At 37.5% G+C, this 57,671-nt stretch carries 49 protein-coding genes, 3 pseudogenes and 1 riboswitch (1 of these 53 running past the window's edge); of the genes and pseudogenes, 32 read left to right on the forward strand and 20 right to left on the reverse strand.

Annotated features, from left to right (window positions below):
- The 3 genes from C8K15_RS13420 to C8K15_RS13430 all read right to left on the reverse strand — a co-directional run.
- A partial coding sequence (locus C8K15_RS13420; protein ID WP_146173657.1) for a helix-turn-helix domain-containing protein occupies positions 1 to 236 on the reverse strand: 236 nt, incomplete at its 3' end.
- A complete protein-coding gene (locus C8K15_RS13425; protein ID WP_108586912.1) occupies positions 221 to 538 on the reverse strand; it encodes a helix-turn-helix domain-containing protein in 318 nt (105 codons plus the stop codon). The genes C8K15_RS13425 and C8K15_RS13420, both read right to left, overlap by 16 nt.
- Positions 539 to 672: 134 nt before the next feature.
- Positions 673 to 1,899 (reverse strand): MFS transporter, encoded by a 1,227-nt coding sequence (locus tag C8K15_RS13430; RefSeq protein WP_233260489.1) that lies wholly within the window; start codon positions 1,897 to 1,899, stop codon positions 673 to 675.
- A gap of 369 nt (positions 1,900 to 2,268) precedes the next feature.
- Here C8K15_RS13430 and C8K15_RS13435 point away from each other — a divergent pair, with 369 nt between their 5' ends.
- From C8K15_RS13435 to C8K15_RS13465, 7 genes are all read left to right on the forward strand, one after another.
- The gene (locus C8K15_RS13435; RefSeq protein WP_108586914.1) at positions 2,269 to 3,279 is read left to right on the forward strand and encodes an asparaginase; all 1,011 of its coding nucleotides are present in this window, start codon (positions 2,269 to 2,271) and stop codon (positions 3,277 to 3,279) included.
- 43 nt (positions 3,280 to 3,322) lie between these two features.
- A complete protein-coding gene (locus C8K15_RS13440) occupies positions 3,323 to 4,906 on the forward strand; it encodes a glutathione ABC transporter substrate-binding protein (RefSeq protein WP_233260490.1) in 1,584 nt (527 codons plus the stop codon).
- 69 nt (positions 4,907 to 4,975) lie between these two features.
- On the forward strand, positions 4,976 to 5,896 hold the full coding sequence (gene gsiC / locus C8K15_RS13445; protein ID WP_108586915.1) for a glutathione ABC transporter permease GsiC: 921 nt from the start codon (positions 4,976 to 4,978) through the stop codon (positions 5,894 to 5,896).
- A 49-nt stretch (positions 5,897 to 5,945) separates the two neighbouring features.
- A complete protein-coding gene (locus C8K15_RS13450; protein WP_108586979.1) occupies positions 5,946 to 6,815 on the forward strand; it encodes an ABC transporter permease subunit in 870 nt (289 codons plus the stop codon).
- A gap of 22 nt (positions 6,816 to 6,837) precedes the next feature.
- Positions 6,838 to 7,836 (forward strand): ABC transporter ATP-binding protein, encoded by a 999-nt coding sequence (locus C8K15_RS13455; protein ID WP_108586916.1) that lies wholly within the window; start codon positions 6,838 to 6,840, stop codon positions 7,834 to 7,836.
- On the forward strand, positions 7,817 to 8,800 hold the full coding sequence (locus C8K15_RS13460; RefSeq protein ID WP_108586917.1) for an ABC transporter ATP-binding protein: 984 nt from the start codon (positions 7,817 to 7,819) through the stop codon (positions 8,798 to 8,800). Before C8K15_RS13455 ends, C8K15_RS13460 begins: the two co-directional genes overlap by 20 nt.
- A gap of 11 nt (positions 8,801 to 8,811) precedes the next feature.
- On the forward strand, positions 8,812 to 9,804 hold the full coding sequence (locus C8K15_RS13465; protein ID WP_146173658.1) for a winged-helix domain-containing protein: 993 nt from the start codon (positions 8,812 to 8,814) through the stop codon (positions 9,802 to 9,804).
- A gap of 515 nt (positions 9,805 to 10,319) precedes the next feature.
- Here C8K15_RS13465 and C8K15_RS13470 read toward each other — a convergent pair.
- The 9 genes from C8K15_RS13470 to C8K15_RS13520 all read right to left on the reverse strand — a co-directional run bounded on the left by C8K15_RS13470 (position 10,320) and on the right by C8K15_RS13520 (position 23,836).
- Positions 10,320 to 10,562, reverse strand: a complete 243-nt coding sequence (locus C8K15_RS13470) for a BsuPI-related putative proteinase inhibitor (RefSeq protein ID WP_158268317.1) — start codon at positions 10,560 to 10,562, stop codon at positions 10,320 to 10,322.
- A gap of 604 nt (positions 10,563 to 11,166) precedes the next feature.
- Positions 11,167 to 14,907 (reverse strand): S8 family peptidase, encoded by a 3,741-nt coding sequence (locus C8K15_RS13475; RefSeq protein ID WP_108586920.1) that lies wholly within the window; start codon positions 14,905 to 14,907, stop codon positions 11,167 to 11,169.
- 598 nt (positions 14,908 to 15,505) lie between these two features.
- Complete coding sequence (locus tag C8K15_RS13480; RefSeq protein WP_108586921.1) at positions 15,506 to 16,750, reverse strand: helix-turn-helix domain-containing protein; 1,245 nt, start codon at positions 16,748 to 16,750, stop codon at positions 15,506 to 15,508.
- A gap of 1,198 nt (positions 16,751 to 17,948) precedes the next feature.
- On the reverse strand, positions 17,949 to 18,368 hold the full coding sequence (locus C8K15_RS13490; protein ID WP_108586922.1) for a hypothetical protein: 420 nt from the start codon (positions 18,366 to 18,368) through the stop codon (positions 17,949 to 17,951).
- Positions 18,358 to 19,866, reverse strand: a complete 1,509-nt coding sequence (locus C8K15_RS13495; RefSeq protein ID WP_108586923.1) for an FTR1 family iron permease — start codon at positions 19,864 to 19,866, stop codon at positions 18,358 to 18,360. The genes C8K15_RS13490 and C8K15_RS13495 overlap by 11 nt, the downstream gene beginning before the upstream one ends.
- An 865-nt stretch (positions 19,867 to 20,731) precedes the next feature.
- Positions 20,732 to 21,238: a transcription elongation factor GreAB gene (locus C8K15_RS13505; RefSeq protein ID WP_108586925.1), complete on the reverse strand. Its 507-nt coding sequence runs from the start codon at positions 21,236 to 21,238 to the stop codon at positions 20,732 to 20,734.
- A gap of 60 nt (positions 21,239 to 21,298) precedes the next feature.
- Complete coding sequence (locus tag C8K15_RS13510; RefSeq protein ID WP_233260491.1) at positions 21,299 to 21,778, reverse strand: hypothetical protein; 480 nt, start codon at positions 21,776 to 21,778, stop codon at positions 21,299 to 21,301.
- Positions 21,779 to 21,971: 193 nt separating this feature from the next.
- Entirely contained in the window at positions 21,972 to 22,790 is an 819-nt protein-coding gene (locus C8K15_RS13515; protein WP_108586926.1) for a CPBP family intramembrane glutamic endopeptidase, read from the reverse strand.
- Positions 22,791 to 23,077: 287 nt separating this feature from the next.
- Positions 23,078 to 23,836, reverse strand: coding sequence for an SDR family oxidoreductase (locus C8K15_RS13520; RefSeq protein ID WP_108586927.1), 759 nt, complete (start codon positions 23,834 to 23,836; stop codon positions 23,078 to 23,080).
- A gap of 142 nt (positions 23,837 to 23,978) precedes the next feature.
- On the opposite strand from C8K15_RS13520, the gene C8K15_RS13525 reads away from it, so the two are divergent.
- The 4 genes from C8K15_RS13525 (at position 23,979) to C8K15_RS13540 (ending at position 28,171) form a co-directional block, all read left to right on the forward strand.
- Positions 23,979 to 24,536, forward strand: coding sequence for a TetR/AcrR family transcriptional regulator (locus C8K15_RS13525; protein WP_108586928.1), 558 nt, complete (start codon positions 23,979 to 23,981; stop codon positions 24,534 to 24,536).
- A gap of 158 nt (positions 24,537 to 24,694) precedes the next feature.
- Positions 24,695 to 25,861, forward strand: a complete 1,167-nt coding sequence (locus tag C8K15_RS13530) for a TraB/GumN family protein (protein WP_108586929.1) — start codon at positions 24,695 to 24,697, stop codon at positions 25,859 to 25,861.
- A gap of 174 nt (positions 25,862 to 26,035) precedes the next feature.
- Positions 26,036 to 26,656, forward strand: a complete 621-nt coding sequence (locus tag C8K15_RS13535; protein WP_108586930.1) for a TetR/AcrR family transcriptional regulator — start codon at positions 26,036 to 26,038, stop codon at positions 26,654 to 26,656.
- 42 nt (positions 26,657 to 26,698) lie between these two features.
- Positions 26,699 to 28,171: an MDR family MFS transporter gene (locus tag C8K15_RS13540; protein ID WP_108586931.1), complete on the forward strand. Its 1,473-nt coding sequence runs from the start codon at positions 26,699 to 26,701 to the stop codon at positions 28,169 to 28,171.
- Positions 28,172 to 28,336: 165 nt separating this feature from the next.
- Here C8K15_RS13540 and C8K15_RS13545 read toward each other — a convergent pair whose 3' ends face one another.
- From C8K15_RS13545 to C8K15_RS13570, 5 genes are all read right to left on the reverse strand, one after another.
- Positions 28,337 to 28,516, reverse strand: coding sequence for a small acid-soluble spore protein H (locus tag C8K15_RS13545; protein ID WP_108586932.1), 180 nt, complete (start codon positions 28,514 to 28,516; stop codon positions 28,337 to 28,339).
- Between the two features lie 444 nt (positions 28,517 to 28,960).
- Positions 28,961 to 29,128, reverse strand: coding sequence for a serine protease (locus C8K15_RS13555; RefSeq protein ID WP_108586934.1), 168 nt, complete (start codon positions 29,126 to 29,128; stop codon positions 28,961 to 28,963).
- A 19-nt stretch (positions 29,129 to 29,147) separates the two neighbouring features.
- Positions 29,148 to 30,932, reverse strand: a complete 1,785-nt coding sequence (thiC, locus tag C8K15_RS13560) for a phosphomethylpyrimidine synthase ThiC (RefSeq protein ID WP_108586935.1) — start codon at positions 30,930 to 30,932, stop codon at positions 29,148 to 29,150.
- Between the two features lie 135 nt (positions 30,933 to 31,067).
- Positions 31,068 to 31,182, reverse strand: a riboswitch (TPP riboswitch).
- A 218-nt stretch (positions 31,183 to 31,400) separates the two neighbouring features.
- Positions 31,401 to 31,919 carry a hypothetical protein gene (locus tag C8K15_RS13565; protein ID WP_108586936.1) on the reverse strand — a complete coding sequence of 173 codons (519 nt, stop codon included), beginning with the start codon at positions 31,917 to 31,919 and terminating at the stop codon, positions 31,401 to 31,403.
- A 138-nt stretch (positions 31,920 to 32,057) separates the two neighbouring features.
- Complete coding sequence (locus C8K15_RS13570; RefSeq protein WP_108586937.1) at positions 32,058 to 32,624, reverse strand: hypothetical protein; 567 nt, start codon at positions 32,622 to 32,624, stop codon at positions 32,058 to 32,060.
- Between the two features lie 165 nt (positions 32,625 to 32,789).
- Between C8K15_RS13570 and C8K15_RS13575 the strand changes: the two genes are divergently transcribed.
- The 3 genes from C8K15_RS13575 (at position 32,790) to C8K15_RS13585 (ending at position 35,385) form a co-directional block, all read left to right on the forward strand.
- The gene (locus C8K15_RS13575; protein ID WP_108586938.1) at positions 32,790 to 34,088 is read left to right on the forward strand and encodes a PQQ-dependent sugar dehydrogenase; all 1,299 of its coding nucleotides are present in this window, start codon (positions 32,790 to 32,792) and stop codon (positions 34,086 to 34,088) included.
- Between the two features lie 221 nt (positions 34,089 to 34,309).
- Positions 34,310 to 34,822 (forward strand): DUF3189 family protein, encoded by a 513-nt coding sequence (locus C8K15_RS13580; protein ID WP_108586939.1) that lies wholly within the window; start codon positions 34,310 to 34,312, stop codon positions 34,820 to 34,822.
- A gap of 389 nt (positions 34,823 to 35,211) precedes the next feature.
- Positions 35,212 to 35,385, forward strand: a complete 174-nt coding sequence (locus C8K15_RS13585; RefSeq protein WP_108586940.1) for an aspartyl-phosphate phosphatase Spo0E family protein — start codon at positions 35,212 to 35,214, stop codon at positions 35,383 to 35,385.
- A 123-nt stretch (positions 35,386 to 35,508) separates the two neighbouring features.
- On the opposite strand, the gene C8K15_RS13590 is transcribed toward C8K15_RS13585, so the two are convergent.
- Positions 35,509 to 35,754, reverse strand: coding sequence for a GlsB/YeaQ/YmgE family stress response membrane protein (locus C8K15_RS13590; RefSeq protein WP_108586941.1), 246 nt, complete (start codon positions 35,752 to 35,754; stop codon positions 35,509 to 35,511).
- A 455-nt stretch (positions 35,755 to 36,209) separates the two neighbouring features.
- Between C8K15_RS13590 and C8K15_RS13595 the strand changes: the two genes are divergently transcribed.
- The 8 genes from C8K15_RS13595 (at position 36,210) to C8K15_RS20360 (ending at position 45,346) form a co-directional block, all read left to right on the forward strand.
- Complete coding sequence (locus C8K15_RS13595) at positions 36,210 to 38,222, forward strand: IucA/IucC family protein (protein ID WP_108586942.1); 2,013 nt, start codon at positions 36,210 to 36,212, stop codon at positions 38,220 to 38,222.
- Entirely contained in the window at positions 38,219 to 40,333 is a 2,115-nt protein-coding gene (locus tag C8K15_RS13600; protein ID WP_108586943.1) for an IucA/IucC family protein, read from the forward strand. The genes C8K15_RS13595 and C8K15_RS13600 overlap by 4 nt, the downstream gene beginning before the upstream one ends.
- Before the next feature lie 6 nt (positions 40,334 to 40,339).
- Entirely contained in the window at positions 40,340 to 41,566 is a 1,227-nt protein-coding gene (locus tag C8K15_RS13605) for an MFS transporter (protein WP_108586944.1), read from the forward strand.
- Between the two features lie 45 nt (positions 41,567 to 41,611).
- Positions 41,612 to 42,787 (forward strand): type III PLP-dependent enzyme, encoded by a 1,176-nt coding sequence (locus C8K15_RS13610; RefSeq protein WP_233260492.1) that lies wholly within the window; start codon positions 41,612 to 41,614, stop codon positions 42,785 to 42,787.
- Positions 42,788 to 43,045: 258 nt separating this feature from the next.
- Positions 43,046 to 43,312 (forward strand): hypothetical protein, encoded by a 267-nt coding sequence (locus C8K15_RS13615; protein ID WP_108586946.1) that lies wholly within the window; start codon positions 43,046 to 43,048, stop codon positions 43,310 to 43,312.
- Positions 43,313 to 44,144: 832 nt separating this feature from the next.
- A complete protein-coding gene (locus C8K15_RS13620) occupies positions 44,145 to 44,573 on the forward strand; it encodes a GatB/YqeY domain-containing protein (RefSeq protein ID WP_108586947.1) in 429 nt (142 codons plus the stop codon).
- Positions 44,574 to 44,860: 287 nt separating this feature from the next.
- Positions 44,861 to 45,034: a YesK family protein gene (locus C8K15_RS20850; RefSeq protein ID WP_233260493.1), complete on the forward strand. Its 174-nt coding sequence runs from the start codon at positions 44,861 to 44,863 to the stop codon at positions 45,032 to 45,034.
- 135 nt (positions 45,035 to 45,169) lie between these two features.
- Entirely contained in the window at positions 45,170 to 45,346 is a 177-nt protein-coding gene (locus tag C8K15_RS20360; protein WP_158268318.1) for a hypothetical protein, read from the forward strand.
- A 153-nt stretch (positions 45,347 to 45,499) separates the two neighbouring features.
- On the opposite strand, the pseudogene C8K15_RS13630 reads toward C8K15_RS20360, so the two are convergent.
- A pseudogene (locus tag C8K15_RS13630) lies at positions 45,500 to 46,853 on the reverse strand (IS3 family transposase).
- Positions 46,854 to 47,022: 169 nt separating this feature from the next.
- Here C8K15_RS13630 and C8K15_RS20365 point away from each other — a divergent pair.
- The 3 genes and pseudogenes from C8K15_RS20365 to C8K15_RS13640 all read left to right on the forward strand — a co-directional run bounded on the left by C8K15_RS20365 (position 47,023) and on the right by C8K15_RS13640 (position 49,042).
- Positions 47,023 to 47,268: a hypothetical protein gene (locus C8K15_RS20365; RefSeq protein WP_108586948.1), complete on the forward strand. Its 246-nt coding sequence runs from the start codon at positions 47,023 to 47,025 to the stop codon at positions 47,266 to 47,268.
- A gap of 102 nt (positions 47,269 to 47,370) precedes the next feature.
- A pseudogene (locus C8K15_RS20855) lies at positions 47,371 to 47,466 on the forward strand (hypothetical protein); the annotation flags it as partial.
- A gap of 154 nt (positions 47,467 to 47,620) precedes the next feature.
- The gene (locus C8K15_RS13640) at positions 47,621 to 49,042 is read left to right on the forward strand and encodes a serine hydrolase domain-containing protein (RefSeq protein WP_108586949.1); all 1,422 of its coding nucleotides are present in this window, start codon (positions 47,621 to 47,623) and stop codon (positions 49,040 to 49,042) included.
- 370 nt (positions 49,043 to 49,412) lie between these two features.
- Here C8K15_RS13640 and C8K15_RS21510 read toward each other — a convergent pair.
- Positions 49,413 to 49,493 (reverse strand): annotated as a pseudogene (locus C8K15_RS21510) (hydrolase); the annotation flags it as partial.
- A 167-nt stretch (positions 49,494 to 49,660) separates the two neighbouring features.
- Here C8K15_RS21510 and C8K15_RS13650 point away from each other — a divergent pair.
- From C8K15_RS13650 to C8K15_RS13680, 7 genes are all read left to right on the forward strand, one after another.
- A complete protein-coding gene (locus C8K15_RS13650) occupies positions 49,661 to 50,650 on the forward strand; it encodes an ABC transporter ATP-binding protein (RefSeq protein WP_108586950.1) in 990 nt (329 codons plus the stop codon).
- Positions 50,647 to 51,699 (forward strand): ABC transporter ATP-binding protein, encoded by a 1,053-nt coding sequence (locus C8K15_RS13655; RefSeq protein ID WP_108586951.1) that lies wholly within the window; start codon positions 50,647 to 50,649, stop codon positions 51,697 to 51,699. Before C8K15_RS13650 ends, C8K15_RS13655 begins: the two co-directional genes overlap by 4 nt.
- Positions 51,696 to 52,523 (forward strand): IclR family transcriptional regulator, encoded by an 828-nt coding sequence (locus tag C8K15_RS13660; protein ID WP_108586952.1) that lies wholly within the window; start codon positions 51,696 to 51,698, stop codon positions 52,521 to 52,523. Before C8K15_RS13655 ends, C8K15_RS13660 begins: the two co-directional genes overlap by 4 nt.
- Positions 52,520 to 54,097 carry an ABC transporter substrate-binding protein gene (locus C8K15_RS13665; protein WP_108586953.1) on the forward strand — a complete coding sequence of 526 codons (1,578 nt, stop codon included), beginning with the start codon at positions 52,520 to 52,522 and terminating at the stop codon, positions 54,095 to 54,097. Before C8K15_RS13660 ends, C8K15_RS13665 begins: the two co-directional genes overlap by 4 nt.
- Positions 54,098 to 54,166: 69 nt before the next feature.
- On the forward strand, positions 54,167 to 55,099 hold the full coding sequence (gene nikB / locus C8K15_RS13670; RefSeq protein WP_108586954.1) for a nickel ABC transporter permease: 933 nt from the start codon (positions 54,167 to 54,169) through the stop codon (positions 55,097 to 55,099).
- On the forward strand, positions 55,099 to 56,001 hold the full coding sequence (locus C8K15_RS13675; protein ID WP_108586955.1) for an ABC transporter permease: 903 nt from the start codon (positions 55,099 to 55,101) through the stop codon (positions 55,999 to 56,001). The genes nikB and C8K15_RS13675 overlap by 1 nt, the downstream gene beginning before the upstream one ends.
- Positions 56,002 to 56,012: 11 nt before the next feature.
- Positions 56,013 to 57,671: the 5' portion of a M14 family metallopeptidase gene (locus tag C8K15_RS13680; protein ID WP_108586956.1), read on the forward strand. It continues 1,176 nt past the right edge of the window; only the first 1,659 of its 2,835 coding nucleotides appear in the window; the start codon lies at positions 56,013 to 56,015; its stop codon lies off the right edge, out of view.

A 57,671-nucleotide genomic window follows, 5' to 3' on the forward strand; every position in this document is an offset into this window, starting at 1 on the left:
ACGATCATCTCTTTTCGCAAAATCCCCGTAATCATACGGTAACCATACGTATATTGATGTTTCTTGCATAGTAAACCAATTTTGTTTTCTAAATCAGTTTTCTTCCTCTCATTCGGATATTGTTCTCGCCATCTATAATAGGTTGATCTAGGAATGTTTAACAAGCGACAGATCTTTGTGACGGTCAATGTTTTCTTCAGTTCATTAAAGGCTTGTAACGCTATTCTTGGTACCACTTCCTCTCCAACTCTTTGTACTTTTTTAAAACCTCAATGTGTTGTTTCAAATAGTGATTTTCCGCCTTAAGCTTTTCCACTCCATCGACGTATTCTGGACCTTTACCGAAGGTATATTGTTTTCCAACGGGTTGTTGAAACCGGTGGATTTCACCGTTTCGATACCATTTCATCCACGTTTTTAATTGTGTTTTATTTTTTATGCCGAGACGGTCCATCACTTCAGCCACTGGGACTCCGGCCATTCTCAATCGTACTGCTTCTTCTTTTACTTCAACTGGATAACTGACTCTTGTACCCATAGAAAAAACACCTCCAAGTTAGATTTAGGTAGTATATACCCGAATTTCAACGTAAAGGTGTTTTTATTTGTCTCAGCCTATGGGGTCAGTCCCATTGTCGAGGCGGTTTTTTCATTGAGCATATCGTATCAAGGTTATAACGAAGCTTTTGGCACTCTGCCATACCGCAAATATACTGCGAAAAATACAGCAGCACTGAGTAAACGCAAGCCGGAGCTAATATACATAGCCATTTCAACGCCCCATAAATTCAACAACCAAATACCGATTTGTGGTGCCAGGAAAGCCATAAACGCTAGTAGGACATTGTAAGTGGTAATGCAGTAAGTTCGAGATGCTTCAGGTGATTGTTCAAGTAATAAATTGAATGAAAGTAACACGACACCTGATAAGAAAAAGCCGGATATCGTTTGCACGAATGTTAAATAATAAAAGTTCGTCGACAAGACGGTTAAAAAAGGAGTGCTTGCCATACCGATGGCAGCCCAAACAAAGACGCGAACATTAGATCTTTGCTCAGCCCATTTTTTCCAAAGAGGGAACGTTAATATTTGCATTAACATATTCCCCACAGAAAACATGCTAATCCAAAATACCGTCGCTCCAGCAACTCGTATATGGTAAATATTAAAAATTCCCCAAGCCATTTGCCAAGCGAAATTGAAAAATAGTGCAGCTATTAGAAAGGATACATAGCCGGAATGTTTGAAAATTGACCATTCCATTAATTTCTTCTTCACAACAGGTCCCTCGGCATGAGCAGGGGTTTCGTCATGCTTCATCAATAAATAAACTTCTAAAAGGCCAAAGCCAAATGCAATTGCAAATAATATTTGATAAGCGGTGACATTGTCGGATGCATCCTTCATCACAATCCCGATGATTAATGTGGAAACCAACCCGACCATTGTTAAAAAGCGATTACGGTCACTAAAAAATGCTCCACGCCTAGATTCACTAATCATTCCACTGATGAGGGTTTGCCAACCAATGTTCGCTACGGTATTGGGTACACTCATCAGAGCGACTATTACCAGAAAAACCCAAGCTTGCATAGATTCTGAAGGTAAATAAACAAGTGCGACTATAGGCAGGAACATGACGCGAGCCAACAAAATAGACGTCGCCACGAGCTTCTTGTGTTCAGCTGCTCGATTCAGCATGATGGCAGCTGGAATTGTCATTAGTAACGCCATTAAAGGAGGAAGGGAGCTAATTAATCCCACCTGATAATTGCTGGCACTTAATATGGTAATCGCAAAAATAGGAAAGAAATTATTTGAAAAGTTTAAGGCAATAGTCGAAGCCATGCCATTGTAAATACTAATTTTTTCATTATATGGGCGCATATTATTCTCCATGTTAATTCATAATTTGGTGGTACGCTTTGAATTATATACTTATGGTAAAAGAAAACAAGTCCTTTGGGACACGAAATTTTATTGTAACTACTCGAAAATTAATCTTTCCGAAAAAAATGCATAAAGCATTTAAAAATAACGAATGTGCCACCTGTCTATATAGGAATTGGTGGGCAAAAGAAGAACGGTCATTATATACTGTCCCCACATCAAGTAGATTTCTTATCCAATTAATATGAGATTAATAGGTTTAAATAGGGTTTAATTTTTCTGGTTATAAAGAATACTATTATATAAAATAGGTTGCAATAAGTTTAAATGTGTTTTAATATTATTGAATATTAAAAAAATAAAATTAGAGGTGTCATGATGTCAACAGAAGTTTTAGTTAAAGTATTTAGAGGTGAATTGGTTGAAAGTTTACATAGAGGTCATATTGCGGTAGTAAATGCTAATGGAGAATTGCTTTATTCGGTAGGAAACCAAGAAGAAGTAATTTACGCAAGGTCTTCAATGAAACCTCTCCAAGCTATACCGATTGTGGAAACAGGGGCAGCAGAATATTTTAATTTTGACAATGCAGATCTATCTTTAACATGTGCATCTCATAATGGTGAAGATCAACACACAGTAAGGGTGCAATCTATTTTGGGAAGAGCGGATTTAGCGATTTCTGATCTACAATGTGGAACGCATAATCCGAGATGGGAAGAAACCTATGAAACACTAATAAAAACGGGAGGGCAAGTTACCCCTGTATATAATAACTGTTCAGGAAAACACAGCGGTATGCTCGCAACAGCAAAACATATGAATGAGTCGACAAATGATTATTATAAACTTGACCATCCCGTTCAAAAACGAATTCTTGAAGCAATTAGTGATTTAACCGAAGTTCCCAAAAATGAAATAAAAATAGGGATTGATGGCTGTGGTGTACCAGTGCATGGTATACCGTTAACAAATTTAGCTTTGGGTTTTGCAAAAATGGCGGATCCCCGATTGTTACCTATTAAACGTCAAGAAGCCATTAACAAGATAACGACCGCGATGGTCACTGCACCAGAAATGGTTGGGGGTACCGATCGCTTTTGTACAGATTTCATGCGAATTTTAGGTGGCCGAATGTTCGGGAAAGCCGGAGCAGAGGGTGTTTATTGCATTGGCGATAAAGAAACGGGAATCGGGATTGCGATTAAAATTGAGGATGGAAACGGAAGAGCAACATCTACAGTTGCTGTCGATGTGTTAAGCCAACTTGGTTTTTTGAGTGAGATACAAAAGGAACAATTAAGCTCATATCATTATCCGAAAATGAAAAATGCAAGAAAAGAAGTAATTGGGGAATTACGACCAGACTTTACGTTAGAACATGCTTAATGCATTCTCTATAAAAACAATGTAAACAAAGGGGGAGTATCTATTGAAGAAGATTTATAGTTTCATTTTTGTTCTTGTATTAATGTTGGCGTTGGTTTTATCAGCTTGTTCGGAAGACTCAGGAAACGAAGGTGCAGAGGAGACTGAAAAGGCTGTTAAAGAAGGAAAAGACCTTGTTATTGCAGTAGCTGATAACTTTACGAGTATGGACCCACATGATACGAATGACACATTATCATACTCTGCTCAAAAGACAATGCTAGAAGGTTTAGTAGGTTTTGATAAAGATATGAAAGTAATTCCTGTGCTCGCTGAAGAATATGCTGCGAATGATGAAGCTACAGAATTCACATTTAAACTTCGTCAAAATGTAACGTTCCATGATGGAACCCCATTTAATGCAGAAGCTGTAAAAGTGAATATTGATCGATTAGCTGATCCTAACAGTGGGTTAAAAAGACATAGTTTGTATTCTATCGTTAAAGAAACAATAGTAGTAGATGAATATAATCTGAAAGTTATTTTATCAGAACCTTTTGGAGCGATGATTAATACTTTTGCTCACCCGGCAGCAATGATGCATAGCCCTAAAGCGTTAGAAGAACTTGGAAAAGAAGTTGCAAGAAATCCTGTAGGTACAGGTCCATTTAAGTTTATAGAGTGGAAACCGGGCGAAGGATTAGAAGTCACGAAGAATGAAAGCTACTGGAAAGAAGGATATCCAAAAGTGGACAAGATTACATTTAAACCGGTTTCGGAAAATGGTTCACGAATTGCTATGTTGCAAGCAGGAGAAGCGGATTTCATTTATCCAGTACCGACTGAACAAGCGGATAGTATAACTGGCCAAGGTGGAATAGAAGTAGAGAGTAAACCTTCTATTGTCGTACGTTATATGGCAATGAATACATTAAAAGAGCCTTATAATGATATAAAAGTTAGACAAGCTTTGAACTATGCAATTGATAAAGAAGCATTTAATAAAGTAGTGTTGAATGGTCATGGAAAAGAGTTGGATTCAATCATTGCACCAAATACACAGTTTTATTCTAAACAGGAAACATATGATTTCAACATTGAAAAGGCAAAAGATTTATTAAAAGAAGCAGGATTCGTAAAAGGGTTTAAAGCGAAAATTTGGGGTGCGAATAGTTCAAGTGCACTAAAAGCCATGGAATTTTTACAACAACAATTGGCTCAAATAAATGTAGAGTTAGAGGTTGTTCCAATGGAAGCTGGAACAATGTCAGATAAAATTTGGGGCGTCACAGATCCAAAAGATGCAGAAATCGAATTGTATTACGGAGGTTGGTCTCCATCTACTGGTGATGCAGACTGGGGTATTCGACCACTTCTTGGTGGTAAAGAAGCATTCCCACCTAAATCGTATAATATTTCCTATTATGAAAATACAGAAGCAAATGCATTAATTGAATCTGCTTTACAAACTGCCGATGTAGATAAACGTGCGGCTGCATACAAAGATGCGCAAGCTTTGTTGTGGAATGAAGCTCCTTGGGTATTTTTATCTGTCGATAATACGATGGCAGGAAAGAAAAATTACTTAAAAGGAATTTCCTTGTTACCTGATGGCTCTTTAAATATTGACGAATTAGAAATCGAATAATTACAAGTTCACTCTGGCGCTATATATCGATTATAGTGCCTACTTTTTCATCGATAGGAGGAAAGCAAAATGTTTCGTTTTGTTGCTAAACGATTGTTAGAAATAATTCCTATATTATTTTTGGTGACAATACTCATTTTTTTATTTGTACATTTAATTCCGGGTGATCCGGCGAGATTAGTAGCCGGCACAGATGCGACAATTGAAGATGTGGAAGTAGTTCGAAAAGAATTAGGGCTAGATAAACCATTACATATACAATATTTCACCTATATGGGGAACTTATTGCAAGGTGATTTTGGAACTTCACTAAAAACAAAACGACCTGTTATTGAAGAAATAGGCAGCCGTTTCATGCCTACTTTCTGGCTTACTTTTTGGAGTATGGTATGGGCAGTAATCGTTGGTTTACTAATTGGTGCAATTTCCGCTACGAAACGTAATAAATGGCAAGATTATTTAGGGATGTTTGGAGCGGTATCAGGATTATCCCTGCCTTCTTTTTGGCTAGGATTAATGCTAATTCAACTTTTTGCTGTGACATTAGGGTGGTTACCAACTGGTGGTTTAGATTCTTGGAAGAGTTACATATTACCAGCTTTTACGTTAGGAACAGGTGTAGCCGCGGTCATTGCACGTTTTACTAGATCCTCTTTGATGGATGTTTTAAAAGAAGATTACATACGAACTGGTCGGTCTAAAGGGTTAACTGAAAGGAAAATTGTATGGGGGCATGGATTACGAAATGCCATGATTCCTGTCGTAACTATGACGGGTCTTCAATTTGGATTTCTGCTGGGTGGTTCTGTTGTCATCGAGACAGTTTTTAGTTGGCCTGGTTTAGGAAAGCTACTCATCGACTCTGTTTCTTATCGGGATTACCCAATAATACAAACGGAAATGCTTTTATTTGCAGTAGAATTCATCCTAATTAATTTAGTAGTGGATTTGTTATACGGAATATTAAATCCTCAAATACGATATGAGTAAGGGGGGGATATGCATGAAAGAACTTCATTTGAATAAAAGAGAAGAATATATGAATCTATCGTTAGAAATAATAAAAGTGAAATCTCCTATTTCTGAATTTTGGAGAAAATTTAAAAAGCAGAAATTAGCACTTTTCTCCTTTTTCTTTATTTTGTTTTTAATAGTGTTATCAATTATTGGACCATATATTGTCCCTTACGGAACGACGGAGCCGGATTACAAAAACATTCTATCTGGTCCAAGCGTAAAACACTGGGCTGGGACTGATGCTTATGGAAGAGATATTTTCAGTCGAATTATTGCAGGTACACAAATATCCTTATTTGTCGGACTGGTCTCTGTGTTACTTGGAGCAGTGGGAGGAACAATACTAGGAATCATCAGCGGTTACTATGGTAAATGGGTAGACCGAGTTATTATGAGAATTTGCGATGTTTTACTAGCGTTTCCAGGTATCTTATTAGCTATTGGAATCATTGCTATTCTAGGACCAGGATTAGGAAATGTAGTTATTGCAGTTGCTATATTTAGCATACCTATATTTGCTCGAATTGTGAGGAGTTCTACACTGTCTGTTAAATCAACTTTATATGTAGAAGCGACGAAGTCTGTAGGCGCCAAACATAAACGAATCATTTGGAAGCATATTTTCCCTGGAACGGTTTCTAGTATTATTGTGTACTTCACGATGAGGATTGGAACGGCCATTTTAACTGCAGCAAGCCTTAGTTTCCTAGGATTAGGAGCTCAGCCACCGTCACCTGAATGGGGAGCAATGTTGAGTGGGGGTAGGGATTATTTAAATACGGCACCTCATGTTACTTTTTTCCCCGGAATGGCAATTTTTGTTACAGTACTCGCATTTAATTTATTAGGTGATGGATTACGTGACGCGTTAGATCCAAAGATTGAAGAATAAATTTTACAGAAAGGAGAAAACAATGGAAGAATACTTACTCAAAGTAAATGATTTAAAAACATATTTTAGTAGTGACTCTGGTGAAGTCAAAGCTGTTGATGGTGTGTCATTTAAGATTAAAAAAGGAGAAACACTAGGGATTGTTGGTGAGTCCGGAAGCGGTAAAAGTGTAACTTCACTTTCTATTATGAAATTACTAAAAGACACTCCCGGGAGAATAGCTGGCGGAGAAATCATGTACGAAGGCAAAAACATAGCAACATTAAGTGAAAACCAAATGAGAAAAATTCGTGGAAATGATATCGCGATGATTTTCCAAGAACCAATGACGTCCTTAAATCCGGTTTATAAAATCGGAAAACAACTGGAAGAATCGATAATTCTCCATTTGAAATTAGATAAAAAACAAGCAAGAAGGCACGCGATTAAAATGCTAAGTTTAGTTGGGATTTCTAGAGCTGAAAAAATTGTTGATGAATATCCACATCAACTTTCAGGTGGTATGCGCCAAAGGGTGATGATTGCGATGGCAATGGCATGTAACCCTAAACTATTGATTGCTGATGAACCGACAACAGCCCTCGATGTGACGATCCAAGCGCAAATTTTAGATTTAATGAGAAACCTACAAGAAACAGCAGAAACTTCAATATTGTTAATCACACATGACTTAGGTGTTGTAGCAGAGATGTGTGACAGAGTTGTGGTCATGTATGCGGGCAGAGCTGTTGAAGAAACAGATGTCTTTACTTTGTTTGCAAATCCCAAACATCCGTATACGAAAGGATTGTTGGGTTCCACGCCAAAACTTGGTGAGCGAGTAGAAAGATTACAATCTATCCCTGGGAATGTCCCAATTCCAACAAGGATGCCACAAGGTTGTAAATTCGCACCACGATGTGAATTCGCGATGAATATTTGCTGGGAAAAAGAGCCCGACTTTATCGCGGTTAGTAAAAACCATTCATCTAGATGTTGGTTACACGAGGAGGTTGTTTTACATGAATCCATCTCTACTTGAAGTGCAAAACATAAAGAAATATTTCCCACTCAAAAAGAAACTATTTAGTAGACAACAAGAATATGTAAAGGCGGTCGATGGTGTCTCATTTCAAGTACAGAAAGGTGAGACACTAAGCTTAGTAGGTGAAAGTGGATGTGGAAAATCTACAACTGGTAGAGTCTTGATGAAGCTCTTAGACGCAACTGAAGGTAAAGTGTTTTTTGAAGGGAATGATATAACTAATCTGAATGATGATGAAATTCGACCTTTGCGAAGAGAATTTCAAATGGTGTTCCAAGATCCTTATGCCTCTTTAAATCCTAGACTGAAAATAAGGGATATTATTGAAGAACCTCTTATTGTTCATAACGTTGAGAAGAAGAAACGAACGGAGAGAGTTAATGAGTTATTAGAAATTGTTGGTCTAAATAGATACCATGCTGATCGTTACCCACATGAGTTTAGTGGAGGACAGCGGCAACGAATCGGTATTGCACGGGCACTCGCTGTGAATCCTAAACTTATTATTGCCGACGAACCGGTATCTGCTTTAGATGTATCTATTCAATCACAAATCCTAAATTTACTTAAAGACTTGCAAGATGAATTTAATTTGACGTATATTTTTATTGCACATGATTTAAGTGTAGTGGAACATATCTCTGACAGAGTGGGTGTTATGTATTTAGGGAGATTAGTAGAATTAGCAAGTAGGGATAGTCTATTTGCAAATCCGTTTCATCCTTATACAAAAGCTTTACTTAGTGCAGTACCTATTGCAGATCCTACCATTAAAAGAGATAGAATCATCTTAAAGGGAGATATCCCAAGCCCGGCAAATCCACCAACGGGGTGCACATTCCATACACGATGTCCTTTTGCTCAACAAGTATGTAAAGAAATCGTACCGGAATTCAGAGAAATAAAACCGGAACACTATGTCGCTTGTCATTTCGCAGAAGAATTAAGTGTAACAAAATGAGGTTTTAAGTGTTGAAAAGAAAAGTTCATGTCATATCTATTCAAGAAGAATATTTAAATATCATCTCAAAACAGCTAATCGAAGTCTTAGGTGACAGTATAGAGGTTTCGTCATTAACGATAAAAAATTTAGACATGAATATTATATCTGCTGACGATATCGTTATTTTATCCAAAGAAATTTTGAAAGGGATAACACGCCCTTTTATTCCGTTATTATGCCCCATCATTATTGCTAAACGGGAAATCAATATTGTTAATACAAAAGAATTAATCCGTCTTCCGAGTCGACAAAAAGTCTTAGTAGTCAATGATACGCTAGAACATGCAAAAGAAACTGCATTTTCTCTTGAAAATATCTATTTTGAACATGACTATTTCGTGGATGATGGAGTTAATTCAATACCTGCATCCATAGACCTTATTGTAACCCCTGGTGAAATGCAGTTAGTGCCAAATCATTTTACAAATGTTATAGACATAGGTCCACGGATATTGGATTATCACACTTTTTTGAAATTAACAAAATTATTAGATGAAAACTATGATCAACAACATTTAATGAACCGTTTTATGAAATCCCAAGTTTCTTTGGCAAAAGAATTTGTGAAAAATCCGGAAGAGAATACTAGTATCAAAAATGGACAAATAGATTTGCATAACACGAATAAAAATCCACTTGAAAGGCCCCTCAATTTATTATCAGAAGAAAGAAACGAATACATCATAAGGAAAATAGAAGAACATGGATTTATAGAAGAAAGTTTAAAAATTCTTGAACTGTATGAAGAAAGAAAAAAGAAATTCCAATCTTTTGGAAGAATGAAACTTAAATTGATGTTAGAATCTAGTGGGTTTCACTTATCCGAACAACAAGTACGTATTCGCGTAGAAGCACTACAAAAATTAGGACTGCTTATTGCTCGTCAAGGTAGAGGTGGTACAACCATCACCACTTTTGGAGAAAAATTCCTGGAAAATAGGGAAGTAGTGCGCGATAAGTAGGAGGTTGGGGTAGATGAAACTTTATTCTGGCATATTTAAATAAGGCTGTTTTCATAGGTTGTTTCAAAACTACTTTTGATTGCAGCTTTTTTGCGTGTTGGCAAACAACAGTAATAGGTGTAGATGAAGTAAGAAGGACTAATAATGTTTATATTGATGCATAGTGAAAAGTGAAGGAGATAAAGAGGTACTAAAGAATTTTCAAAATGATGCTCAAGGCGGAAAGGTTGATGAAGAGTTGTTTACAATGCTCGAGGCATTTATCGTCTCCCTCAACCACTTGAAGAATCACAAGAAAGAGTAAGCTATTTTAAGCTGTATTAAATATAGAGGCAATGCCGCCCCCGAAATCATTCGAAGTGTCGTAGATTTCCCGCAACCTGATAAGAGACGGTAAACATATCCTTTGCTATAAGTGTTTTTACACCTTCCGCTTTTCCAACTAAGTTTACCAACACGATATACTCACCAGGCTCTACACGTTTTCCATCACATTTATAGTCCCAAGTTCCTTCTCATTTCCAGATTTTCCTGGAGGTTAAATTCACATATTCAATAGCTTGTGTGAAAAATCCGCCTTTAGAGTATCGATACACTTCTTTTCCCTCTGGATTAAGCACATGAATATCGTATTTTTGACCGGTTTTAAAGATAAAAGTCTTTTCAGAATCAGTATTATTTAGTAACGTAATGATAAACTTCACGCTTTCTGAATTTTTCCAAGTATCAACAGACAACTTAATTTCTTTATTTTCCAAGTTTCCTGACACCTCTTTCGTCATAAATAATGAAACTTAAATTTGCACCCCAAGCAATAAATCCGATGTTTTGAACCCATTCCTCCATTTGGTTTTCTCTAATGGCACTATCCGTAGCTTAATAATACCAACCGACAGAGTTTATTCCAGTTCCTGCATGTAGAGATGAAACACCTATCTCCATTCTCATTGCATTTGACGAAGAGGTTGTATCGTCACCCCAATAGGAGGACAAATCTCCATCGTTATCAGCCTTATTTGAATATGATTGTAGAAAGCAGAGTGATTTGGGAGCTCCCGAACTTGTTGACAAAGTATAACGACAGTCCTAAAACCTAATTGCTTTATATGTATCAAATTGGGAAGTAAAACCGAATGAATGTGACATGGCTTATCTCTATCAGTTGAAAAATCAAAATGATAGTACATTACTAAAAATAGAGATTGATGATTTTGTACAATTATTAAAAATGTTCAAATTTATTATGAGACTTCCATAGAATTTGCAGATATAGCTAAATAGACTTTTTAAAGCACTAGTAAATATCACTAAAAATAGCATACCCCTCAGCTAGTGAGGGGTATGCTATTAATCTAATTGATGTTATCTCAAACCATAAGCCTTAATAACTTCCTGAGAAATTTTGATTCCTTGGTCATCCCAAGCGGTTGCACGGAGGGAAACATATTTGTTTGTCTTAGGATTGTTAATCTTAGCTGTCCAACGATCATCCGCTGTACGCTCAAGTTTTACTTTCTTCCATGACTCTCCTTCATTAAAGGAAACCTCTAATGTAGCTCCCTCTAATTTACCGTAACCCGCTACATCATCAAGTTTTGCAACAGAAAGTTCGATTGCAGTGGATGGTGCAGCTAATGCATTGCCGTTCATATCTGTTTCAACTTTGTAGTCAAGAGAATAGAACGGAAGCAACGTGTGGTAATCCTCATCTTTTCCAGACCAGAACGTCCATTCCGTATGAGTACTTAAAGATGTTGTCCAGCGATTCGGATCACGCTTTGCATCACTTACTAACCGGTATTGTGTTTTTTCTTCTGGGACTGGATTAAATAAATATAAAGCCTGTCCTTTTCCTTCTCTAAGAAGGGTATCTCCCTGGAACAATTTAATTGTTTGATTTTTCACGGATTCATTATAACCGTCACCGCCTGTAGTACCATTTCCTGAATCTGCCCAAGCAGGAATATTAAATTGTAAATAGTTCCCTTGGCGGTTAGGTGTCCAATAACCAACTCCCAAACGAGGACGAGCTACTGGTGAGAACCAGTCTTCTTGAAGCTTTTGACCTTTTTCATACGTAACAGCAGGCTGGCGAACTTCCCAAGGACTATCTAATACTTCTGCATGGTGATACCAGAGTGTATCTTTCACTGCTGAAACCCACTCTGTTCGAACAGATGGCAATTGTAATTTGTATAAAAATCCAACAGCTCCTCTTGTGTACGGACGCAGATCATAACGGAACTCTCCGCCAGGTGCTTCACGGTCTGATTTGTAACGCGTATCAATCTTGACTAATTCATTGTTAGATGGTGCATATTTTAAATTCTTTGGAATCTGGTCTTGATGCACATCCATTAGATCATAGACATAAGGTGTATTTACTTCACCTTCAACAAACAATTTCAGGTCACCGGAACGTGCTGCTGTAATCACTTTATCGCCTTCACTTTTACTGATTCCAGCAACGGCAAGAGGAATATCTGTATAATCCGGATTTCCTGCAAACACACCGAATTCCTTATCTTCATTGTTTACGATGATCAACAGCTTTGCACCCGCTGCATGTGCCGCAACGGCCTGCTCAGAAGGCGTAACTTCCGTGTTGCGATCGACGACAACCGCTTTGCCTTTTGCTTTCAGACGCTCATAGTCAACTGGTGTTCCTTTTCCTGCATAAACGGTTGATAAGTTATATTTTCCATCAAGAAGTGTACTTCCAGCCAATGGAATATCATCCAACACTTTTCCTTTAAAATTGATCTCAAGGTAAGGTTTTATTAAACGCCAGCGAGTCAAAAATTCGAAGTCTCCTGTCTTAACTTCCTTTGTTGGGACAGCATACATTTTATCGATCCACACAGGCATTAAATAAATATGATTCATTGTTTTGCCATCAAGGGAACGGTAGTATTCCATGCGCTGATAGCTTGGTTCTGTATTTTTTGGCACTTCAACTGAAATTTCTTTTGCTTTTCGAGCATCAAGTTCCACGGTTTGAGGACCGTCTAGTTTAATTTCAGGATTACCCACTAATGCTATTCCACGATGATCTGTTTCAGTATCCACATCCATCATAGACATAGCTGAATAGGTTCCAGTGGGTAAACGAACTTCTGTTGTTCCGTTTACAGCAATAAATTCAGGATCCATGTTTTTGTTAACGAGTCCAACATACGTAAGGGTAGGGTTCCCGTTACGGTCTGTAGCGTTAAACGTTAACGGATACTTTTCCTCTTCCTTTACCATACCCATTGAAGTATGAGCCACTTGTTTGCCATCGGCATCTGTTGCAGTTAGATGTCCTTCATAACGAGTGCCTAACTCTCCAAGTTGTGGATTCAAAGTGACCTTTACGTCTTTTGTTCCATTAGCCGGAATGGTAATCTGGCTCTCAGAAACCGTTAACAAACCATTTGTTGCAGCATCACCTTTTGTATTCTTAAAGTCAGCATGCAAATCTAAGTTTACAGCGGAGTCACTGTCATTTGTATACGTGACCGTTTTCTGTACAGGCTGAGCATTATCATTTGGCCATTTGAAAAATCCAAATGAAAGGGAACCTGTTGCTCTCACTGAGCTGAATGCAGCTGCTGGTACATCCAATCGGCCCGATCCGATATGATAAGGCGAGTAATCTAACTTTTTAGACGTACTCATCAACGCTTCTTTTAGTTGAGTTCCATTCCACTCAGGGTTCTTCTGCAGAAGGATTGCAGCAGCACCCGCCACATGTGGAGTTGCCATGGATGTACCACTCATGCTTCTGTAAGATCCGCTTCCTGATGAAAGACCAGATCGAGCTGCAACGATGTCAACACCCGGTGCAGATAGGTCAGGTTTCAATCCCATGTCTCCATAACGAGGACCTTTGGAAGTGAAATAAGCAATGTTGTCTGACTTATCCACAGCACCAATCGTTAAAGCTGCATCTGCAGTTCCTGGTGAACCGATGGCTCCTTCATAACCTGCGTTTCCGGCAGCAATGACAAATAGTGCACCTGTTTCTTCACTTAGTCTATTTACGGCTTGAGCCATCGGGTCTGTTCCGTCACTTGGCTCGCTGCTCCCCAAACTCATGCTTACAATCTTGGCGTTGTCTGCAGCCCATTCCATACCGTCAATAATCCAAGAATCCAAACCGCTTCCTTGATTGTTTAACACTTTACCTACAAGCAAACGTGCTTCAGGAGCAACCCCTTTGTTCTTCCCTCCAGATGCTGCACCTGTTCCCAGTACCGTTGAAGCAACGTGTGTGCCGTGTCCATGAGCATCATCAGCCGTTTCTCCAGGTACAAAGCTTTTTGCCTCGTCTATTTGATTTGCAAGATCGGGATGATTAGGATCGATTCCTGTATCAAGTACCGCTACCTTAACCCCCTTACCTGTAAAACCAGAATCCCATGCAGTTGGGGCACCGATCTGAGGTACGCTTTTGTCTAATGTGGCTTCCACTTTGCCATCCAGCCAGATTTTTTCAATGCCCTGCTCAAATAAAGCCGTGTTTGATTTCGCTTTTGACGTTGATTCACCCTCAGGTGTGATATCTTCCCAGAACGTATCCGCTTCATTTTTGGTAGCAGAGAGGGCAACAGCGTTAATACTCTCTAACACGCGAACTATTTTAGCTCCTTTTGGTTCAGCTTTTACTTGAACGGCTTTGCCTTTTTTTTCTGTATATTCTACGATAACGGGTAGAGACGAAAGCGTTTTGTCATCATAGCCATTTTCGATCAATTCCGTTACATTAAACAAATCCTTATCTAACTTATCAGCTGCGAGGTAAGGCATAGCTGACCCTGGAATAACATACGTATTTTCACCAATATTTAGAATCTGAGCACCTGCACCATTCCGATCAACAGGTTCCACGTTAATTACGCTTTTACCGCCTTCAATCTTTTTAATGGTCACGACATCACCTGTAATAAGCGTGATCTTTTTTTCATCTGCGCCATTGATATTGTTTACAAAAGATGGGGTTTCAAGTGTCTTTTCAAGCGATGTTTTATCAAATGCTTTAACGTTATAAAAGGTTGAGGCAAGCATAACCGTAGATAAAGAGGTTGCTATTACCGTCTTCATGTTCATTTTTTTCAACATATTTCCTCCTAAAAAGCTAATTATAAAATAAATGCATCTAGTAAGATCTGTCTTGATGTAGGGAACTCACTGTTAAAACAAATACGGGAGTTAATAGTTTGCTAGTATGTGGAAAGAAAAAACCTCCTTTGGCCAATTAAAGATTCTGAACAGGAGTATGTTGTTCTAGCTGAAGGATCAGATGATATTTAGTAGGCACTGAATTTAATAGAATTGTATACCTCTTGATTTAAGGAGTCGATGGGGGTTATTTAAGGGGGTTTTAGAACTAATTATTTTATAAAACAGCTTTTATTTTTTAAAAAAGGTTGACGTTTATACCCCAGCTACTATAAAAGGATGTCGATGGTTTTTTTTGCAGGACCTTTTGACTATATTATTTTCTTAAACCATTAAAATCATTTCGGTCAAAGTGGCCTACCAACAAAATGATGAAACATACGCTAAGTAGATTTCTAGATAAAAAGCCGATTACTCCATAGCGTAGGAGTAATCGGCTTTAGTTTTAGTGGACTGTGAATCCGCGGAACGTGGTGTTTAACTATTCTATGTATGGATTGGGTACCGAACTTTCTATCTGTAGTTCATTTTAATATCTTCATTCAAAATGATAATAACTTTTTTCACTTGTCATTTTATCAGATGCTAGTTGAAAGGCTTTTTCTTTCTGGTTCGATTTAACATAATACAAAAACAGTTTTTTTTCATAATGTTGTTTTACAAACTGATCTCCGTTGGCGATGAGAATGGGAATGGCTGTTTTCTCAATATACTCATATAGCTCCTTTTCATTTTGATAGATAGTATGAAGTTGGATTTCAAAATCCATTTGTCTAGGATCTTGATTTTGTTTTGTTAATTTTAATCCTTTTTTTGAAAGATCGATAAGCTCTTCTTCGGGAAGGAGCCTCCCTTTATAGCAGGCTGAAATATACCCATTAAGTGATGTTAGATAATGAGGTGTCTTTTCAGTTATTAGTTCTAATGCTTTTTCATACGATTGTTTAGCCTCTGAGTATCGTTTTCTTCTATAATATTCAAATGCTAAATTGTGATAGATTTTAGACGCTCTATCAATACAGTTGACTGATTCACAGACTTTCAGCAACTTTTCGTATTGTTGTTTGGTTTCATCCATATCATAAGGTTCCTTGGAATTAAGCTGGACTAAAAGTAGGGTTTCTGTATCAATAATTCTTAAGATATTTAATGTGCTTTTGAAAAATTGTAAAGCCTTTTGTCCATAAAAATAGGAAAAGATTGTTGATTGAATTGAATGGTAGGCTATTGCCAAATGATAATAGTATTCTAAGTTTGAATAATTGTTATCAATTTTTTTTAATGTTTCAATGCAAGACTTGAAATTACCTGTCAGAAACATGTAGATTCCGTCTACGTGGTTTAAGAAATTTTGTTCATCAGAATCAAGGTCACTGTACTGATTCCTCATCGTTTCTATAATTTTTTTTGCTTTAGGTTTTTCATTTACAAATAAATAATACCTTGCCAATATTAGATAGTATTGATTTTTAAAGTCAGCTAGAAATCTTAAAGATTCGGTTTCTATTTCTTCTTTAAGTTGATAGATTTCTTTTGAGTCTATCATAATCAATGCGTTATTCCATTTGAACAGTTTTTTTTGTAGGAAAAAATAGCGAGAGCGTTCAATATTCATTGTTATCCCAAGTTTTTTTGCAAGTAAATCCGTAATTTCATGGGAAAACTCCGTAATCCCGCGTTCTATTTTGCTAAGATGTGTGACGGAACAAATTCCTTGAGCAAGTAGTCCTTGAGTTAGCCCTGACTCTTCGCGATAGAATTTTATTAATTTTCCTTCAATCATAATACACCCCAGATAAACGATTTTCTATTTATTATAGGGAAGTATATCTCTTTAGTCTATGAAGAAGGGAGGAAAGAGGTCTGATGAGAATGAAAATTACTCTTCTAACTTTTTAATTTAAATATAACCCAATGCGATGTTCGGAAAAGTAACTTAAACGAACTATTATAAATTGCTAACATTAAGCAGTTTTAACGATCGAAAACCTATATATTTATTTTATAAACGTTCAAGTTTTCATGCATAATTTCACGAACTTCTTTAATAATCTTTTCGTAATATTTCTTAACAAAACCTACTCAAGAATTGGGACTGACCCCATAGGCTGAGACAAATTAAAACACCTTTACGTTGAAATTCGGGTATATACTACCTAAATCCAACTTGGAGGTGTTTTTTCTATGGATACAAGAGTCAGTTATTCGGTTGAAGTAAAAGAAGAAGCTTTGGTAAAGGGCCAGAACACGTCGATGAATTGGAGAAGCTTAAGGCGGAGAATCACTATTTGAAACAACACATTGAGGTTTTAAAAAGTACAAAGAGTTGGAGAGGAAGTGGTACCAAGAATAGCGTTACAAGCCTTTAAAGAACTGAAGAAAACAATGACCGTCACAAAAATCTGCCGCATATTAAACATTCCAAGATCAACTTATTATAGCCCAAGCTTGCATGGATTCTGAAGGTAAATAAACAAGCGCGACGATAGGCAGGAACATGACGCGAGCCAACAAAATAGACGTCGCCACGAGCTTCTTGTGTTCAGCTGCGCGATTCAGCATGATGGCAGCTGGAATCGTCATAAGTAAGGCCATTAATGAAGGAAGGGAGCTAATAATCCCACCTGATAATTGCTGGCACTTAATATGGTAATCGCAAAAATAGGAAAGAAATTATTTGAAAAGTTCATGGCAATAGTCGAAGCCATGCCATTGTAAATACTAATTTTTTCATTATATGGGCGCATATTATTCTCCACGTTAATTCATAACTTGGTGATATGCTTTGAAATATATACTTATGGCAAAAGAAAACAAGTCCTTTGTGACACGAAATTTCGGAAACGATTTTTAACATTTGTTAGATTCCACAGTTTAGGTGAATTTCAACCAGGAATGGTTCCTTTGAAACCTCAGTATGCAGAGGTTTTTACATGAAAAAACTTCCAATTTACATAAAGTAAATTGGAAGTCATGTTGTTTTATTTTATTTTTTCAACATCAGAAAGGACACTATCTAAATCGTCTGCAGCTTTATTTAAAGTGTCTACATCAAGAGGATCAACTTTTACTCCTGCTTCAATCAAGTGAAGGGGTGTTTCAACTTGTTCATAAAGGTCCGCGTCTTTATCTTTTACTTCATCTTCAAAACTCTCCCAAATTTCTTCTAAGTTTTCGCCATTTGCTTCAGCTTTCTTAGTGTCATTTGCTTCTAATTGCACTTTTAAATCGGCAACTTCAGCTTTCATTTCTTTTGCCCCATCTGCAATCGATGTTTGTGAAGTCGTTTCTTCTTTTTGGGTGTTATCACCCGTTGTTGTTTTCTCGTCCTTTGTTCCACAAGCCGATAAAGCCATTGATGCTGCGATTATTATAGGGAATACGTATTTTTTAGATTGCATTATTAAGTTCCTCCTGTTTTTTCATTCTTGATTGAATTATATTTTGTTTTATTTTACCCAAAAAGGCTACGAAAATTGCAACGACTAATAAAATCATTTGAGGGATAAAGCTCTCCCAAGTTGAATAGATTGCAAAAAAGTCATTGGTTGGAATTGGAGCTTGTGTAGCTGGAATAAACCCGGCTAATTGTAAACCATGAATCCCCATACCCGTAAACTTAAAGCACAAGTAGAACATTAATATACTAGACACCATGAAAAATGGACGCATCGGAATTTTTAAGCCTACTTTTAAGATTAAATACGACGTAATCAATAATATGGTTAGACCAATCGCTATGCCACCTAATAAAGAACCTAAGTCAATAGAAGATGCCATTCCGATATAGAATAAGACGGTCTCAGTTCCTTCACGGAATACAGCAAGAAAAGCTAAAATCGCAATCGAAAATAAACTTCCAGTATCGAGTGCCTTCGTGCTTTTCTTCTGGATATAGCGATTCCATTCTAAAATACTCGATTTACTATGTAGCCAATAGCTCATGTAGCTGAGCATGACAGCAGCAAAAACACCTGTCCATCCAGCTATCAGGAAGTTGTTGTGACCAAATGTACCAGCTGAGAATAGTACGTTGACCAAAACGCCAAGGACTAGACTGATACCAATACCAGAACCAACACCTACCCAAATCCATTTATTCTTGTCCGAATGACCGGATTTCTTTAAAAAGCCCATAAGTGCTACAACAACTAAAAGAGCTTCTAGCCCTTCGCGTAACAGGATGGTTGTCGCATCTAACATCGTGTAGCTAGTTTTTGAAACAAGTGGAGATAAATAATCTCTCATTTCTTCAATGGTTTTTTTTGCCCCTTTTACATCGGGCGGATTAGCTGAAAGCATGGAATATGAGGTTACCATGTCACTTTCTGCATTTTTGTAGACCGTTGCAGACTGAGTAAGCACTACACCTTCAACGTCCAACCAAGATTTTCTGAATTCCTCTATATCTAATTTAGCACCGTCAATATCTTGGTTATCAATTTTGTCTAAAGATCGATTTAATAACATAATCAGTTTGGCAACATCGCCATTATTTTTTGAAGCATCTTGATCCGCAACTGATGTTTGTGAGAATTGACCTTCAATAAATTTTGTATTCGTTTGTTTCAATTGTTGAAGTGATTTTTGAACACTCTCAGAGTTAACTGGATCTTGTGCTAAGGCGAACTGTACTTGTCCCATGTTATCTTCTATATCATGGTAGGCCTGTTCAGATTTTTCTTTAATCCCTGATTCAAAGGAAATCCAATTTGATGTGTATTCTTTAAATTGTTCAGAAGCAGCTTTCGTTTCACCCATTTGAACTAATTTAATCACTTCATCAATTTGAACGTTTGCTTGATTCAAGTCTTCTTCCGGACTAGCAGCAAAGCTTGTCACCGGAAAAATTAAAATCCCGATGAGGGCGATTACTAAAGCAAAATTCATGTGGCGCATTATTTTGGCCCCCCTTTATTTAAATATTTTAATTAACTGAAAGTTATAAGATTATTCCGATAATGAAAATCATTATCAATTAGATTCTTTCGAATTATAAGGTTTATTAAATGTCTTGTCAATCGGGAAATAATGGAAAAGGTCCATAGAAAAGGGGAAGAACAAGGATTGCTACATCGGAGAAAGTGAAGTGGATATTGATAAACAGAAGTTTTAAATATAGAAACCGTGCTAGCTTAATATTCACAAAACGATGAAGTAAGGTCGAAAACGTAAATAGATCATCACTATTATACAAAGGTGGCAAACTAACAGGGGAGAACACACCATTTTCGAGTGCAATTTTGTTTTTGTAAAACTACCGACTATGGCAGTTGTAGACGCTAGGAGCACAAATGTAAGTATTACAATCATTACGCTGAAGAAAAGCAAACGACTAGTTTGATAAAAAGCTTGAATGGGGCTATTTCATGACAATGATGTGTTTATTAAGGATCCGCATTAATTTAATGTTCATTCATCTCCTATAAGGACTTCCAATCATTTTTCCTTCGCCCGCTCTTTTTGAGCTGCTTCGTACTTTGCACGCATTCTCCATTGTTTGATACGGGGAATTGAGAAATATATAGTCCCGTATATGATAACAAACAATAGAACATCCAAAATAAATTTAAAGAGGGAAGTCAAAATAAACTGGCCTTCAGTAAAGAACTTATATTGGAAGAAATCTAACTGTAAATAAGTGAGTCCACTAATAATCCATGCTAGTATAACTGCGAATAAAACCCTCCGGAAATTCATCATCTTCACCGACCTTTATAAGAATAAAAAGTTGTGTACGTAGAAAATGTACATGAGAACAAAATCATTTCACAATTTCTTGAATTTTATTAAAGATGATTGAATACGTTCCTTTTACGGTCTCATCATTTTTGATGTCATTGTATAAGCCAAACCCATATGTCGTGCCTTCTATTTGGGAATCACTCGATGTCATATAACCAGCCGCAAAATCAGTACCACCACCTCTTTCATGTGAATTGCTGTAGAGTGCCTCAGCATCCGAGAATGGGAAAGAGCCTTTCGTCGATTCAATAAAGAAAAATGGAATCTTGGAACTGGTGTAAACCTCTGCATATTCCGCTGCGCTCGCTTCTTCTAAATGTTCTTTCATAATAAAAACTGCATCATATTCGCTAAAGTCCATAAATAATAAATCGTTCATCGAAAATTCTTCAAACGTTACATTCGTTTCTCCGATGTCTGGTGCTGCACCGATGACTGCAATATCTAAAGTTCGTCCGGTGTATTCCTCAAATACAGGAAGCTTCTCAGTACAACCAATACAAACATAAGCAATAGCAATAACCATTTCTTCATATGAAATAACAACCCTTCACTGCGCTACTCTAAAACATTAACAATTCTAGTGTTATAATCGTCTCATTTTATTTCCTTGTAATATTTCAATGTGTACTCCTGATGAACTCCCGCCTGAATATGAATACAACCGAGATATATCAAGTTCAGTTTGGATTCGGACCATTTTCGTTTCATGTCCTTGAAGTGAAACCTCGTATGGTCCATCTTCATTCATTAATGGAACCAGTTTACTTTGATCTCCCAAAAGGGATTCGTTAAAAAAGCGAACATCAAATTCCACTTCGTCATCACTTAAGTTTTCCAGTGGCAAATCACAAATAACGTTTATTCTTTTGTCATCCAACGGCTCAAAGTTGCATTCGCTTGAATCAAGATTATAATCAATCGCATAAATTCCAGAGGCAAACGTATTTTGATATAAATTAACCATGTATTGAGGCAATAAACCGTATAGAACCAGTGCGAGAAACACCAATCGAACACGATACTTTTCTAATGAAGTAGCCAGTAAATAGATGCCAATAGACAAAATCACAATTAAAAATAGCCCTAAAGATTGAACCCATCTGCATTATTTATGGGAATGTTCATGATCCAAAGATTACCTGCAGAAAAAGGAACTTCATGTGGAAAAGGAAGGTTTGCTATCATGACCAATATGAAAAAACCAATGGCTATATACAACCTTTTGTAATTTCGGACTATCCTTTTATTTTCACCGATCACACTGGCTCGTTCATTTCCTCTTCACTTTTACGATGCAACCCTTTAGCTAAGCGCGCAATTACCAAAATCATTAATATAGAACTAATCGCTAATACGATTGAGTTCGGAAGGATGTAAGTATAAATATCGGATTTTTCACCAATTGCCCAACCAGGCCATGAGGGTGCGACGAAAGTTAAAATGATGGCAATTGAATTATTGAAGACATGCAACAAAATCGGGATCAATAAATTGCCGGTTTTCAGGTACAACAGTGAAGTGATAATACCGAAAATGCTAGCCCCAATGATATCTGCGTGTAAAACCCCAAAAAGAATACTGGAAATAAGTATCCCGCCCCACATGGAAGTTTTCTTCATCATGCGATGCAACAACATACCTCGAAAAATGAATTCTTCTGCAATGGGGCCAATAAGTGCAATACTGATAATCGTAATACTTAAATAAACAGGACTTTCAGGCATAGGAAATGGCTCTAAGAAAAAGTCGACAAGTCCAGGGGAAATGGGCATCAATGCGTATAATTGGAGCCAAAACACACTAAGTGAAAATGCGATAGAAATTACCATAATCCCAATTAAAGATGGAAGCCAGCTGCCTGAACCTTTCCTGAAAACAACATCTCGAACAGCAACTCCGTGTTTGCGGAAATAATATCTAAAGAAAGTAACAGGGACCACCACATACAAAATCAGGGTTATTCCTGTTTCTGCAAAATCGTCAGTGTAAGGAAAAAAGATTGCCACAATACCAAATGCAACAAACCATAATAATAACAAACCAATAAAATACCTCGTCTTCATCTCTTCAAACATTTTCTCCACCCCTATCTATAAATAACAATACGAAAATGGGAGGAATTGGTTTCAACTTTTTAATGTAAAACTTCGGGCTGGGGCAACATTTCGTACTGCTTCTTCTTTTACTTCTACCGGATAACTGACTCTTGTACCCATAGAAAAAACACCTCCAAGTTGGATTTAGGTAGTATATACCCGAATTTCAACGTAAAGGTGTTTTAATTTGTCTCAGCCTATGGGGTCAGTCCCATGAGGCAGTTCTCTCATTCCGGAGGTTTTTTGTTACCTTACATTGAAAAGACTTAATAAGCTGTCCAACCACCATCAACGCCGACTACTTGACCATTCACAAAGCTTGCTTCGTCCGAGCCTAAGAAGATGGCTAAATTCGCAATTTCTTCAGGATGTCCGGCACGAGGATTTATTGCCATTCCCAATGACTGTCTCGTAGCGCCCAGCTGATTTATGTTAGTCATCGAGCTGGCGATGTTTGTGATAACTGCACCGGGTGCAATGCCGTTGCAACGAATATTTTTATCTGCATACATAAATGCAGTGTTTTTTGTCAAACCAACTACCGCATGTTTAGAAGCGGTGTAGGCAGCCCCTGCGCGAGCCCCATATAAACCACCAGCAGATATGTTATTAACAATTACACCTTGTCCTTGTTCAATGAAAATAGGAATTGCTAAACGCATCAAACGCATAACAGCAGTAGTATTAACTGCAAATACATGATCCCAACGCTCATCTGAAATGTCCCCAACTGGCTCCATTCCATCCATAATTCCTGCATTATTTACAAGAATATCGAGTTTGCCAAATGCTTGCTTCGTTTCCTCAAATAGACGTTGTAGATCCTCTGAAGAAGCGACATTTGTTTGAATAGCGAAAGCCTCGCCACCCGTAGCTTTAATTGCTTCAGCTACGACATTAGCTCCTTCTAAATTTAAATCTGAGACTACTACTTTTGCACCTTCTCTAACATATGCTTCTGCAATAGCTTTTCCCATTCCTGATGCTGCTCCTGTAACAATGGCGACTTTTCCTTCTAATCTCATCGATTACGACCTCCTAGGTTTTATTGAACAGTTGTTTAATAAAAAGTATAATACACATCAGTAAGCGTTTACCATGAGCAAAAAAATGAAAATTGTTCATTAAAGTACAGTTTTCTAAAATCTGTTGGATAAGAGGTGAAAATTGATGAAAACGGATTTGAGAGTGGTCAAAACAAAGGAGGCACTGCAAGAAGCATTGCTGATTTTATTAAAAGAAAAGACCTTAAATTCGATTTCTGTGACTGAAATCTGTCTAAAGGCAAAAGTGAATCGCGGAACGTTCTATTCACATTATGGACAAATAGAGAATCTGTTTGAAGAATACTTTAAGGAAATTATGAAAGATTTAATAACTTCCTATCAAGAACCTTATAAACATGTGCAAATCTTAATTACAAGTGAGCTAAATCCTTCCACTATTCGAATTTTCCATCATATTGAAAAGTACAAGAAATTTTATCGAATTGTTTTCTCGAAAAATGCACCATTGTCCTATTACTACTTGTTATTCGATCAAATTAAGGAATTGTTAAAAAACGATTTGGCTCTCAATGGTGAAAAGGAAATCGATATTGCTATGATTAGTGCGTATCAAGCGAATGCCATTGTAGGAATGGTGATAGAATGGTCCAAACAAGATTTCCAACACAGCGCAAATTATTTAAATCAACAGCTTGTTCGTATTTTGAATGTAAATTAAAACAAAAATTTATAGTACTGACCAATTTCTACTAGTTATATAGAAAACAAATTTGAAATTTCTCATAATATAATTCATTATTAACAGTAGACAGTCTTTTAGTAATCGACAGATACAAGATTGCGTAAGAGAAATACATTCTATGAAGGAAGTAACTTATGCCTGAAGAAAACATTACGCGGATAAACTTAGATGGAAAAGAACTAATATTAATCGGCACGGCGCACGTATCGCGACAAAGTGCGGAACAAGTAAAAGAGGTTATTGAAAGAGAGAGACCTGATTCAGTTTGTATCGAGTTGGACGCCCAAAGATACCAGTCCGTTATGGAGAGCGACAAGTGGAAAAAAATTGATATTTTCAAAGTCATAAAAGAGAAGAAATCAACATTGCTATTGATGAATTTGGCTATATCTTCATTTCAAAATCGATTAGCCAAGCAATTTGATATTAAACCTGGACAAGAAATGATTCAGGGGATTGAATCGGCTAAAGAAACGGGTGCTGAGCTAGTACTGGCAGATCGCAATATCCAAATTACCTTTTCAAGAATTTGGCATAACCTTGGTCTGACAGGAAAAGCACAACTACTCAGCGCCATTTTCTATAGTATTTTCAGTAAAGATACAATCTCAGAAGACGAACTAGAAAAAATGAAATCACAAGATACACTAAACGCGGTTCTTGCTGAGTTTACGGAAGCCTTCCCAAGGTTAAAGAAGCCGTTAATTGATGAACGAGATCAATATTTAGCCCAAAAGATAAAAGATGCTCCTGGAAATAAAATTGTTGCGGTACTTGGTGCGGCACATGTACAAGGGATTACGAAAGAAATTCATAAAGAACATGATTTAGAGGCTTTATCACTAACACCACCTAAATCAATCGTACCCAAAATTCTTGGCTGGGCAATACCACTGCTTATTGTTGCGCTTATCGTCTTTACTTTTATTGCCAATCCATCTGCCGGTTTTGACCAAGCAATAAGTTGGATTCTATGGACGGGAACCTTGGCTGCTATTGGCGCGGCTGTTGCTTTTGGGCATCCTCTTGCCATTTTGTCTGCCTTTGTTGCCGCACCTTTCACCGCTTTACATCCGTTGATTGCAGCGGGTTGGGTATCTGGAATTGTACAAGCATATGTACGCAGACCGAATATAGGTGACTTCGAAACACTGTCAGAAGATGTGTTTTCGATTAAAGGATTTTGGCATAATAAAGTCACGCGCGTTCTGCTAGTGGTTCTCTTGACGAACTTAGGAGGTTCAATAGGAACATTTATAGGCGGAGCCGATGTAATTAGAGTGTTCTTTAATAACTTGTAAAAAATTGTTTATAGGAAGAGAAAAGTCTATGACTTTTCTCTTTTTTTATGGAATAAAACCAATATATGACACAGTGTCACATTTTCATTGCATTATGACACTGTGTCATATATAATGAATTCTTGTGCGAATATGACACGATGTCATTTGTAAGATAGATAGGAGTGTATAAGGATGCCAAAACAAACCTTCATTAAATTACCCATAGATAAAAGGGAAACATTAATACGTGCGGCAATTAAAGAATTTTCAAGGGCACCATTATTTGAAGCTTCCATTTCTAATATTGTTAAAGAGGCTGGAATCCCGAGAGGAAGCTTTTATCAATATTTTGAAGATAAAGAGGACCTTTATTATTTCTTGCTTGATGAATATTCACAGCGGCTTAGAAGAAGATTCATTTCGATATTAAAAAAACAAAATGGCGATTTAATGGAAACATTTATTGAGGCCTTTGGGATGATGCTGATCAACTTGCAAAGCATAGAGTCCCGCCAATTTTTCAGGAATGCCTTTTTGAATATGAATTACAAAGCGGAAAACACATTGACTCCTGATGTAAATGATGAGCAATTGAAAACTCGATTGGCAGAGGTTGTGGGTTTAGTTGATCATAATAAATTGAATATCACGGATGAAATCGAACTGGTTCATATCCTCAAAATCATGAAAGCCGTGACATTCCAAAGTCTGATTCAAGTATTCGCAAAAGACTTGTCCAACGATGAATCATTACAAAATTATATACTCGAAGTCAATTTGCTTAAAAAAGGGCTTAGTAAAGATGAGTTATAGAAAAACTAGAAAAATAATTAAGATATATGGAGGAATACACGAATGACAGAACAGAAGAAACCACCTTATGGCATTATCGCCATTTTATTTACAGGGGCGTTTGTGGCGATATTTACCCAGACTTTATTGAACATCGCATTGCCTGCCATTATGACAGATTTAAAAATTGAGGCTTCCACTGCACAATGGCTGATTACAGGATATATGCTCGTGAACGGAATATTGATTCCAGCGAGCGCCTATTTTATCCAACGTTATTCGAACCGATCGATTTTCATCTTAGCAATGTCATTATTTGCACTGGGTACTTTGTTAGCAGGATTAGCTCCGACTTTCAGTGTACTGCTTGCAGCAAGAATGGTTCAAGCATCTGGTGCCGCCCTTATGATGCCACTTTTGATGAACGTTATCCTTGTAGCATTCCCTGTGGAACGTCGAGGGTCAGCCATGGGAATATTCGGTCTTGTGATGATCGTTGCGCCAGCAATTGGTCCAACACTTTCTGGCTTTGTTGTTGAACATTATTCATGGAGAGTATTGTTTTTCATCGTCTTGCCACTTGCTTTGATTCCTCTAGCATTAGGGATTTTTAAATTAAAGAATTTAACATCCCAAAACAAAGAATTGACATTGGATAAAACTTCTTTGGTCTTTTCAAGTCTTGGTTTTGGAGGGATTCTGTACGGATTTAGTGCGGCTGGACAAAATGGATGGAGTGACCCATATGTGTTGGGGACAATCAGCATTGGTGTTGTATCTCTGGTAACATTTATTTTCCGTCAATTTAAATTAAAAGATCCATTACTCGAATTTAGAATTTACAAATATCCGATGTTCGCTTTGTCATCTGCGATTTCTATCGTCGTGTCAATATCAATGTTTTCTGCGATGATTCTTATGCCAATCTATGTTCAAACGATTAAAGGGATATCACCGATGAATTCAGGTTTGATAATGCTTCCAGGAGCTTTAGTAATGGGCTTCATGTCACCGGTAACTGGTAAATTGTTCGATAAGTATGGTGCCAAAATTCTTGCGATTATTGGGATGTCAATTGTGGTTATCTCCACTTATTTCTTCAGTGATTTGAGTTTGGATACCAGCTATCTTCATATCATGTTCCTCTATACAATACGGATGTTAGGTATTTCAATGGTAATGATGCCAATCATGACAAACGGCTTAAATAGCTTGCCAAAGAAAGTCTATCCGCATGGTACAGCGATGAACAACACGCTTCAGCAAGTATCAGGTGCCATCGGATCTGCGCTACTAATCACAGTCATGAACACACGAGCTACCTCGGCAGGAAAAGACTTGGCGTTAAGCGGAGCTGACCCAGCCAGTATCATGAAAAGTTCATTGATGGAAGGAATCAATTACACATTCTTCATTTCCACATTTATTGCAGCTGTGGCATTATTACTAACACTCTTCATTAAAAAGCCGCAAATACCTGTAACTGAAGTAGAGAAAGACCGCGTCTTTACACAAGAACCCGTTAACGAATCATAATACGAAAAGGCTGGACCGAATTTCGGTTCAGCCTTTTTTTATGAACTCCTAATATGAAGTTACTATAGAGATTTTAAATAAAGAAAGGAGGTGGTCAAAAACCATTCTACAATCAGTGTTGTATTTGATGAAAAGTTATTATTTATCGGTAGTATATTTGTCGATTTATTGTTCGATTAGGTTTGCTAATGCAACCTCTTGTTCATTCTCTGGTTCATCAAGAGAATAAATTCTAGCTGTTCCTTTATTTTCATCCACATGTTGAATGTATATTGGAGTTCCGTTATATAGTACATCTGCTAAAACTGGTGATGTTGCAATTTCTTGTGCCCTTTGTAAATTCATTATAAAATCCTCCTTTTAATTCGTAAGGGTAATATTCACTTTTTATTCATTAATTATTCTTATTCGCTTCGATATAATTAATTCTTACAGCTATAAAATTGAGAAAAAGGTAAAGAAAACAATGTTATCCTTGAGGAGAAGAAGCATAAAATAAAAGGAATTCAGTAAACTTGAATGAAAATGAGGGTAACCAAAATGATGGTTACCCTCAAAAATTTAAGTTTCTGGTACAAATGTTTTGCAATCGTTTCTTCACTATGGGATCCATTTTTGCACTTATGACTGACTACATAAATAAGCTCTCCATTACATATCAAGTATGTCATGAGAAAAATGTACTTCTCATGAAGATGGTTCATCACGGATAAATTAATAAAACTATTTAATTCCATCCGTGTATATTTTGTTCACGTAACACTTGGAAAGTGGATTATTTTAGTAACCTTAGTAATGGAAGACATTTACCTTATTACACTTTAAACATTTTTCATGAGATAGGTTCATTAGAAAATGATGATCACAGTTTTTTTGGTTCTCTTTTAAACGATTTTCCAAAAAAGAAAGATGAATTTTCATTTGATTAATTTCTTCTTCAATTTCTTGAATCTTCATCATCTGTCCTCCATGTAAGTTATTGATAAATCCGTCCCCCAGATTCCTTAAATTGGGTAGCTTTTTCTTGCATCCCTTTTTCAATTGCTTCCTTTGTAAAAAGTTCATTATTTTTGGCATGGTTACGAATATCTTGAGAAATTCTCATGCTACAAAACTTAGGTCCACACATTGAACAAAAGTGTGATGTTTTTGCACCTTCTGCAGGTAATGTTTCATCATGATATTCGATTGCACGTTCAGGATCCAAAGACAAGTTAAATTGGTCTCTCCAACGAAACTCAAAACGAGCTTTTGACAAAGCATTATCCCGAATTTGTGATCCTGGATGTCCTTTTGCTAAATCAGCTGCATGTGCAGCAATTTTATACGTAATAACCCCTTCACGAACATCGTCTCTATTCGGTAAACCTAAATGTTCTTTTGGCGTTACATAACAAAGCATTGCTGTCCCGTACCAACCAATCATAGCTGCACCAATCGCAGAAGTAATGTGATCATAACCAGGAGCGATATCAGTTGTTAGGGGGCCAAGTGTATAAAATGGTGCTTCATGGCATAATTCTAATTGTTTATCCATATTTTCTTTTATTAAATGCATCGGCACGTGACCAGGTCCTTCAACCATGACCTGTACTTCATGCTCCAAAGCTATTTTTGTCAACTCTCCAAGAGTTTCAAGTTCGGCAAACTGAGCTTCATCATTTGCATCGGCAATAGAACCAGGACGTAATCCATCTCCTAATGAAAATGAAATATCATATGTTTTCATAATGTCGCAAATTTCTTCAAAATGTGTATATAAAAAATTTTCTTGATGGTGATGTAAGCACCATTGTGCCATGATTGATCCACCACGTGAGACAATTCCTGTTAACCGTTTTACTGTTAAGGGAACATAGCGCAAAAGAACACCTGCATGAATCGTGAAGTAATCCACACCTTGTTCAGCTTGTTCAATCAACGTATCACGGTAAACCTCCCATGTTAGGTCTTCAGCAACACCATTCACTTTTTCTAATGCCTGATAAATTGGAACGGTCCCAACAGGTACGGGTGAATTTCGAATAATCCATTCACGCGTTGTATGAATGTTTTTACCAGTAGATAAATCCATAATATTGTCTGCACCCCAACGTGTTGCCCATGTCATTTTTTCAACCTCTTCATAAATAGAAGATGAAACGGCAGAATTTCCAATATTTGCATTAATCTTGACATGGAAATTACGACCAATAATCATTGGTTCGATTTCTGGATGATTGATATTTGCAGGAATGATTGCTCTACCTCGTGCAACTTCATCACGAACAAATTCTGCGGGCATATTTTCTCTTATAGCGATAAATTCCATTTCAGGAGTAATTACTCCTTTTTTAGCATAGTGAAGTTGAGTAACATTTTTCCCTTTTTGTGCACGTAAAGTTTTACGTTTTAAACCAGGGAATACGTTTTGATTTGCACGAGGATCATTTGCATCGTTATATCCATTATCTTCAGGCATAATTTTACGGTTTTCATATTCTTCTACATCGCCTCGTTCTAGAATCCAAGAACTGCGTATAGCCGGCAGTCCTTTTGTAATGTCGATTAAATAATTGGTTTCCGTATAAGGACCGCTAGTATCATATACACGTACTGGAAGATTTTCCTCTTCCCCAAAATGACCAGACGTTGGGCTTAGTTCAATTTCTCGCATTGGAACTTTAATGTCTAGTCTTGACCCTGTTACATATACTTTTTTACTACCAGAAAAACTAGACATGATGGAAATTTCTTTTTCATTCAATGTAGGCTTAGCCATAATAAAACTCTCCTTTTTTGAATACAAAGGACGAGATACAGGAAATACCCAGTGGAAAGGTTATTAGAATACATGAAAAGCCGGAATCCAACAAAAGATGTTGGACCCGGCTTATATGTATGCAGAAGTATTGTTGTAGAATCGCGCTAACTTCCCCACGCTGGTATGAGCCAGATCAGGTCCCAAGAGTCAAGAAGCTTCAACGTGCTTCTCTCTCAGCCCAACTTATTGGACTCCCCTAGTTATATTCTATTCTATTCGGTTCATATTCCATTATATAGTAATCTCAGCTAAATTGAAACAGCGACGCTTCGATGCAGAAGTGAAGCTACCGATGGACAATAAAGGAGGCCATCGTTGAATTCGTTATACAGGGATGCTCTGTTAACATCTCAAAGAAAATTGGTTTGCTAATTTACCTGCACACAACATGGGTTTTTTTTATGTAAAAACCCATGTTGTGTCAACTTAGGCTATTGTCGATTGGCTATTCTTCCGTTTTCCCCAAGGTTTAAAAACAGAAATAACGATCATTGATGCTAAAGATAAGATTTGTAGAATAACCCCACCGAACAATTGGTAGTTATTGATGATAAATGATTGGTTTTGAAAAGACTCAATTCCTTCTAAAGAAACCATTGTAAATGCATGCAATGTCCAATAATAAATCCCAACGATACCAATACCTACTGATAAAAGTGTTAGGACTTCTTTAGAAATAATCCATTTAAACTTGAAAAATCCCCATTTCGTAAGAAGTGATAATAAAATTCCAGTCACCACAGATCCTATAATTGAAGCTCTACCAGATGTTTGGGCTAATAAATGCATGATTGTATAAGAGGACAAAACTACATTTTCATCCGTTGTAAAGGATACAGCAATACTTAAAATTAAGAATATGACAGTGTTTCCAAACCAGATAGCAATAAATATCAAGTGCAAAATTAATAACCATTTTCTTTGAGTAATAGTCAGTGTTGGCATTATGAACTCCCTAGCAGTAAAATAACATTATTTTCCTTGCATCTTAATTAATTATACAATTTTCTTATTTAAATAACCTAATTGAATAGAAAAGGCCGACCGTGAGTTCATTGAACTTACGATCGGCCTTTCTCACATTTATTCCAAAGCTAAAATTCTCCTAATTTTCCGAAGCAAAAATAATCCAAAGCCTATCCATAACCAGCTATAGAAAAGTGAAAATCCAAAAATAATCAGTAAAGTCGTTAAGTTAAATGAAGAAGAGACAGCGGGGCCAAAAACAGGGAAGCCGAACCCATACAATGGAATGCAAATGCCAATAAACAACAGTAAACCATTCACGAATAGTATTCCTAGAAGTCGATTTAATGCGAGGAATGTCCATCCAAGGCTTATTCCGAGCAACCCCGTGGTAAAGGGGAAAATCACTAACTCGCTTGGTTGAATTATCAATAATAAACAAATTGTTAAAAAGTAGATCAACATGCTAGAACGAAATGAGATTAGTGCACCTAACATAATCGGTACGGTAGCAAGTGGGCTGAAGGCATAGCCAATTCCCGGCAACAGCCCCCCTGCAGATTGCAATATGGCTGCAAGTGCAGCCATCAATGCTGTAAACATTAATTTTTTTGTAAGTGACCAACTCTCGAAATTCTGGTGAATGTCCTTTGGATATGACGGGATAGATTTATTAAAGTACACATTCTCTCTCCTTATAGATCAAAATTTCACCGAATTCCATCACTCTGTTTAGTTCCAGATTTCACAAAGTCTTTTTATATACTATAGAAAAGAATGAAATGAGTGCCGGAATGCCCAATGGTTGAATAAATTGATAGAGAAAATGAAGAGAGGGGTAAGTTGTCAATGCCTGAACGGAAACTAGATCCGAGTGACATCCTGTTGCCACCTGGTTATGACATTGAAGTGTTTGCGGATGGTTTAACCACACCCATAAACATAACCTTTACAAGCAAAGGCGAAATGCTTGTTGCCGATTCCGGTATCACAGATGGGAACGGAAAAGTGTTAAAACTTACAGAACAAGGTTTTATCGTAATAGGTGATGGGTTCAATCCTCCTCTAACCGGGATTACTGAATATCAAGGCAACATTTATGTTGCGCATCGAGGGTACGTCACGATTATTCAACCTGACGGCACAAAGATGGATATTATAGATGGGCTCCCAAGTATCGGTGATCATCATAACAATCGAGTGGTATTTGGTCCCGATGGAAAAATGTATTTTGGGCAAGGAACTGCGACCAATAGTGGGGTTGTTGGAAAGGACAACGGCTGGGTAAAAGAACATCCATTCTTTCATGATTACCCGGGTTCAAGGGTGACTTTAAATGGCTCTAACTTTCAAACATCAGGACTTTTAGAGGCATTTCCAGACCGTGTTGTGACAACTGGCGCTTTTGTTCCTTTTGGGGTTGAAACCTATCCCGGGGAAACAGTGGATGGAATCATTCGTGCTAGCGGAAGTATATTACGTGCCAATCCAGATGGCTCTGAGCTTGAGTTGGTGGCATGGGGTCTAAGGAATCCTTTCAGATTGCGGTTCGATCGATTCAACCGATTGTTTGCGTCCAATCATGGGATGGATGTTCGCGGAAGTCGTCCAGTGGCCAACTCCCCGGATGAATTTCAGTGGATTCGTCCTGGATTCTGGTATGGATTTCCGGATTTTACCGGAGGGTTGCCGGTCACAATGCCACAATTTAGACCTGAAGGAAAACCTCAACCTGCTTTCGTATTAGCAGAACATCCTATGCAACCACCAATGCCTGTGGCTTCATTCCCTTCTCACTCCGCAACAATGGGGTTCGATTTTAATGAGAATCCTGAATTTGGTCCAGTAGGGGATGTTTTTATCGCGGAGTTTGGAGCCGAAGATCCTGAGACAACAGGAGGGATACCACTTCCCTATGTGGGCCATCGCGTTTCCCGTATTGACATGCAAACAGGGCAGATTCATGTATTTGCAATAAATCGAACAGGTCTGGCAGCATCGGATACAAATGGAGGCGGATTAGAACGGCCCATTGATGCGGTTTTCGGTGTTGATGGCGCACTGTATGTCTCTGACTTTGGCTTATTTAAGGAGGAATCAGCCGTTCCTGGAACAGGCGTTATTTGGAAAATAACAAAGACATCTTAACTCAGGGTGTCACTACAGAGAATGCCATCAAGATATAACAAATCCCCCAACAAACTCAATATTTGCTGGGGGATTATTATGTTTGTTATTAGCTGTTCTTATAGCTCTCTCAACATCTTTAAATCATTTACCAAACAAATAAAGCTAAAAGATAATCAACTGAATTAGAACTAGAATAGATGACCATAATAGCCCTATATAAGAATGTAAAGGATGATATCATGATTTATATTTATAATGACTATGGTGGAACACATACCACCGCTCTGGCTGCCGCCTATCATTTAAAAGAAATTACCCAATCAGAACGAAAACTAACTACTGAAGAAATATTAAATGTTAACTATTTTAACAAATTATCTAAAGATGATTTTGGGAAACTCATTTTTCACGGGGTAGATGAAAATGGGGATTCTGTATATACGATAGGACGGAAATCCAACAAACTTGTCGTTCCAGCATTATCAAACTTAACTTTATTACTCCAAAGCAAACATCAATTTCATGAAAAAATCATATTCTCAAATACCTCACCAACTGTACCAATCCTTATGTCGATTGGCGGTTTTTTCTCAAGAGGATTAAAAATTGATTTTATAGGTGTACCCTTATTAGTTTTAGGTGCTAAACAATGCTGTGATAATATTTTTCGATTGGTTGAAAATACGAAACAAATTGGGAATTCCTCAAATGAGGAAACAGTGATTATTTTAGAAAATGAAATATATAAATAATAATAGTTAATGATCTGAAACATGATGCGACATAAATAGTATTAATCAATATTAAAAATAGAGGCAAAACGGGCATATAAAAGTGGCCGGTTTTGCTTCTATTAATTTGACCATTCGCTTGTCATTAAAAGTTGTAAATCAAAATATTTATCATTCAAGAATCCCCTATATCCAGTTAATCTACTAAAAGAAAAGTGTAAGCTATTACTTCATGAAGGATTTAATTATTAGAATTATTGAAATATTACAAGCTTTACAAAAAGATTAATGCAGGGCATCAATTTGATAACATTATTAATATGTACAAAATGCGACATCTTTTTACAAGACCTTTGGTATAAGATGAGCTTTGTGCAATACTATTAACTGAAAAAGAGGAATGATTAAAAATGAAAAGCAAGTTCTTATTAGGGCAAATTATATTAAAAAAGAAAGTTATGTACCATAGAGCAAAACATTTTGGTTATACGCATTCTAGTGTTATATCATGTAGTCAAGAACTTGATATATTACTTAATCAATACCATGAAATTCAAGGATCTTTTAGACATACGACCATATGACTTTCACAGGACATGATAAAGTTCACTAATATAATTACAAACAAGAGCAGGGGAAAGAGAGACAAGCTTCCTTCTGAACAAAAAAAGAGTCGTTCGAATTCGAACGACTCTTTTTATTAATTATTATTTACGAAGTGCTTTCATAATAAAGCTAACGATGAAGATTAAAATAATTGCACCGATTAAAGCTGGAATGATTTGAATGCCGGCAACTGCTGGTCCGAAACTGAATAACATTCCGCCGATCCAAGCACCAATAATACCAGCAATAATGTTACCAATAATTCCGCCTGGCACGTCTTTACCTAAAATAAGTCCAGCTAACCATCCAATAATACCACCGATAATAAGATATAATATAAATTCCATTATGTCATCTCCTGTTCAAAAAATATTTTTTCTTGCTTACTTAATAGATAGCCTAATTTGATAATGTTCAAACCACTATAAAAAAATACTTTAAAAGTGGTGGATATCAGTTATAAAAAATGTGGACAGTTACAAAACAATATTTATAAAACAAATCCCCCAACAAACTCTGTTTGCTAGGGGATTTTTATGCTTGTTACTAGCTAAATGACACACTATTCGGTGGAGCAAAGCAACTGCAATAATCTGAGAAATTACTATAATAATTGCTTCCTTTAGCTCTAGGTGCGTCGATGGAAGGTGCTAAATTACCCTGTTTCAAGTATAAGGATAGGTACTTAAGCATGTTGACTAATGCTATTGTAATCATTTACCATTACCAATGTAATTGATAACGATTATCATTATCAATATCGTTTTATGGACTCATTAATAAAATTCAAGGATAGCGGAAAGTGAGAGTTGAAATGACGATGATCCGTACTGAAAATACAGAACTGACAAAGATAAAGTTTTTGAGTGATGAAGAATCCGAAACGTTAGATTACCTTAAGCGGGAAGAATCTGAACTGGAGGAATCATATATAAAAAATATTCAAGCTGGAAGAAGAGGAATCTCACAACGTCTTTTTCAAGCACTTATTAGAGAACAAATCATTGAAGACAAGCGAATTACATGGCTGACAGGTAAGAAAAACAGCATTTCTATAAAACTACCTAGTGGAAAAGTGATTCACGCTGACATTAAAAAGCGGCATTCACTCGGACGATTTGATGTAGCTAGTGATTTATTAGTTCAAGATGAAAAGGTTTCTAAGATTCTCGCACATCCCGTGGAGCTTCTTGAGTTGTTAAGAAAAGAAGGGTTATTAAAAGAAGCAACAGCAGAACAGTTTCATCGCTTTAAATTGGAAATTCTAAATGGGGCTGCTAACTTCACATTAGCCTTAACAGGTGCAGACCGAAGAAAAACGGATCTATCTTATACAGCTAATTTATTACATATTCAAACTTCACTTGAGTGGGTCATGTATCAGAAAAAAATCGATAAAAGGTTCAGTCCTCTTGCTTTTTATGAACAATGGGTTGTTGAAGGCCATCCGCTCCATCCAGGTACCAAAACTAAGTTCGGTGTTGATACGGCAGATGTCATCAAGTACTCACCAGAATGGGGAGGTAAACCACAGGTTGCATTTGCAGCTGTTGCGAAAGAGTATTGCCGGACCACATCAATTGATGAACAATCCGTTACTAGTCTTTTATATCAAGAATATGAGGGACTACAGTCTGCTGTAGAAGAAACTTTACAAAGGATTGGCTTGCAAGCTGATCAGTTTGAAGTAATTCCCGTTCACCCTTGGCAGTTTGAACATACATTACCTACTTTGTACAAAGAAGAAATCGAGATGAAGAGAATTGTTCCTATTTCAAGTTTCTGTATTCCAACACAGGCGTTGGTTTCTTTTCGTTCGCTAGCGCCCATCCAACATCGCGGAAAAGGACGACACCATATTAAAACAGCGGTCAATATTCAAACTACTAGTGCTGTACGTACCGTTTCTCCTAATTCTGTAGAGAACGGACCCATTCTTTCGAAAATAATGGCCAGCATTCTAGAAAAAGAGAATGCTTTTAAAGGTCGTTTTGTTGTATTACAAGAACGGGCAGGTGCTTATTACAACCCACTTACATCATCGCTGTCAGAAGAAGATAGCTGGACAGTTAAAGCGAATTTAGGGTCACTTTTACGGGAGAATCCTGAGAACCATATTAAAGAAGAAAACGAAATACCGATGGCGGCTGCAGCGCTTCTTGCGGAGTCACCCATTAGTGGCAAGCTTATTGCCGCTGAACTGATTGAGGAGCTAGCTGGCCACTATCAGTTGTCCGATCAGAAAGAGGCAGCGTTATTATTTATCCGAAAATATGCAGAGACATCACTACCAGGCTTTCTGACGTTAATGGTTCGGTATGGCATTAGTTTAGAAGGGCATATGCAAAATAGTGTGAGTGTTTTTCGAAATGGCGAGCTAGTACGTATTTTATTAAGGGACTTCGGAGGTATCAGAATTTTGCCGGAGAGATTAGAGAAGCATGGATATGATGCGAAGTTTTATCCTGGTTCATCGATCGTCACGGATCAAGAAGGCCAATTGAGAAATATTATTTCGTATTCCGTAATTCAAAATCATTTCGCCGAATTGATTACAAGCCTTGTTCGATCCTTGGAAATAGATGAGGACAGGCTATGGGAGCAGGTCGCAATCGTTTGTAAAGATGTTTTTGAAGACCTGAAGAAGGATTCTTCCATTACACAACAAGCTGAGGCAGATGAACACGAACTTTTTCAGCCAACAATACATTTAAAAGCATTGACGACTATGCGTCTGCAGGGGGAAATCATGGCTTACACATTTACCCAAGTCCCGAACCCCCTGATGAAATGGAATGGGGAGATTCAATCATGACGACAATTTCAACATTACTTCCCGAAAAAAATACAATCCCAACAGAAGATAAGAATTTCAGCCAGGAGCATTTATTGAGTGATGAGTTTACCATTCTTCATTTTCTGAAGGATAATTTCCCAGACATGGCTCCTGCTTATGAATTATCAGTTGAAAAAGGTCGCCAAGGAATTTTAAACCGCCTGGTAGGATCGATGGTACGTGAAGATATCATGGGGTTAACGTCAGATTCATATGATTTGTTCGTGATGGACACGTCTTATGCAATAAACGTTCCAGTCATTAATGATTTTTGGAAAAATGTAATGAAGGAACTACACACATACGGCTTGAAAAATGGTGACACATACAAACTATATCCACTTTGCGAAAAGAATTGTCTGTTGATTCCGGTAGGTCCAACCTATGCGTTCAACCGGACAGAAGTGGATGGACAGATTTTACAAGTTTCTACCCTCGGAATTACACCAATTGATAACGCGGTGGAACTGCTTTATTTGATGCAGGTGAAAGAACAATCTCACAAGGAAAAAGGGCAAAGATCATGGGTGAAACTGGCGGGAGAATTAACGAATGGTAGTGCGAACCTGTCACTTTCCTATACTTTCTGGGAGTTGAAGAAAAAAGACCTTCAGCAAAAAGCAGATGAACATGAAATCACCAATACAATCGATTGGGTGTTATTCAGAAAGAAACAAGATCCTGGATTTGATTCGAGCCTGTTTTTTGAACAACTGAGTATTGAAGGACATAACCTTCACCCAGGCGCCAAGACGAAAGTGGGCATGGATCCAGAAGATGTGTTTCGTTATTCCCCTGAATTTGATGGAGCAGCGGATTTACAATTTGTCGGGATTCGAAAAGATTACGCTGAATGGAAACAGGAAGAGGAGAAGGAACAGAATGCAAATGCTTTTCTTTTTAACGAGTATCCAGAGTTGCCAATAACAATCGAAAAACAATTTGCAGCATGCCAACTTGAAGTAAATGATTATGTGTTTGTCCCTGTGCATCCTTGGCAAATGGAACATGCGATACCTGACATTTATGAAACTGAAATTCTACAACAAATCGTCATACCTATACATGGTCTAAAAATTCCAAGTGGGGCAACGTCTTCTTTTAGAACTTTAGTACCTTTGAAGGCAGGGGCCAAACACTCGATAAAAGTAGCGGTCAACAGCCAGATGACATCTACTGTCCGTTCCATATCGGCTAATACAACCAATAATGCTGCGGTAATCACACGCCTTATCCGTTTAGTCATGAAGCGGGAACAACAGCTTGCTAAGAACTTTATCCCAGTATGTGAATGCGCTGGTTATAATTTTAAACTGAACAAAACAGAAGATCTTTCAGATAATCAAAAATTAAAAAACAGGAATTTATCTGCAGTGTTACGGGAGAATGTCGAAACATTTGTAAACGTGGACGAAGTGGCAATCGTTGGCAGCTCCCTTTTTGGTCAATCACCGATCACGGAAAAAACAATTCTTGTTGAGTTAATTGAGAAGTATGCAGAAGAACGTAAGGAACCTTCCCTCCGCAAGGCAGCATTTCAATTCGTTTCCGAATATGCATCAATTGCACTGCCAGGCTTTTTGAGACTCATGGTAAAGTATGGGATAGGTCTAGAAGGACATTTGCAAAACAGCGTGATGGTGTTCAAAAATGGTCGCCCTGTTCGAATGCTGTTCAGAGACTGGGGAGGTAGCAGAATCTTTCAAAACAGGCTCGAACAAGCAGGATTACAAACCGAATTTTATCCGAATTCAGCAACTGCAACAAATTGTTTAAAAGAAATGCATAACAAAGTTTTTTATACGGTATTGCAAAATCATTGTGGAGAATTGCTATTGCAGGTGTGCCAACAATTCGGACTGCTAGAAGAAGAGTTGTGGCAGGAAATTCATGTGATTTGTGAAACGGTTTTTGATCAGCTTGAAACCACAACATATGCTGGAAATGCCCGTATAGACAGAGCGGCTTTTTATCAGGAAAAAGTAGATTATAAAGCACTGACAAAAATGCGGTTGGAACCGGAAGGAAAGGATTATTCGTATACAAGTGTACCTAATCCTCTTTTTGAATGTCACCGGAAGGAAGTATAACTTTACATGGCAAATGTAGTGATTCAATCTCAGCAAACGTCACGTTTTGCCCTTCACTCAAGAGTATTTCAGATTTTTATGACGGGCAGCTTGGTAACGCGGGTAGGGGATTGGATGGATTTAGTCGCCTTGAACTGGGCGGTGCTTCAGTTAACAAATTCTCCACTGATGTTAGGGGTAGTGAATGCTTGTCGCTTACTGCCTACTTTTTTACTTAGCGTACCAGCAGGGCTATTGGCTGATCGCTATGATCGACGAAAACTATTAATCTACATTCAACTAGCAATGATGTTCTTGACGTTTTTCCTAGGTTATCTGGTGGATTCAGGACCCGCATTATTTTGGGTGTTTATCCTGATTGTCACGCTACGGTCGATGCTTGCAGCGATGGATTCGCCCATCCGCAATGCTTTATTGCCAAACCTTGTGCCGCCAAACGCTATGTCTAGTGCAATCGCGATAAATACGCTGGTCATCAATCTTTCTCGTATTATTGGACCGGCGATTGCTGGAATGTTGCTGGCCGTTACGGATATTGCCAATTTATTTTATATCAATGCGTGGGGGACATTAGGCGTACTAGTGTCCTTGCTCATGATTCGTTCTCATGCTGTCCCGAAATTTAATAAGAAAAATAGAGAAAAAACAACGTTCAGAGAGGCATCAGATTATGTGAAAAGTCAGCCTTCCGTTCAATCATTGCTCATGTTGGCTATTGTACCCATGGTATTTGGCTTTCCTTACACAACGATGATGCCGCTTTTTGCTCGGGACCTATTAAATCTTGGGCCAGAAGGGTTTGGACTGCTTCTGTCTATTTCATCAATCGGTGCTTTGGTAGGGGCAACCTGGCTGTCAATCGGCAAAGAAATTAAAGGTGCAGGTAAGTGGTTAATCTGTTCCATTATGGGATTTGGTTTATCTTTGCTATTATTTATCGCTGCTCAAAACTTCTTACAAGCAGGGATCGCTATGTTTCTGGTAGGTTTAACAAGCCAAACGTACCGGACGATGAGCCGTATAACGCTTCAAGTGCATGTTCCCGACCAACTGCGCGGTAGGGTATTGAGCATTGCGTTAATGGATAGAGGATTTATTCCATTAGGAGCCATCTTTTTAGGTGCTATTGCAACATGGGCTGGCACCACTTGGGCAGGTGTTGTGATGGGGGTTGGCTGTATTGCGATCACATCAATTGTATTAACGATAAGACGTCAAATATGGAATTTGTAAGGAGTGTACAATTAAATGATGGAGAATACCGTGAAAACGCTAAGGATGGAACAAGAAAAACCGTTCTGTGCTTATTTATATGACTTACCAAAGCTCCGCAACCATGTTAATCAGCTAATCACATCACTCCCTTCAGTAAGTCGCTTATTTTATGCGATAAAAGCGAACTCAGATGAGACACTTCTTAGAGCCTTAGCGCCCATCGTTCATGGATTTGAAGTGGCTTCTCTAGGGGAAATAGAAAAAGTCCGGGCTATAGACAAACACATTCCGATACTTTTCGGCGGGCCTGGGAAAACACAGGAAGAAATTGAAGGAGCCATTACTCACAAAGTGACGCTTCTAAATGTGGAGAGCCTACATGAGTTACAGCTCGTTAATTACGTCGCCAGTCAAAAAGGGATCAATGTGGATATTTTGCTGCGTGTCAATTTACGCAGTTCAGTACCAAATGCGCGATTGAAAATGGCAGGTGTACCTACACAATTTGGGATTGATGAAATACACATACCAAATGCGATTGAGTCGGCTAAAAGTTTATCAAATATTACCCTCTGCGGTTTTCATTTTCATGCGATGTCTAACAATATTGATGCCAAAGCTCATGCTGAATTTGTGGACCGTTGTTTTGACTTATCAAAAATGTGGGGAGAAACCTTTGAATTAGATATTTCCTACTTAAATGTAGGTGGGGGCATCGGCATCAATTATCTGGATCTAGAAAATCAGTTTGACTGGATGGACTTTATGGAGCGTTTAAACACAGTACTGGCCAAGCACAAAGACGCCAATTGGAAAGTGCTGTTTGAATGCGGTCGTTACATCACGTCTTCGTGCGGCTACTATGCAGCGGAAGTATTAGATATTAAGCAAAATCATGGCGAATACTTTTGCGTCGTACGTGGGGGAAGCCATCACCTCAGACTTCCCGCAGCCTGGAAACAAAGTCATCCTTTTACCATCATACCAATAGAAAAATGGCCATACCCCTTTAAACGACCCGAAATAAAGGAAGCGGTCGTAACAGTGGCAGGAGAGTTATGTACGCCAAATGACATATTGGCTAGAGATATCGACGTCCCACGTCTAAGTGCGGGAGACATCCTGCTTTTTAGCTATGTAGGAGCTTACGGATGGGCTATTTCTCATCATGACTTTCTCAGTCATCCACATCCGGATCATTATTATATAGAAGCGATGACGCGAAAATGGATAACGTAGAAATAAACCGGGCTTTTGAAAATCAATATGTATAAATAACAAATGCTTTCCAACTGATGAAATATCAGCTAGAGGGTATTTTTTGTATTCATCTTTGACAGTAGCTGCGACAAGAGGTAAACATGTGTTTTAAAAATGGGCGAGGTTCTTGATAACGGTTTCTTGGAATATTCTTAATACGACAAGATAAAAAGCCAACCGATATAAAAAGGGGCATTGCAAGACGTTTACATTACCTAATAGAAAGGGAGTGGAGCGATGGAATGGTCGTACTGGAAAGTGATCTTGAAATATGGCCATGTCGGACAACGAAAAGAAGTCAGTGTAGCACGCTATTTAACAATGCCAAACCAAAGTATGCTACTCGATGTCATGGTAGAAGCCCAACACATGCCAGGAGTAAAAGCGAGAGGCATACTGTCCGCAAGACGCATTACACTAGATGAATACCTAATTGGTCATCGAGAAGAAGCTGAGAACTTGTATTTGCAGAAACTGAAGGCATTTCATAAAATAACTAGCTGAGGAAATCAGCAAACGAATTAAAGTAACTAAAAAACGAAAAAAATAAACCCTATTTATAATCACCTAATGGGGAAGGGTTTCCGGGTCGCTTTGGACTGCCACTGCTGCACCATAACCTAGAGAATGAGAGAGACGAGCGAAAAATTACGCTCGTCTCTCTTTCTTATGAGCAATCCTTCGGCAGGTGTCCTCTTCAACCCGCACACTACTAGTGTATAGGTTTTGGTTAACTAAACAAAAGACACCTTCTCTACAAATAGAAAGCGGGGGAAGATGCAATTTCGGCCGCTGTTTGCGTTGAAAAAAATTGAAATAGCTTCCTAAATGTAATGTAATTACTTAAGATTATTAATAATAGCATATGTTGATGTTGGTAGAGGATGCACTCAACATCTCCATATCATCGGCTAGATGGTTAGTAATCCACCGGTCTCAGTCATCCTCAACCTCTATCAAGTAGTACCCTTTATCAAACCCACCATGTTTTTCCAACTTAGCTAGTCTCACTGCTTGAAGTATGAAGAGATGAATTATCGTAAGTACCTAAACCCTCACCGTATTCACGGTGAGGAAGTTGATATCGATGACACAACCAACACAATTAACAGTAAGAATAATTTTTCATACAAAGCCTAAATGATTCTAATTTATCTTTTTAAAAAATTTAGTCATTGAAGGATGCAACTGGCAACGCACATTACTGGAACTAGATAAAAACGAAGAAGTGAAATTCGTCGTGTAGCATTAGCAAAGTCAGAGGAAAGTATCCTCGAAATGGCGAAACAGGCTAGATTGGCTTAAACTTAAAACTAAAAAATAGGACGTGATACAGATGTTAAAAGAAAAACTAAAAGCTGAATTCAAGTCTGCCATGCGAAATAAAGAAGTCTTGAAAAAAGGAATTTTGACCATGATAATTTCCAACATTACTACCGCTGAAAAGGAAAAAGGAACGGAATTGACGGAAATTGAAGTGTTGGCTATCGTTCAAAGAGAACTCAAGCAGACAAAACAAGCTTTGGTGGAAGCTGAAAAAGCTGAACGCCAGGACAATATCGACTATGGAAAAGAAAAAATCGCCATCATCGAAAGCTACTTGCCACAAATGATGACTGCTGATGAAATTCGTGCGTTGCTTGTTGAGAATGGTATTGGTTCTGGTACGAACATGGGTGAAGCCATGAAGGTTATCAAACCACTTGTAGCTGGTAAAGCAGACAATGCGTTGGTTTCAAAAACGGTCAAAGAAGTTATCGCTTAATCAAAAACAAAATGGAAAAATGAAGTGTGATGAAGGACGGGCGAGCTAACTTCCGAGTCGGGGTGTTATGTCAACTTGTTGTGCATACGTGTTACAAGTCAGTTCAGCTTTCGAATCGAGGGATTACGGATTGAGCTCTTATAGAATGGAATATAATGTTAAAGTATTAAGAAGGGGTGGATGTTAGTGATGCTTGTGGGACCTTTCCTGATGGCTCTTATACCAGGGATTATTATTTTGATGCTTACATGGGGGTTCAGTAAAAAAGGCTTTTCCTTATTTGAAGGATGTTGCCTGGAATCCTAGCAATTATAGCTGCTGCCATTCTCTTCTATATTGGTTTTGTTAACATTAGAGGATTTGAAGGCGCAGGTTATGGTATTCTTAGTTTCTTTTTAATTATTTTTGCAATTATATCTTTTGTTGTTGGAAAAAAAGATACAACTGTTGGACTACGGTAAGAGGAATTAATCAACGGTGCGATCTATAACGAGGGATTGCTAAGTTTTTCTTCAACTAATGGTTATCTAATTAAGTAGTCGAATATTCCCTCATCCGGGGGTATAGTCCATAGGAATAAATAAGGAGGAATAAAAATGCTCCTCAAAAAAGTATTCATGCGAGGGTACATTATTTATGTTATTGCTTTAATTATTGGTTGGTTGGTTGTTGAACCAAAAGATATCTTTCTTCCAGTCATCACACTAACTTTGATTTTTGGGGTTTTTAATATATACATATTTTTAAAAACCCCAAATGTAAAAAAACAATAAAAAAGATATTCTTTTATTTTCACCATTAAACTTTGTCGTTTGTAAGATTATTATATGGATCCGACCATAACTTGAGTATTGAGATAACGGGTTTAGTTGAACAATTAGCTGCCTTTACTGAAGTGACCCCATAAAGTTAGACAGTATATTTCGTTAGGCTGCTTTTTCGGCATGTTCTCGGTATTTTACCGGGCTCATGCCTTTTAATTTGGACTTAATCCGTTTGTGGTTGTAGTAAGTAATATAGATTTCTAGTTTCTTCTTAAACTCTTCAATGCTTTCAAACTTCTTCAAGTATAAAAACTCCGATTTAAATATGCCGAAAAAGTTTTCTATCACCGCGTTGTCATAACAGTTTCCTTTACGAGACATGCTTTGTGTTATGTTCTTTTTTTTGAGGGCATGACAGTAAGGTTTCATTTGATAGTGCCAACCTTGATCAGAATGCAACAAGAGTTTATCCCCATCTGATAAACGTTCAAACGCTTGGGTTAACATCGTTGAGACAAGTGAATAGGTAGGTCTCGATCCTAGGGTATACGTAATGATTTCTCTATTGTATAAATCTAATACAGGCGATAAATACAATTTCTCACCGAACAATTTAAATTCAGTAATGTCTGTAACCCACTTTTCATTAGGCTTCTCAGCAGTAAAATTACGGTCCAAAATGTTTGGGGAAATTGTCCCTACCTTCCCTTTATAAGATCGATATTTCTTTATACGAATCAATGATTTTAACCCTAATTCACTCATGATACGTTGTACTTTTTTGTGATTCACTTTAAATCCACGATTGGCTAGTTCATCTCGAATACGACGGTAACCATATCGACCTTCATGCTCATCATAAATAGAATGAATCAAAGTGTGTAAACTCGTATCCACAAGAGGGTTTATTAATTTTTTTCCCAATAATAATAGGTGCTTCGCTTAATTCCTGAGATTTGTAGCAGAATGGCTAATTCATGTTTTTTCCTTAGTTCAAGAACTACTTTCGATTTTTCTTGAGATGTAATCCTTTTTCCTGAGCTAAGGCTTGGAGCTTTTTTAAATAATCGTTCTCCGCTCTCAAATAGTTAACTTCTTCTTGAAGTGCTTCAACAGAATCTGATGATTGAGCTATTTTGGTTCCTTTTTTAATTTCTTTATTCATAGAACGACGCCCCTTTTTCTTTGGTTGTAGGGCGTCTATCCCGCCTTCTTCAAGATCGATTCTCCACTTGCGAATCAAACTGGGAGAAGGGATGTTTAGTATTGCGGCGGTTTCGTTAGACGACGTCCCATTTTCATCCATATAGTTAAGTACGTCAAGTTTATCCTGTACGGAATAGCTTGTATAGGATTTCTTTAGTCCTTGGGGACCATGATGTTGATAATGATAGACCCAGTTTCCAACAGTGTATTTAGAAGTACCTATTTCTTTCGCAAGCGCTTGAAAACTTTTAATGCCATCGATGTATTTTAATACAGTCGATAACTTTACTTCATAAGTAAATTTGGTCATAAAAAAACTGCACCTCCAATTGTTAGTTGAGTCTAACAATTGGGGTGCAGTTCACATCGGTAAAAACGAGCTTATTTGTAAAATTCTTGTGGGTACAATTGAACCTCATATCTTAGCAGATTTTCAAAAAAGATGCCGCGAGCTTGGTATTACGGATCAATTTTAGAAATTGGTTCAACTTATGGATTTTTCTCATACAACAACTTTACCAGGATTGCATATGTCTAATATCAAAAAAGAGCTACTAACAGTTATGCTTTACTTCATTTTATTAGGACAATTCATCCCAAAGGAGCACGATTTTCACGAAAATATCAAACTCACTGCCCCACCTTCATTTTTAGAGTTAGCATCAAAGAGCGTGGATAAAAAAACTTTAAAGCAATTATTAAACAATTTAGAAAGTGTATATTAAAAAATATGAGGCCTATCGAAACTAACTATACTGTAGTTACCTTAATGTTCGAAACTTGAGTGCGTTTATACGAGTTTACCCGGCTTAATTATGTTGTTTTAAATATCGTTACGAGCTGACATAGATGCATTGTGGCAAAATGTAAATGGCACCTGGAAAGCCAATCATTCATGTGGTCATGATGCACATACAACCGTTTAAAGGGCTTACTATTCATTAAATTCTAAAAAAACAGAAAATAATATTGTTTTTAATCTTCCTAGTGATTACTATCATTCTTTTTATAATTTAGAAGAATGAAAGAGATTTATACTAAAATTTATCTGAAAATTCATTTAATGGAGGGAAGCAAATGTTAATAGCTCAAAGTATGACTACATTTGAAGAATCAGCTCAAAAATTAATTGATAAATATCAAATTCCAGGTGTTGCTCTTGGTATTGCTAAAGATGGGAAAATTGATTATGAAAATGGATTTGGTTATTCAAACGTGGAGAACAAAAAGCCGGTAACGATGGATACGGTATTTGGAATTGCCTCAGTAACTAAATCCTTTACATGTGTTGCCATTATGCAACTCCAAGAATCAGGGAAACTAAATGTTCATGACCCAGTTGTGAAATATTTCGAAAATTTTAAAACTCCTTCTAAATTCAAAAATAAAATTAGCATCCATCATTTCATGACACATTCTGCTGGCATTCCACCATTATCAACTTTAGTATACGCAAATAAACGAAGTTTTGATGAAGATCCATCTGTAAATGATTATCCAGGTTTGAAAATTAGTGAAGATGAAGAGCAAGGTCCAATTGATACCTATGAACAACTGTTAGAGTATATAGGGAAACAAAAATATGAACTATTAGGTGAACCAGGCAAAGAATTTAGTTATTCTAACGATAGCTATGCATTACTTGGTGCAATTATTGAGAAAGTTAGTGGTCAAAAGTATGAGGATTACATTGAAGAACACATTTTAAAGCCTGCTGGAATGATTCATTCTTGTTGTAGTGTGGAAGACCTAGATGGTTATGAAGATATAACCTCTTTATACGCAACAAGAAAAAGTGAAAGTGGAGAAGAAGTTTACGAAGCACCTGTATGGTGGAAATCACCTGCAATGCTTGCTGCTGGCTATTTGAAATCCACTGTAAATGATATGTTAAATTATGCTGAAATTTTTAGAAATAAAGGAAAAGTTGGAGATAATCAACTTCTAACTCCAGAAAGCGTAAAAGCCATGATTACGCCTCATATTGAATGTGCACCAGGAGTGTTTTATGGTTATGGATTAATGCTTACACCAGATTATTATGGGGGAACTTTAGTCGAACATGGTGGAAACTTGAAAGCAATTTCTTCTTTAATGGTAGTTGTACCTGAAAGAGGCATTTCAGGAATGGTGCTGACGAACTTAGCAGGTGTACCTGCAACAACTATTCTTAAGGGAGCTTTGAATGTTTACGAAGGTAGAGATTTTGATGCTCTAACAACTAAAAAAGAAGATTACACGTACACTGATGAGCAATTAAAAGAATTCGAAGGTAAATATGTATCGAATGAAGGTATGAGTTTAGAGGTGAACGTGAAGGATTCTAATTTGGAATTCTCAGTTCCAGGATTTATTTTTCAGGTGAAAAGCATCGGAGCAGATTTATTTTCAGCTAAAATAAAAGATCAGAATGAAGTCATTCGTTTTGTTAGGAATGATTCAGGAGAGATATACCGTGTAGCCTATCACTTTAGACAGTTTCCGAAAGTTGAGAAATAACGAATAAAAGCAATCAATCCTTAGCTATTCTTAGATAGCTAAGGATTTTATTTTACTAACAGTTAAATAAAGCTTTAAGTTACTAGTTTTTATAATGTTACACAAAAAGACCGATTGAGGTCTTTTTTCTTTGATAAAACTCATAAACATCTTAAAATAATCTCCCATTTTTAATTAAATAGGTTATGGCAATGGAGGATTGACTATATTAGTGACTATTTAAGTAGCGAAACCTTATAAACAAAAGAGTAGCATAATGGATAATATCGTACTTATACAAGTTTTCAAACGATCACTGTACTTAGAATTTCAAATATATTGGATGAAAGGAAACATATTTGAAGTAGCATATCAATTTACTACATGGCTTCTGGTTTGAGCTGAATATAAATTCAGAATCGGTATTGCCTCGTTTTAGCTCAGAAAAGGACTCGTAAAATTGATCCAGTTTTTTGTTTCATAGCCATTGCATGGCACATGGATAAGAAAAGGGATTGTGAATCTAAAATAAACAGAAATAATAATCATTTTTATAAAAGAGTATTGCGAAAATTTTTATAATTCTTTACAATAAATGAAACCGCGTTTCACATAGTGAAACATAAAAGGGGTGTTTCTATGGTTTCAAAAATAATGGAAGTCAAAAATTTGCAAGTTGGAATCAATCATGATAATCGTGATGTCGCGATTGTTAATGGAATAAGTTTTCATTTAAATAAGGGTGAAACTTTGGGCATCGTTGGTGAATCTGGTTGTGGGAAAAGTATGACGTCTCTATCGTTAATGGGATTGTTACCGCCCGGTGTACGTTGGCAAGATGGGGATATTCAAGTCGATAAATTGCAATTTAAAAACTTTAAGAATAAAGATTGGCGAAAAGTACGAGGGAAAAAAATCTCGATGATTTTCCAAGAGCCAATGAGTTCCTTGAATCCGGTTTATACGGTCGGCGATCAAATTATGGAAATGGTATTAAATCACGAGAATGTCTCTAAGAAACTAGCACGCGTGCGAGCATTGGAAATGTTGCATTTAGTAGGGATTCCGAGACCTAATCAAGTGCTGGACGAATATCCACATCAGTTGTCTGGAGGTATGAGACAACGGATAATGATTGCAATTGCATTATCATGTAATCCTGAAATACTAATTGCGGATGAACCGACAACTGCTCTCGATGTAACGATACAAGCACAAATTTTAGAGTTAATGAAAAAAATTCAAAATCAGTTACATATGTCCATCGTGTTAATCACACATGATTTAGGCGTAGTTGCTGAAATGTGTGATCGCGTAGTAGTAATGTACGCTGGAGAGATTGTAGAGGTAGCGCAAATCGTGAATTTGTTCGATTCACCGAAGCATCCCTATACACAAGGCCTGTTAAAGTCACTTCCTGATATCAATGTACAAAAAGAGTATTTATCTTCTATTCCAGGTGTGGTTCCCGCACCTGGAAATATGCCAATAGGATGCAGATTTGCACCGCGTTGTCCGATGGCTCATGAAAGATGCAAAGAAGCCCCTCCTTTGCTAACAACCTCGGATGGTTCAGAAGTACAATGTTGGTTGTATGATGACGGTGCCGAAAAGGAGGAGATTCGGTGAATAGTGAACAAGATGTATTGCTAAAAGTCGATAACTTAAAAAAATACTTTCCGATAAAAGGTGGCGTTTTCGGAAAAAAAACGCTGCAATATGTAAAAGCGGTAGATGACATTTCATTTGAAGTAAAGCGCGGTGAAACATTTGGAATCGTTGGTGAATCGGGTTGCGGAAAAAGTACGGCTGGCAGGACGATTATGCGCTTGCTGGAACCAACGGGCGGTGATATTTATTTTGAAAGCAAAAATTTAGCGAATCTCGATAAAACACAAATGCGAAAGATACGAAAAGATATTCAAATCGTGTTCCAAGATCCATTTGCTTCACTGAATCCACGTATGCGTGTGTTCGACATTATTGAAGAACCGTTAATCAATTTTGGCGTGACAGACCGTCAAGAACGAGTAAGGAGAGTTCATGAAGTAGCGGATCAAGTGGGACTTACACTAGCGCAGTTAAAGCGATTGCCTCATGAATTTTCAGGGGGGCAAAGGCAGCGGATTGGGATTGCGCGTGCGTTAATCTCTAAACCAAAGCTTATCATTGCTGATGAGCCAGTATCAGCTCTCGATGTATCGATTCAATCACAAGTACTGAACTTAATGAAGGATTTACAAAAAGAGTTTGGCTTAACTTATATTTTCATCTCGCATGATTTAAGTGTAGTGAAGCATTTCTGTGACCGTATAGGTGTGATGTATTTAGGGAAAATGGTTGAAATTGCAGGGAAACATGAACTGTATGGCCGACCTCTTCACCCCTATGCGGAAGCTTTGTTATCAGCATTGCCAAGTTCACATCCGCTTAACAAAAAAGAACGGATTATATTAACCGGAGATGTGCCAAGTCCTGCAAATCCCCCAAGTGGCTGTACGTTCCATCCAAGGTGTTTTTCGTGCATGGATATTTGCAAAACGGTAAAACCGACCCTGTTGGAAGTTGAAAATAATCATCAAGTATCTTGTCACTTGTATCAAGATACTGGAATTGTTGAAAATAACCCTCAGGATTCTCCTCTCTTGTATCAAGAGGCCGGAGTTGAAATTAGATGAGTAAAACCATAGAAAAAGGCTTACAACTTTTGGACTTATTTACGGAAGATAAACCTTCATGGCGGCTTGAGGAAATCTCTACAGAAAAAAAAATTCCGAAAGCAACCGCACTCCGGATTCTTCGAAGTTTCGTGGAATATGGGTATTTGCAAAGAATACCGGTTGAACGAAATGGTGTATTAATTGATGGAGATTCGTACTCATTAGGACTGAAACTTCTCCAACTAGGAGAACTAGTTGCAAGCGGTTTAGAAATTCGCCAAATTGCCTTGCCTTACATGAGATTATTACAATGTAACTTTAATGAAGCTGTGCAGTTAGTGACAAGAGAAAAACTAGAAGGTGTTTATATTGAAAAAGTAGAGAGTACGAGACCTGTCAGATTGTATACACGTGTTGGCAGGTTGGCTCCTTTATACGCAGGAGCATGTACACGAACACTTTTATCTTTTTTGTCCGATGAAGAAATTAATGAAATCTTACATCAAACAATGAATGTGTATGCAAGCAATACGCCAAAAACGAGTGAAGAAGTGTGGCAACGTATTGAGGAAACACGAAAAAGTGGTTTCGCATATAGTAATTCCGAACTGGAAGAAGGCACAGTTTCAATTGCCGTGCCTATCTTCAATCGTAAAGGTATTGTGGAATTTTCCATTAGTATTGCCGGATTTGCAACATCTTTGCCAGAAGAAAATATTGACAAGTATATTGAACCTTTATGGGAAGTTGCAGCACATATTTCAAATAAAATCGGTTTTTCAAGGCCATATCCGTATGGTCCTCACATGATAAAAATTAATAATAAGGGGATGGAGATATGAAATTACGGGGATGGAAAACGCTGATATTATTAATGGTCCTAACACTATTTCTAGCAGCATGTTCAGGAGGTAGCAGTGAGACAGGAAAAGGAAGTGACTCGCCAACTGGAAAAAATCCAGCGAGCGACCGTGGAAATGAAGTTGTTATCGGTTTATCAAGTGATCCCCAAAGTTGGGATCCAATTGATACATTCTTGCTTGACTGGAGTACAGTTGCAACTTCTGTTTTTGAAGGTTTAGTGGAACGTTCACTAGATTTAGAGTTACAACCAGGACTTGCTGAGAGTTGGGAATACCTGGATGATTCGACTTTGGAATTTAAGTTACGTCAAGGGGTTGTGTTCCATAACGGAGAACCGTTTAATGCGGATGCAGTTAAGTTCACTTTCGATCGTTTATTAGGTGAAGAAGGTCAGAAAGGTCCTCAATATTCAAACTATAAATCAATTAAAGAGGTTGAAGTGGTAGATGAATTTACTGTAAAAATGCATCTGCAAAGTCCAGATCCAGTATTATTGACAAAATTAGCAGGTTACGGTGCGGTAATCGTTCCTCCTAAATATGTACAAGAAAAAGGCGATGATCATTTTAACAATAACCCAGTTGGTACTGGTCCATTTAAAATGACGGAATATAAACGCGATCAGCAATTCGTTTTGGAAAAGAACGCAGATTACTGGAAAGAAGGACTTCCTAAGTTAGACAAAGTTACATTTAAAGTAATTCCAGAATCGTCTACTCGTTTGGCAGAACTTCAAACTGGTAAAATTGACATCATGAAACGAGTAGAAGTAGCACAAGCGGCTACCGTGAAGCAGTCAGACTTCCTTGAATTGAAGGATGTAGGAACGCCAACAGTTTTCTCTCTACGTTTTGACACTGCTCAAGAACCAATGGATGATGTACGTGTTCGACAAGCAATTAACTATGCAATAGATAAAGATGCTATTATTAAAGAAATTTTGGGAGGTTTTGGAAAACCAATCAGTACATTCCAAAGTGATTTATCATTTGGTAACAATCCTGATTTAAAACCTTATCCATATGATCCGGAAAAAGCGAAAGCATTACTAGCGGAAGCTGGAGTTGCCGAAGGAACGACACTTGAAGTCTTTATCCCTGGTAACGATGGAAACTTTAAAGAAATTACCCAAGCTGTTTCATTTTATTTAGAAGAAGTGGGAATAAAATTAAACATTAACAGTGTTGATGGCACAACATTAATCTCTGACTTGATTCCAAAAGGCGATGCGGGTCATATGTATCGTAATGGTTGGGGTGGATGGACACTTGATTACGACAATACAGCGTATTTAATGTATCACGAAGGTGAACAATGGAATCCAACTTTCAAAGATGAAAAAGTGGAAGAATTGTTAGCTGCTCAACGTGCAACAGTGGACCAAGAAGAACGCGAAGCTATATTTATGGAATTAACAACATTACTTTATGAATTAGCACCAGAAGTAAACTTATATCAAGCAGTTGATTTATATGCTGTAAATAAACGTGTAGAAAACTTCCAACCGCCTCATGAAGATCGTATGCGTTTAGAAGAAGTAACTGTTAAATAGTTTCTAGTAATAGAGATAGTATGGTCCTCATACTATCTCTTTCTTTTAAAAGGGGACGGAGGAAAAACCATGTTAGCTTACGTTATTAGAAGATTGTTACATACCATATTAGTTGTTTTTGTAATATCATTAATTATTTTCTTTTCAGTCCGATTGACAGGTGATCCTGTATCCGTAATGTTTTCTGCTGGAGAGCCTTCAAAAGAGGCTATTGCAGAATTGCGCAGTAATTTAGGGTTAGATAAACCTTTAGCGATTCAGTACGGTATCTTTTTAAAGGGGTTATTGACACTTGATTTCGGTGAATCTTTCCGAAGTGGAATGCCAGTCGGAACATTAATATTTGAAAGACTGTGGGCAACAATCGCCCTTGCCTTGGGGGGAATTTTCGTTGCAATCCTGATTGCATTTCCTGTTGGTATATTATCGGCAGTCAAACGGGGTACAGGGGTAGACTTTTTTGGACGTATTTTTTCTTTAATTGGGATTTCATTTCCGAACTTCTGGTTAGGAATTATGCTTATTTTGGTTTTTAGCGTTCAATTGCAATGGTTGCCATCATCAGGTTTTGAAAGTATTAAACATTTAATCTTGCCTTCTATTACTCTAGGTATGATTCTCTCTGGGATACTTGCAAGACTAGTCCGTTCATCGATGTTGGAAGTTTTGAACCAACAATATATTTCGACAGCGAAATCAAAAGGGATTAGTGAATGGTCTGTGATTATTAAACACGGTTTCCGTAACGCCCTGTTGCCCACTGTCACTTTTTTAGGAATGCAATTTGGCTCTTTACTTGGTGGAACGGTGATTGTAGAACAAGTATTTTCTTGGCCAGGAATTGGTCGACTTATTATTGATGCAATCAATCAACGAGACTATCCAGTGATTCAAGGTGGCGTCATTTTCCTCGCCATTATTATGGTTGTGGTGAACTTACTTGTTGATTTGAGTTATTCATTAATCGATCCGAGAATTAAAGCTGGAAGGGGGAGTCAATAATGGCTACCTTACAAACAAATGAATTTGAGATTCAACCGAAAAAGTCACTAGTATCTAAATTCTTTCGATTTGTTAAAAAGAATCCTGCAGGGTTTATCGGGCTGATTCTTGTTTTCTTAAGTGTATGCGGTGCTTTATTTGCTCAATGGATAGTTCCTTTCGATCCTTCAGAAGCCAGCTTAACTTCTAGGTTAGACGCACCATCTTGGCAAGATCCAACGGGAGAGTCTCAATTTCTTTTAGGTGGGGATCAATTGGGGAGAGATTTACTTAGTCGCATTGTTTATGGCGCGAAAATCTCCTTGATGGTTGGGTTGTTTGGTGTACTTATTTCATTGGTTATAGGAACCGTAATGGGTTTAATTTCAGGGTATTTCGGTAAATGGTTGGATGACTTCATCATGCGTGTTGCAGATATCCAATTGGCATTTCCATTCATCCTTTTTGCAATCGTCGTCATGAGTGTATTAGGGACTGGAATTTGGAAAATTATCATTATTCTCGGGCTTACCTATTGGGTTGGATTTGCTCGTCTAATAAGAGGACAAGTTATTTCACTAAAGGAGCAAGAGTTTATACATGCAGCGAAAGCAATTGGAGGAACCAATTTTACCATTATCAGAAAACATATTTTACCTAATGTTATGTCGTCTATTTTTGTATTAGGAACCATGTATATTGCAGAATTTATTTTACTTGAAGCATCATTAACATTTTTAGGGCTAGGTGTTGATCCTACCATTCCTTCTTGGGGCGGGATGTTGGCAGATAGTCGAAACTATATTACTACTGCCTGGTGGACTGCTGTATTCCCAGGGGTAGCCATTATGTTAACTGTTTTAGGATTCAATTTATTAGGTGACTGGTTGCGCGATCGATTTGATCCGAATTTGAAATTGTAGGTGATCGGTAAATGGAGAATTTACAAAATATTTGGTCAACAGAAGGATTGCTTGTAGATAAAAATGATGATGGTGCAGTCGACGGTGTTTCCATTTATGTCGACTTGCCTAAAGATGTGCTGCCCAAAGGTCTGTTTGATTTTTTTGCGAGAATCGGACTGGAAACAACGGGTCTGTCCTATAATTTTTTTGAATTTACAAAGCAAAAAGTTATCATGAAATTTCAAAGAGATAGTGATAAAACATACGCTCACTTTGAACACAATAATTTAACGTGTTTCTATCGAAATGAACTTGAACTTTCCACACTACTTACAGACCTTGCATCTATTGATAAGGGGGAGAAAGAAAAAGTAGTAGAAGAAACGAAACGCTCGATTAATAGCTTATCTGATATATGGAGTTTTTCAGGGTTTGGCTCGTTTGAAGAAGCTTCTCCACATCATGTGCTAAGTTTGAACATTACAGTGGAAGATAAATTACAATCAATGAGTGTGTACAAAGAGTTATGCCATTTCATTGCTAGATGCGCTTTATACAGTACATCCATTGATTTACCCTTGACGAACAATGAACACGCACAGTTTCAATTCCATGTGAGCTATGGTGAAGAAACTAAACTTCGGTTATTGAATACAAATGAATTTGAATTGTCAGGTACCATTGAAAGTTGTTCCCTTGCATTAGATAGCTTGAACAGAAGCAAACACTGGAGTGAACAAGGCGAATTTGGGTATTGGGAACAAGAATTGACGTTGAATGAAAAAATGGAAGCTGATCTATGGTACGAGTCTACGTGGGAAGATTGTTCAGAGAAAGATTTAGTTCTCAGTAAACTCTCTGCTTCACAGCATGTTTCTAGTAATAATCTTGAAGTCTATCTTTCTGAACCACTCGATATTCGCAAAGATTTTGAGAAAGAAATCCAAGAAAAGTTTCCTGAAATGGAAATCACAACCGTTCGTTCTGCTTTTAAGACAGGTTTTCATTGGATCCGGGAAGAACTGCTTCCCAGCCTCAATCCAAACAGTATAGGTCTACACATATCCGTACGAAAAGATACAAATGCCAATGGATTGGAGTTACCAATTCGCTGGATACAAGAGCTGTATCCAATTGATAAAATCGTTGAAAAAAATACACATCTCTCCGCAGAGAATGTTACTTTTTCACTGCATGAACAATTGGATTTTACTTATCATGTTGAAGCTTTGTTTGAAAACGGACTGAGAGAATCAATCGGTGTTTTGGAAGTACCCATATCAAAAATTCCATATATTAATCAACATCAGTTTGCCTATCCGAGTACAGGTGCCGTCAAACTATATCTAGATCAATCATTAGTGGAAGAATATCCGATTTCTACAGATCGGGAAAGATTTTATTTGTATTACCTGAAAGAATTTTTACCGGATTTACAACAGAAGATTAACAAGTTCAATCCAGGCCAGGGTCACAATCGACCGTTGTTCGATCGAATTGAGATTGATGTCAAAATGAGTGAAGAAGAGGAAAAGCTTAACATTGATGAAGAAAGAACTTCTTCCCTAGAAGCTTTATATGAAGATTTATATTTTAATACGCTGGATTACTTTTCCAACTGGGGGATTGAGCTCACCGGTAAATCGTTTGATGCACCAGGTGGCGTACATCCATTCATGCATTTGGAA

Source organism: Paenisporosarcina sp. OV554 (genome assembly GCF_003058165.1).
GTDB lineage: Bacteria > Bacillota > Bacilli > Bacillales_A > Planococcaceae > Paenisporosarcina.

Coding starts and splice junctions, on each gene's coding strand:
- C8K15_RS13425 (WP_108586912.1), bottom strand. CDS start 538: ATGGGTACAAGAGTCAGTTATCCAGTTGAAGTAAAAGAAGAAGCAGTA.
- C8K15_RS13430 (WP_233260489.1), bottom strand. CDS start 1,899: ATGGAGAATAATATGCGCCCATATAATGAAAAAATTAGTATTTACAAT.
- C8K15_RS13435 (WP_108586914.1), top strand. CDS start 2,269: ATGTCAACAGAAGTTTTAGTTAAAGTATTTAGAGGTGAATTGGTTGAA.
- gsiC (WP_108586915.1), top strand. CDS start 4,976: ATGTTTCGTTTTGTTGCTAAACGATTGTTAGAAATAATTCCTATATTA.
- C8K15_RS13450 (WP_108586979.1), top strand. CDS start 5,946: ATGAATCTATCGTTAGAAATAATAAAAGTGAAATCTCCTATTTCTGAA.
- C8K15_RS13455 (WP_108586916.1), top strand. CDS start 6,838: ATGGAAGAATACTTACTCAAAGTAAATGATTTAAAAACATATTTTAGT.
- C8K15_RS13460 (WP_108586917.1), top strand. CDS start 7,817: ATGAATCCATCTCTACTTGAAGTGCAAAACATAAAGAAATATTTCCCA.
- C8K15_RS13475 (WP_108586920.1), bottom strand. CDS start 14,907: ATGTTGAAAAAAATGAACATGAAGACGGTAATAGCAACCTCTTTATCT.
- C8K15_RS13480 (WP_108586921.1), bottom strand. CDS start 16,750: ATGATTGAAGGAAAATTAATAAAATTCTATCGCGAAGAGTCAGGGCTA.
- C8K15_RS13490 (WP_108586922.1), bottom strand. CDS start 18,368: ATGCAATCTAAAAAATACGTATTCCCTATAATAATCGCAGCATCAATG.
- C8K15_RS13495 (WP_108586923.1), bottom strand. CDS start 19,866: ATGCGCCACATGAATTTTGCTTTAGTAATCGCCCTCATCGGGATTTTA.
- C8K15_RS13505 (WP_108586925.1), bottom strand. CDS start 21,238: ATGGTTATTGCTATTGCTTATGTTTGTATTGGTTGTACTGAGAAGCTT.
- C8K15_RS13515 (WP_108586926.1), bottom strand. CDS start 22,790: ATGTTTGAAGAGATGAAGACGAGGTATTTTATTGGTTTGTTATTATTA.
- C8K15_RS13520 (WP_108586927.1), bottom strand. CDS start 23,836: ATGAGATTAGAAGGAAAAGTCGCCATTGTTACAGGAGCAGCATCAGGA.
- C8K15_RS13530 (WP_108586929.1), top strand. CDS start 24,695: ATGCCTGAAGAAAACATTACGCGGATAAACTTAGATGGAAAAGAACTA.
- C8K15_RS13535 (WP_108586930.1), top strand. CDS start 26,036: ATGCCAAAACAAACCTTCATTAAATTACCCATAGATAAAAGGGAAACA.
- C8K15_RS13540 (WP_108586931.1), top strand. CDS start 26,699: ATGACAGAACAGAAGAAACCACCTTATGGCATTATCGCCATTTTATTT.
- C8K15_RS13545 (WP_108586932.1), bottom strand. CDS start 28,516: ATGAATTTACAAAGGGCACAAGAAATTGCAACATCACCAGTTTTAGCA.
- C8K15_RS13555 (WP_108586934.1), bottom strand. CDS start 29,128: ATGAAGATTCAAGAAATTGAAGAAGAAATTAATCAAATGAAAATTCAT.
- thiC (WP_108586935.1), bottom strand. CDS start 30,932: ATGGCTAAGCCTACATTGAATGAAAAAGAAATTTCCATCATGTCTAGT.
- C8K15_RS13565 (WP_108586936.1), bottom strand. CDS start 31,919: ATGCCAACACTGACTATTACTCAAAGAAAATGGTTATTAATTTTGCAC.
- C8K15_RS13575 (WP_108586938.1), top strand. CDS start 32,790: ATGCCTGAACGGAAACTAGATCCGAGTGACATCCTGTTGCCACCTGGT.
- C8K15_RS13580 (WP_108586939.1), top strand. CDS start 34,310: ATGATTTATATTTATAATGACTATGGTGGAACACATACCACCGCTCTG.
- C8K15_RS13585 (WP_108586940.1), top strand. CDS start 35,212: ATGAAAAGCAAGTTCTTATTAGGGCAAATTATATTAAAAAAGAAAGTT.
- C8K15_RS13590 (WP_108586941.1), bottom strand. CDS start 35,754: ATGGAATTTATATTATATCTTATTATCGGTGGTATTATTGGATGGTTA.
- C8K15_RS13600 (WP_108586943.1), top strand. CDS start 38,219: ATGACGACAATTTCAACATTACTTCCCGAAAAAAATACAATCCCAACA.
- C8K15_RS13605 (WP_108586944.1), top strand. CDS start 40,340: ATGGCAAATGTAGTGATTCAATCTCAGCAAACGTCACGTTTTGCCCTT.
- C8K15_RS13610 (WP_233260492.1), top strand. CDS start 41,612: ATGGAACAAGAAAAACCGTTCTGTGCTTATTTATATGACTTACCAAAG.
- C8K15_RS13615 (WP_108586946.1), top strand. CDS start 43,046: ATGGAATGGTCGTACTGGAAAGTGATCTTGAAATATGGCCATGTCGGA.
- C8K15_RS13620 (WP_108586947.1), top strand. CDS start 44,145: ATGTTAAAAGAAAAACTAAAAGCTGAATTCAAGTCTGCCATGCGAAAT.
- C8K15_RS20850 (WP_233260493.1), top strand. CDS start 44,861: ATGTTGCCTGGAATCCTAGCAATTATAGCTGCTGCCATTCTCTTCTAT.
- C8K15_RS20360 (WP_158268318.1), top strand. CDS start 45,170: ATGCTCCTCAAAAAAGTATTCATGCGAGGGTACATTATTTATGTTATT.
- C8K15_RS13640 (WP_108586949.1), top strand. CDS start 47,621: ATGTTAATAGCTCAAAGTATGACTACATTTGAAGAATCAGCTCAAAAA.
- C8K15_RS13650 (WP_108586950.1), top strand. CDS start 49,661: ATGGTTTCAAAAATAATGGAAGTCAAAAATTTGCAAGTTGGAATCAAT.
- C8K15_RS13660 (WP_108586952.1), top strand. CDS start 51,696: ATGAGTAAAACCATAGAAAAAGGCTTACAACTTTTGGACTTATTTACG.
- C8K15_RS13665 (WP_108586953.1), top strand. CDS start 52,520: ATGAAATTACGGGGATGGAAAACGCTGATATTATTAATGGTCCTAACA.
- nikB (WP_108586954.1), top strand. CDS start 54,167: ATGTTAGCTTACGTTATTAGAAGATTGTTACATACCATATTAGTTGTT.
- C8K15_RS13675 (WP_108586955.1), top strand. CDS start 55,099: ATGGCTACCTTACAAACAAATGAATTTGAGATTCAACCGAAAAAGTCA.